44 protein-coding genes (2 of these 44 cut by a window edge) are annotated in these 57,671 nt (G+C 34.1%); 13 read left to right on the top strand and 31 right to left on the bottom strand.

Translation table 11 applies throughout. The features are described from left to right. A protein-coding gene (alaS, locus tag ABW637_RS07180; protein ID WP_367583970.1) for an alanine--tRNA ligase crosses the window boundary here: on the bottom strand, positions 1–43 show its 5' end (the start). 2,591 nt of this gene lie to the left of the window's left edge; only the first 43 of its 2,634 coding nucleotides appear in the window; it begins with the start codon at positions 41–43; the stop codon falls past the left edge of the window. A 211-nt stretch (positions 44–254) separates the two neighbouring features. Here alaS and ABW637_RS07175 point away from each other — a divergent pair, with 211 nt between their 5' ends. From ABW637_RS07175 to ABW637_RS07165, 3 genes are read left to right on the top strand one after another with little or no spacing between them, the layout of a single operon-like run. Beyond that, positions 255–1,232, top strand: coding sequence for a M23 family metallopeptidase (locus tag ABW637_RS07175; protein ID WP_367583969.1), 978 nt, complete (start codon positions 255–257; stop codon positions 1,230–1,232). Between the two features lie 6 nt (positions 1,233–1,238). Further along, positions 1,239–2,345 carry a CapA family protein gene (locus tag ABW637_RS07170; RefSeq protein WP_367583968.1) on the top strand — a complete coding sequence of 369 codons (1,107 nt, stop codon included), beginning with the start codon at positions 1,239–1,241 and terminating at the stop codon, positions 2,343–2,345. Between the two features lie 2 nt (positions 2,346–2,347). Continuing rightward, complete coding sequence (locus tag ABW637_RS07165) at positions 2,348–2,677, top strand: MerR family transcriptional regulator (RefSeq protein WP_201916383.1); 330 nt, start codon at positions 2,348–2,350, stop codon at positions 2,675–2,677. A 79-nt stretch (positions 2,678–2,756) separates the two neighbouring features. On the opposite strand, the gene der is transcribed toward ABW637_RS07165, so the two are convergent. The 4 genes from der to era form a co-directional block, all read right to left on the bottom strand. Beyond that, positions 2,757–4,064: a ribosome biogenesis GTPase Der gene (der, locus tag ABW637_RS07160; protein WP_367583967.1), complete on the bottom strand. Its 1,308-nt coding sequence runs from the start codon at positions 4,062–4,064 to the stop codon at positions 2,757–2,759. 488 nt (positions 4,065–4,552) lie between these two features. Beyond that, complete coding sequence (locus tag ABW637_RS07155; RefSeq protein ID WP_367583966.1) at positions 4,553–6,727, bottom strand: SP85-like N-terminal domain-containing protein; 2,175 nt, start codon at positions 6,725–6,727, stop codon at positions 4,553–4,555. A gap of 504 nt (positions 6,728–7,231) precedes the next feature. Beyond that, a complete protein-coding gene (locus ABW637_RS07150) occupies positions 7,232–9,925 on the bottom strand; it encodes an SP85-like N-terminal domain-containing protein (protein ID WP_367583965.1) in 2,694 nt (897 codons plus the stop codon). A gap of 378 nt (positions 9,926–10,303) precedes the next feature. After that, on the bottom strand, positions 10,304–11,185 hold the full coding sequence (gene era, locus ABW637_RS07145; RefSeq protein WP_367583963.1) for a GTPase Era: 882 nt from the start codon (positions 11,183–11,185) through the stop codon (positions 10,304–10,306). Between the two features lie 222 nt (positions 11,186–11,407). Here era and ABW637_RS07140 point away from each other — a divergent pair, with 222 nt between their 5' ends. Continuing rightward, entirely contained in the window at positions 11,408–13,423 is a 2,016-nt protein-coding gene (locus ABW637_RS07140) for an OmpA family protein (protein WP_367583962.1), read from the top strand. 9 nt (positions 13,424–13,432) lie between these two features. Here ABW637_RS07140 and ABW637_RS07135 read toward each other — a convergent pair whose 3' ends face one another. The 4 genes from ABW637_RS07135 to ABW637_RS07120 all read right to left on the bottom strand — a co-directional run bounded on the left by ABW637_RS07135 (position 13,433) and on the right by ABW637_RS07120 (position 19,513). Further along, positions 13,433–14,779, bottom strand: coding sequence for an alanine/glycine:cation symporter family protein (locus ABW637_RS07135; RefSeq protein ID WP_367583960.1), 1,347 nt, complete (start codon positions 14,777–14,779; stop codon positions 13,433–13,435). A gap of 331 nt (positions 14,780–15,110) precedes the next feature. Further along, positions 15,111–15,578 carry an RNA methyltransferase gene (locus tag ABW637_RS07130; protein ID WP_367583959.1) on the bottom strand — a complete coding sequence of 156 codons (468 nt, stop codon included), beginning with the start codon at positions 15,576–15,578 and terminating at the stop codon, positions 15,111–15,113. A 126-nt stretch (positions 15,579–15,704) separates the two neighbouring features. Next, positions 15,705–18,602 carry a ligand-binding sensor domain-containing protein gene (locus tag ABW637_RS07125; protein WP_367583958.1) on the bottom strand — a complete coding sequence of 966 codons (2,898 nt, stop codon included), beginning with the start codon at positions 18,600–18,602 and terminating at the stop codon, positions 15,705–15,707. 68 nt (positions 18,603–18,670) lie between these two features. Next, the gene (locus ABW637_RS07120; protein WP_367583957.1) at positions 18,671–19,513 is read right to left on the bottom strand and encodes an N-acetylmuramidase domain-containing protein; all 843 of its coding nucleotides are present in this window, start codon (positions 19,511–19,513) and stop codon (positions 18,671–18,673) included. Between the two features lie 426 nt (positions 19,514–19,939). On the opposite strand from ABW637_RS07120, the gene ABW637_RS07115 reads away from it, so the two are divergent. The 3 genes from ABW637_RS07115 to ABW637_RS07105 all read left to right on the top strand — a co-directional run bounded on the left by ABW637_RS07115 (position 19,940) and on the right by ABW637_RS07105 (position 24,525). Then, positions 19,940–20,518 (top strand): hypothetical protein, encoded by a 579-nt coding sequence (locus ABW637_RS07115; RefSeq protein ID WP_367583956.1) that lies wholly within the window; start codon positions 19,940–19,942, stop codon positions 20,516–20,518. Between the two features lie 188 nt (positions 20,519–20,706). Next, complete coding sequence (locus ABW637_RS07110; RefSeq protein WP_367583955.1) at positions 20,707–23,766, top strand: sensor histidine kinase; 3,060 nt, start codon at positions 20,707–20,709, stop codon at positions 23,764–23,766. Positions 23,767–23,775: 9 nt separating this feature from the next. Further along, entirely contained in the window at positions 23,776–24,525 is a 750-nt protein-coding gene (locus tag ABW637_RS07105) for a LytR/AlgR family response regulator transcription factor (RefSeq protein WP_367583954.1), read from the top strand. A 184-nt stretch (positions 24,526–24,709) separates the two neighbouring features. On the opposite strand, the gene ABW637_RS07100 is transcribed toward ABW637_RS07105, so the two are convergent. Further along, complete coding sequence (locus ABW637_RS07100) at positions 24,710–25,804, bottom strand: hypothetical protein (protein ID WP_367583953.1); 1,095 nt, start codon at positions 25,802–25,804, stop codon at positions 24,710–24,712. A 315-nt stretch (positions 25,805–26,119) separates the two neighbouring features. Between ABW637_RS07100 and ABW637_RS07095 the strand changes: the two genes are divergently transcribed. Continuing rightward, the gene (locus ABW637_RS07095) at positions 26,120–27,835 is read left to right on the top strand and encodes a helix-turn-helix domain-containing protein (protein ID WP_367583952.1); all 1,716 of its coding nucleotides are present in this window, start codon (positions 26,120–26,122) and stop codon (positions 27,833–27,835) included. 134 nt (positions 27,836–27,969) lie between these two features. Continuing rightward, positions 27,970–28,155 carry a hypothetical protein gene (locus ABW637_RS07090; RefSeq protein ID WP_367583951.1) on the top strand — a complete coding sequence of 62 codons (186 nt, stop codon included), beginning with the start codon at positions 27,970–27,972 and terminating at the stop codon, positions 28,153–28,155. Between the two features lie 133 nt (positions 28,156–28,288). Here ABW637_RS07090 and ABW637_RS07085 read toward each other — a convergent pair whose 3' ends face one another. The 9 genes from ABW637_RS07085 to ABW637_RS07045 all read right to left on the bottom strand — a co-directional run bounded on the left by ABW637_RS07085 (position 28,289) and on the right by ABW637_RS07045 (position 39,317). Further along, positions 28,289–30,526 carry a DUF5916 domain-containing protein gene (locus tag ABW637_RS07085; RefSeq protein WP_367583950.1) on the bottom strand — a complete coding sequence of 746 codons (2,238 nt, stop codon included), beginning with the start codon at positions 30,524–30,526 and terminating at the stop codon, positions 28,289–28,291. A gap of 243 nt (positions 30,527–30,769) precedes the next feature. Beyond that, the gene (locus ABW637_RS07080; protein ID WP_367583949.1) at positions 30,770–31,099 is read right to left on the bottom strand and encodes a hypothetical protein; all 330 of its coding nucleotides are present in this window, start codon (positions 31,097–31,099) and stop codon (positions 30,770–30,772) included. A 111-nt stretch (positions 31,100–31,210) separates the two neighbouring features. Next, positions 31,211–32,509: a hypothetical protein gene (locus ABW637_RS07075; RefSeq protein ID WP_367583948.1), complete on the bottom strand. Its 1,299-nt coding sequence runs from the start codon at positions 32,507–32,509 to the stop codon at positions 31,211–31,213. After that, positions 32,506–32,802 carry a hypothetical protein gene (locus tag ABW637_RS07070; protein WP_367583947.1) on the bottom strand — a complete coding sequence of 99 codons (297 nt, stop codon included), beginning with the start codon at positions 32,800–32,802 and terminating at the stop codon, positions 32,506–32,508. The genes ABW637_RS07075 and ABW637_RS07070 overlap by 4 nt, the downstream gene beginning before the upstream one ends. A gap of 1,814 nt (positions 32,803–34,616) precedes the next feature. After that, positions 34,617–36,791 (bottom strand): xanthine dehydrogenase family protein molybdopterin-binding subunit, encoded by a 2,175-nt coding sequence (locus tag ABW637_RS07065; RefSeq protein ID WP_367583946.1) that lies wholly within the window; start codon positions 36,789–36,791, stop codon positions 34,617–34,619. After that, the gene (locus ABW637_RS07060; protein ID WP_367583945.1) at positions 36,781–37,317 is read right to left on the bottom strand and encodes a (2Fe-2S)-binding protein; all 537 of its coding nucleotides are present in this window, start codon (positions 37,315–37,317) and stop codon (positions 36,781–36,783) included. Before ABW637_RS07060 ends, ABW637_RS07065 begins: the two co-directional genes overlap by 11 nt. Before the next feature lie 29 nt (positions 37,318–37,346). Next, positions 37,347–37,961, bottom strand: a complete 615-nt coding sequence (locus ABW637_RS07055) for a hypothetical protein (protein WP_367583944.1) — start codon at positions 37,959–37,961, stop codon at positions 37,347–37,349. 331 nt (positions 37,962–38,292) lie between these two features. Next, the gene (locus ABW637_RS07050; protein ID WP_367583943.1) at positions 38,293–39,006 is read right to left on the bottom strand and encodes a hypothetical protein; all 714 of its coding nucleotides are present in this window, start codon (positions 39,004–39,006) and stop codon (positions 38,293–38,295) included. 2 nt (positions 39,007–39,008) lie between these two features. Continuing rightward, a complete protein-coding gene (locus ABW637_RS07045) occupies positions 39,009–39,317 on the bottom strand; it encodes a hypothetical protein (RefSeq protein ID WP_367583942.1) in 309 nt (102 codons plus the stop codon). A gap of 402 nt (positions 39,318–39,719) precedes the next feature. On the opposite strand from ABW637_RS07045, the gene ABW637_RS07040 reads away from it, so the two are divergent. The 4 genes from ABW637_RS07040 to ABW637_RS07025 are packed head-to-tail and all read left to right on the top strand — an operon-like array spanning position 39,720 to position 44,789. Beyond that, positions 39,720–42,098, top strand: a complete 2,379-nt coding sequence (locus ABW637_RS07040; protein ID WP_367583941.1) for a TonB-dependent receptor — start codon at positions 39,720–39,722, stop codon at positions 42,096–42,098. Positions 42,099–42,109: 11 nt separating this feature from the next. Further along, entirely contained in the window at positions 42,110–42,982 is an 873-nt protein-coding gene (locus ABW637_RS07035; RefSeq protein WP_367583940.1) for a DUF4249 family protein, read from the top strand. 20 nt (positions 42,983–43,002) lie between these two features. Then, the gene (locus ABW637_RS07030; protein WP_367583939.1) at positions 43,003–44,043 is read left to right on the top strand and encodes a sensor histidine kinase; all 1,041 of its coding nucleotides are present in this window, start codon (positions 43,003–43,005) and stop codon (positions 44,041–44,043) included. Beyond that, a complete protein-coding gene (locus ABW637_RS07025; protein WP_367583938.1) occupies positions 44,040–44,789 on the top strand; it encodes a LytR/AlgR family response regulator transcription factor in 750 nt (249 codons plus the stop codon). The genes ABW637_RS07030 and ABW637_RS07025 overlap by 4 nt, the downstream gene beginning before the upstream one ends. A gap of 169 nt (positions 44,790–44,958) precedes the next feature. Here the strand turns inward: ABW637_RS07025 and ABW637_RS07020 are convergent, their stop codons facing one another. The 12 genes from ABW637_RS07020 to ABW637_RS06965 all read right to left on the bottom strand — a co-directional run. Continuing rightward, positions 44,959–45,654, bottom strand: a complete 696-nt coding sequence (locus tag ABW637_RS07020; RefSeq protein WP_367583937.1) for an ion channel — start codon at positions 45,652–45,654, stop codon at positions 44,959–44,961. Continuing rightward, positions 45,626–48,736: an efflux RND transporter permease subunit gene (locus ABW637_RS07015; RefSeq protein WP_367583936.1), complete on the bottom strand. Its 3,111-nt coding sequence runs from the start codon at positions 48,734–48,736 to the stop codon at positions 45,626–45,628. The genes ABW637_RS07020 and ABW637_RS07015 overlap by 29 nt, the downstream gene beginning before the upstream one ends. Positions 48,737–48,757: 21 nt before the next feature. Then, entirely contained in the window at positions 48,758–49,849 is a 1,092-nt protein-coding gene (locus ABW637_RS07010) for an efflux RND transporter periplasmic adaptor subunit (RefSeq protein WP_367583935.1), read from the bottom strand. A gap of 29 nt (positions 49,850–49,878) precedes the next feature. Further along, positions 49,879–52,221: a TolC family protein gene (locus tag ABW637_RS07005; protein ID WP_367583934.1), complete on the bottom strand. Its 2,343-nt coding sequence runs from the start codon at positions 52,219–52,221 to the stop codon at positions 49,879–49,881. A gap of 14 nt (positions 52,222–52,235) precedes the next feature. Then, the gene (locus ABW637_RS07000; protein WP_367583933.1) at positions 52,236–52,646 is read right to left on the bottom strand and encodes a hypothetical protein; all 411 of its coding nucleotides are present in this window, start codon (positions 52,644–52,646) and stop codon (positions 52,236–52,238) included. Positions 52,647–52,672: 26 nt separating this feature from the next. Beyond that, positions 52,673–53,089, bottom strand: coding sequence for a hypothetical protein (locus ABW637_RS06995; protein WP_367583932.1), 417 nt, complete (start codon positions 53,087–53,089; stop codon positions 52,673–52,675). 76 nt (positions 53,090–53,165) lie between these two features. Then, positions 53,166–53,903 carry a hypothetical protein gene (locus ABW637_RS06990; RefSeq protein WP_367583931.1) on the bottom strand — a complete coding sequence of 246 codons (738 nt, stop codon included), beginning with the start codon at positions 53,901–53,903 and terminating at the stop codon, positions 53,166–53,168. A 26-nt stretch (positions 53,904–53,929) separates the two neighbouring features. Continuing rightward, on the bottom strand, positions 53,930–54,574 hold the full coding sequence (locus ABW637_RS06985) for a hypothetical protein (RefSeq protein ID WP_367583930.1): 645 nt from the start codon (positions 54,572–54,574) through the stop codon (positions 53,930–53,932). A gap of 447 nt (positions 54,575–55,021) precedes the next feature. After that, on the bottom strand, positions 55,022–55,876 hold the full coding sequence (locus ABW637_RS06980; RefSeq protein WP_367583929.1) for a hypothetical protein: 855 nt from the start codon (positions 55,874–55,876) through the stop codon (positions 55,022–55,024). 134 nt (positions 55,877–56,010) lie between these two features. Then, complete coding sequence (locus ABW637_RS06975) at positions 56,011–56,724, bottom strand: outer membrane beta-barrel protein (RefSeq protein WP_367583928.1); 714 nt, start codon at positions 56,722–56,724, stop codon at positions 56,011–56,013. Between the two features lie 33 nt (positions 56,725–56,757). After that, complete coding sequence (locus ABW637_RS06970; RefSeq protein WP_367583927.1) at positions 56,758–57,090, bottom strand: DUF2147 domain-containing protein; 333 nt, start codon at positions 57,088–57,090, stop codon at positions 56,758–56,760. A 228-nt stretch (positions 57,091–57,318) separates the two neighbouring features. Then, positions 57,319–57,671, bottom strand: the final stretch of a protein-coding gene (locus tag ABW637_RS06965) for a helix-turn-helix domain-containing protein (RefSeq protein WP_367583926.1). It continues 553 nt past the right edge of the window; 353 of the gene's 906 nt are visible here — the last part of the coding sequence; its start codon lies beyond the right edge, outside the window; its stop codon occupies positions 57,319–57,321.

The raw sequence follows: 57,671 nt of genomic DNA, 5'->3' as shown, positions 1-57,671 counted from the left end.
TAAAAAACTCTAAAAATTGATTTCTAACTTCTTGGGATTTCATAAATTCTATGTATTGCTATTTTATTTACACCAAAAACACGTTTAAACAACTGAAAAACAAATTATTAAGCAGGTTGACTCTAAAAAAAAATCAATCTATATTTGTCAGTTTTTTCTCGACTTTGCAACATTTTACTATATTTGTTGCGTTGTCTTGGTATTAAACAAGACTTTTTTGGTTGATATCCTGCAAAAATAGCATATTTTAGATTATGTCAAAGGTTAAATATTACTATGATAGTGACACACTTTCTTATCGCAAAATAGAGCAAAAGAAAGGGAGGAAATTTGGTATAGCTGCATTGGGTGTCATTGGCACTTTTTTAGCGGGCTTTGTTCTTCTTCTTATCTATCTTAATATCCCGCAATTAGAAACTCCTAAAGAAAAGAAATATAGAAGAGAGCTGGAAAACATGGTGTTTCAGTATAGTTTGATGAATAAAAGGCTAAATCGTAATGAGGAAATCCTAAAAGAAGTCGCAGAACGTGATGATAACATCTACCGCCTTTACTTTGGAGCTAATCCTATCCCAGGAGAGATACGTAATGCCGGATTTGGAGGTGTAAACAGATATAAAAATCTCGAAGGCTACGATAATTCTAATATGATTATAGAAAGTAGTGAACGAATTGATAAACTTACCAAACAAATTGTAGTTCAATCAAAGTCTCTTGATGAAATTGCAGAACTTGCCGAACAAAAAGAAGAATTATTAGCCACTATCCCTGCGATACAACCTATACAAAACTCAGATCTAAAACGGATGGCATCTGGTTACGGATGGAGAAGTGACCCATTTACAAAAGCAAAGAAATTTCATTATGGTATGGATTTCTCTGCATCTACAGGAACCCCGGTTTACGCTTCTGGTAATGGTGTCGTAAAAAGAGCTGATGCAAACTCTACGGGATATGGGAGACATATACGTATTGACCATGGTTTTAATTATATGAGTTTATATGCACATTTAAGCAAGTACAATGTAAAGAAAGGGCAAAAAGTTAAACGTGGTGATATTATCGGTTATGTTGGAAACACAGGTAGATCGGTTGCTCCACATTTACATTATGAGATCTTTAAAGATGGTAAAAAAATCAATCCTAGAAATTTTTACTACGGAAGTTTAACTCCTGAAGAATTTGCTGAAATGCTTAAGGCTTCTAACCTAATTAATGAAACTTTAGACTAAACATCAATGCGAAAAATACTTTTTTTTGTTATCATTTTTGGTTTCAGTTCTTCTATACAGGCCCAAAAATATTCAAAAGAAGTATTGGACTCTATGTATTCGATAGCTCAAAAAACTAAACTTGAACTAGAAAAACCGAAATACATCAAAATAATGGCTGTGGGTGATATCATGATGGGGACTAATTTCCCTAATGAAAGTTACTTACCACCAAAAGGCAAGGGCCCCTTTGATGATGTTAATTCTATTTTAACCCAGGCAGATATTCTTTTCGGTAATTTAGAAGGTACTCTTACCGACGAAGGCGAAAATGCCAAAAGATGCTCTGATCCATCAAAATGCTACTCGTTTAGATCACCAGAATCTTTTGGGGAATACCTTGAGGAGACCGGGTTTGATGTAATGAGTATCGCCAATAATCATATTGGTGATTTTGGCGAAATAGGAATTAAAAACACTTCAAAAACACTCGAAAAACATAACATTGCCTATGCAGGGATATTCGCTCAACCCTCCACAATTTTTGAAAAAAATGGAATTACTTATGGATTTTGCGCTTTTGCACCCAATAAAGATTGCATAAAAATTCATAACTTAACCAATGCAAAGAAAATTGTTGAAGAACTTAAACAAAAGGCAGATATAGTGATTGTTTCTTTTCACGGTGGAGCCGAAGGGCTAAAACATACCCATGTAACCAGAAAGACAGAACGTTTTTATGGTGAAGATCGTGGTAATGTATATAAATTTGCGCACACCATGATTGATGCTGGTGCAGATATGGTTATAGGCCATGGACCTCATGTTTCTAGAGCTTTTGAAGTATACAAAAACAAATTTATTGCCTATAGCTTAGGTAATTTTTGCACGTATTCGAGGTTTAATCTGGATGGAATTAAAGGATATGCACCAATCGCAGAAATTGAAATAGCCCTGGACGGAAATTTTGTTAAAGGTAAACTTCATTCTGCTAAGCAAATCGATGAAGTATACCCTTTTATAGATGAGAAAAAAAGAGCACTAAAAGAAATCAAAAAACTTACTTTAGAAGATTTCCCAGAAAGCAAGCTCCTTTTTGAAGAGGATGGAAGTTTTACACAACAAAAAGAATAATTATGTATGTAGACTTACCAAAAAAAATGTACTACGGTATCGGTGAAGTGGCTGAAGCATTTGATGTTAACGCTTCTCTAATTCGTTTTTGGGAAAAAGAATTTGATATTCTAAAACCAAAGAAAAATGCTAAAGGCAATCGAAAATTCACCCCAGAAGATATCAAAAATCTGGAATTGATATACCATTTGGTTAAAGAGCGAGGGTTTACATTAGAAGGTGCCAAAATCCACCTTAAAGAACAAAAACACGAAGCTCTGGATAGTTTTGATATCATTCGTAAACTAGAGTCTATTAAAGGGCAGCTTCTTAAAATTAAAGAACAACTTTAGCCTAAAATATGATTTAGTAATGGATACCTGTGTGGCGGGGTTGGTAAATTTCTGACTCAGAATAAACCTCAAACTTAACTTACTTCTTCCTAAAATATACCGAAACTGGCACTCCGTTAAAGTCAAATTCTCTACGTAATTGATTTTCGATAAAACGTTTATAAGGATCTCTGATATACTGAGGCAGATTACAGAAAAATGCAAATTGTGGCTGTGGTGTAGGCAGTTGTGTGATATATTTTATTTTTACATACTTACCCTTATATGCCGGTGGCGGGTTTCTTTCAATAATAGGTAATAAAATATCGTTAAGCTCACTTGTTTTGATCTTTTTGGATCTATTTTTATACACTTCTACTGCAGTTTCCATTGCTTTAAATAAACGCTGTTTGGTTAATGCAGATATAAATACAACAGGAACATCTGTAAAAGGTTCTATTTGCTTACGAATATATTTTTCGAAATCTTTTAGAGTATTACTTTCTTTATTTTCGATAAGGTCCCATTTATTTACCAAGATTACAACACCTTTTCGGTTACGTTCTGCGAGCCAAAATATGTTTTGTACCTGTCCGTCAAACCCTCTGGTTGCATCTACTACCAAAAGACAAACATCAGAATGTTCGATAGCACGAACTGATCTCATCACCGAATAAAATTCTAAGTCTTCTTTTACTTTTGATTTTCTTCGAATCCCGGCGGTATCCACCAAATTAAATTCGAACCCAAAACGGTTATACTTTGTATCAATTGCATCTCGAGTGGTTCCCGCAATATCTGTAACTATATAGCGATCCTCACCAATTAGGGCATTGATAAAAGATGATTTTCCTGCATTTGGTCTTCCGACTACTGCAAATCGTGGTAATTCATCTTCTTCTTGTTCTTCTTGCTTAGGTAACGCTTCGACCAATGCATCTAAAAGTTCACCTGTACCGCTTCCATTAATACTAGCAATAGTATAATATTCACCAAGGCCTAGACTATAAAATTCAACTGCATCTGTGGCTCTCTTGGCATTATCCACCTTATTAATCGCTAAAAATACGGGTTTATTAACTTTGCGAAGTAGTTTGGCCACGTCTTCATCCATTCCTGTAACACCAGACTCTACATCTACCATAAAGATAATAGCATCGGCTTCATCGATTGCCAATTCTACTTGTTTATCTATCTCTGCTTCAAAAATATCGTCACTTCCTACCACATACCCTCCTGTATCAATCAAAGAGAATTCTACGCCATTCCAGTCACTTTTTCCGTAATGACGATCACGTGTAACACCGCTTACTGCATCTACTATAGCCTCTCTTCTTTGAATTAAACGATTAAAGAAAGTTGACTTTCCGACATTAGGTCGCCCTACAATTGCCACTATACTACTCATTGGGATGTATTCTAAATTTTGTGCAAAATTAGACTTTTTTATTTCAGCACTACTATAAATGTAGAAATGTTTTGCTTTGATTGGACCGGCGTGGGTTAAAAAAATAAAAAGTCCAAAGGCCAATGTTTCAGGCCTATGGAACTTTTCATAATTGATAGTCAGTCAGTGAAATAATTACTTAACTCAAAGATACCAAGTATTTGGTCTAAGTTGGTTACTGTAAAACAACAAAGTTTTTATGGATGTTATTTAACCTCATAAATTGCCACAGAATTTGACACTTCATGGGTTACAATTACAAGGTTATTTCCTGTTGGGCTGTTGTAAATCCTAGAACAATATCTAACAAAAGCTCCTTACTATTCTAATAGATTTAAAAGATTAGAAGTATAATAAATTACAACTAATGTTCTATTCTTGGATACTTAAAAAAACAAAAACCCTGCCATATGGTGACAGGGGTTTAAAAAACTTTTATGAATAAAGTATTATTCTATAATTATTTTGCGCGCAATGTTTTCATTTTCTCCCACAATCATAACCACATACATTCCTGAAGATAATTCTGAAAATTGAGCAAGATTTACGTTTATAATACTTGCGCCTTTTGGCATATTTTCAACAATCACAGGTCCAACAGCAACCCCTGATAAATCATGGATTGATATCTTAACTTCTTGAGCATTATCAGAATTCATCGTTAAAGATAAGTTATCTGATGATTTTAAAACTGTTGGAAAAACACCTACAGCTCCTCTACCCTCACAGAAACGAATATCAACAAATAAATCATCCATACCAGTACAATTACCTTGAGTAATTTCTAATGTATAGGTAGTAGGTTCTATGGCAAGTATTTCGATAGACCTGGTCGTTTCTCCTGTAGACCATAGATATGAATCGGCTTCAATAGGAGAAGTAAGAGTTAATATTGTTCCTATACAAACTGATTCATCAGGTCCAAGATCAAGTGCTAAACCATCTGAAACAGAAACTACCACTTCATCGGTATCTTCTCCACAATCATTACAACCATTTACTGTAACAGAATATGTAGTATCTACCTCTGGAGATACCGTAATAGACGGAGTTGTTTCTCCGGTTGACCAAAGATATTCTATTCCATTTGGCGTAGACTGTAGACATTCAAGATTAATATTGAAATCCCCAAACGAATCAGGGTTTCCTTCTAAATTAAACCATCCTGACCCACCAAATACATTGGCAGTATATTCGAAAATATTCGCTCCAGCTCCTACTTGAAAAGCTTCTCCTCTTCTTGATATATCATAGCTTAATGAACCACCAACCTGGGCCACTGTACCGCTTATTTCGGTATAGTATATCCAATCTGTCGCATCTGCTGCTTGACATATATTTGCTTTAGGGCTTCCTACCGGAGGTGCCGAGGTTCTTCCTGAAAAAACGGCATCTACTTCAAAAGTTGTATTTGTAGAATTATATTCGAAAACATTACCTTTTAAGGTTGCTGTTCCATCTGCATTTTCTTTCCATACAAGACTTTCATTTCTCATCCATAACCTAGTACCATTATCGTTGATAAAGACTACAAACTGGTGCTGTCTACCTCTACAATAGTCTGTATCACCTACACCATACTCAACACACTCTTCGCAATCTCCTTCTCCCGTTACTGTTGCTGTTAATGTTACATCTTGTCCTATACAGATTTGCTGATCTTCTCCTGCATCTACCTGAAGACCATCTTTAATTATAACATTTACAGAATCTGTGGCTTCACAATCTTCACAGTCTTTTACTGTAACAGTATACGAAGTGTTTTCTTGTGGAGATACTGTTATACTAGGTGTTGTTTCTCCTGTTGACCATAAGTAGGTAACTTCACTTGTTTCGGAAGTAATACATGGCCCAATATTGATATTAAAATCACCTCTTTTAAAATCACTATCATTAGTAGTAAACCATCCTGAAGCACCATATCTCCCCACCTCATCCTCGGTAACATTGGCTCCATTACCTAATTGAAATGCAGGCCCCATTCTAGAAATATCGAATGACCAAGAACCATCTGTTTGACTAATAGTTCCGGTTACACCGGTATAATAAATCCATCCGTTTGAGTCTTCGGTATTACAAAAGTGATCTTTAGGGCTATCGGGTGGTGTAGTTGCAGTTCTTCCTGTATACGTAACATCTATTTCTAGAACAATCTGTGCATCATTATTATCTGCAACCGTTCCTTTTAATGTAGCCGTACCATCAGCAAATTCTTCCCACTTTAAATCTACATTAGAAAATCTTCTTACTATATTATTAGCATCGTCTTTTAACCAAAGTACATAATAAAAATCTTTACCACATCGATATGTGTTTTCTATACCATATTCTAAACAATCATTACATTCTGATTGCCCGGATACTGTAGCAGTAAGTGTTACTTCGTTAGTACCACAAGATTCTACATCATCACCTGCATCTACTGACAACATGCAACTAGTATCATCAATAACACTACTAGGTTGGTTTATTGCAGAAACATCAGTGTTTTTATTAGCTACCATAGTAAAACTAGTAGCAAAAATAAAAACGGCCATTAGCACATAGCCTAAACACGTAGATGAGATATTACTCGTCATCGGTTTTAGGTTATATCCGTTAATTTTACGTGTAATTTTTAACATTTGACTGTTGTTTTAATAATTCAAAAAAATGAATTTGTTTATTAATTTATTTTAGGTTTTGCAGTTTTATAATACACTATTTTAGCTAATAGTAGAATATCGAAGCACAAACCTGATATCGCACTACTTAAAATAGTAAAAAGCCTTTTCTTAATGATTTAATAAAGTGTGAAGAAGTATTTTCATAACATATTAAGGTTGTTTAGGTTAAGTTTTGGACTGCTAAAATATGTATTAACCGTTGAAGATCAACAACAAACAACAATAAAAACGTTGAAGAACAAAAAAATATCCATGAAATGCATTTTTTAAATGTTTGTCTTACACTAAAAACCGTTTTCTTACAATAGTTTCGTCTTCTATTTAGTGTTAATTAAATTGGAGTAATTTACACCTCTATAGATGATAGATTTCTTCTATAAAAAAGCAAAGAGATATCATAAATTAAAAGCCTGTCGTAACATTACGACAGGCTTTTAGTATTTATAGATTTAAGTATCGTAACTACTTATTACTTATTACGATTCTTTCAGTTTTAACCCAATTATTACCCACAATTCTAAGAACATACATTCCATCATGCACTTTATATTGATTAAGATCAATGTTGATCTGAGCATTGTTATTTATAGATGTTTTTGTTGTTGAACCTATTACTCTACCTGTAAGATCATAAAGCGTTGTAGTGACATCTTGATTTTCATTTAAATAAAGATCAACATGTAGCGTACTACTCTGGCTTAATAGCGTAGGATAGACTTTAGTTGTCTCTATCGCAACATCAGTTTTAGATCGACCTTGGCAATTAATAACTGTTACATTAATGATATCTGTATCTTCTCCGCAACCTGTACAACCGGTTATAGTTACTTCGTATGTTGTATCTTCTTCTGGAGCTACATTAATCGCCTGAGTTGTTTCTCCTGTTGACCAAAGATATTCTATTCCTTTTGGTTCATATTTCACACATTCGAGATTGATGTTAAAATCTCCAAACGATGTAGGGTCACCTTCTAGATTAAACCATCCTGATCCACCAAATACATTAGCTGTATATTCGAAAATATTAGCTCCTGCACCTACCTGAAAAGCTTCTCCTCTTCTTGATATATCATAACTTAATGAACCATCAACCTGGGTAACAGTACCGCTTATTTCTGTATAATACACCCAACCTGAAGAATCAGCTCCCTGGCATAAATTTGCTTTAGGACTACCTTCTGGAGGGAGAACAGTTCTTCCTGAAAAAACAGCATCAACTACAAAAGTTGTATTCGTAGAATTATACTCGAAAACATTACCTTTTAAGGTCGCTGTTCCATCTGCATTTTCTTTCCATACCAAATCTACATTTCTCATCCATAACCTAGTGCCTTTATCATTGATAAATACTACAAACTGGTGATGTCTACCTCTACAATAGTCGGTATCACCCACACCATACTCTACACATTCTTCGCACTCTCCTTGACCATCTACTGTAGCCACTAACGTTATTTCTTCTCCTTTACAGATGTCCTGATCCTCACCGGCGTCGACCTGTGGGGGATCACTTAAGATTACATCAACAGAGTCTGAAGCAGTACAACCTGAGCAGTCTTCTACTGTAACCGTATACGTAGTGTTTTCTTGTGGTGATACTGTGATACTTGGCGTTGTTTCTCCGGTTGACCATAAATAAGTAACTTCATTACTAGTTACCACATCAATACATTCACCAATATTAATATTAAAATCACCTCTTTTATACCTATTATCTGTAGTATTAAACCATCCGGATGCTCCATATTTTCCCACCTCATCTTCAGTGATATTGGCTCCATTACCTAATTGAAAAGCTGGCCCCATTCTAGAAATATCAAAAGACCATGAACCATCTGTTTTGGTGAGTGTTCCTGATACACCAGTATAATACACCCATCCTTCTGCAGTTTCTTCATGACAGAAATGATCTTTTGGACTGCCGGGTGGAGTCTGTACTGTTCTTCCGGAATACGTAACATCTACTTCTAAAGTAGTTTGCGAGCTATTGTTCTCTATAACGGTTCCTTTAAGAGTTGCCGTCCCGTCTTCAAATTCTTGCCACACTAAGTCTACATTTCTAAATCGTCTTACTCTATTTCTATGGTCATCTTTTAACCACAACACATAGTATAAATCTCTCTCACAACGATATGTATTTTCTATACCATAAGCAATACAATCTGTACATTCTGATTCTCCAGAAACAGTTGCAGTTATTGTAATTTCATCTCCTTCACATACTTCTTGATCTTCTCCTGCATCAACTTCCAGGTTAATTTTTTCGACTTTTACTTCATCTGTAGCTACGCAGTTTTCACAATCTTGCACTTCTACTGTATACGTACCAGGTTCGCTAACGGTGATCGTCTGAGTTGTTTCTCCTGTAGACCATAAATAAGAAACTTCGCTGGTTTTTTCCTCACAGTACCCAAGATTAAAATTGAAATCTCCAATTTTGTATTTATTATCTGTAGTATTAAACCAACCAGAAGCGCCCAATCTTCTTCTATTTTTTTCAGTAATATTTGCCCCTTTACCTAATTGAAAAGCCGGTCCTCTTTCTGAAATATTAAAAGACCATGAACCATTTCGTTTTTTGATGGTTCCGCTTACTTTGGTATAATACACCCATCCTTGAGAATTCTCATTGTTACACCAATGATTTTTCGGACTACCGTTAGGGGTATCCGTTGTTTTTCCCGAATAGGTAACATCTACAAATAAAACATCTCTTCTATTTCTTATATTTTTGACCTTACCTTTTAGGGTTGCGGTTCCATCAGGGTTCTCTATCCATGATAAACCGCCGTCTCTATAATATTTTGTTTTATTTCTTCCGTCTGAAAGCCATAGAACATATCTTTTGTTGTTTTTACAATGCTTAGTATTTACAATGTCATACTGCACGCAACATTCTGCCGCTCCCGAAACATTAGCGGTTAAAGTAACATCTCCATTATTACATGAAGACACATCATTACCCGCGTCTACTGTAAGTCTGCACTCACCATGTGTTTCTTCGAGGTAATTATCAAAAGAATCTTTGTTTATTTTATTTTCTTCCATGAAGTTAAAAGAAGAAAAGAGAAAAATCGAGATACAAAAAACAGAGGCTATTCCCATTTTAGCCATTGTTTTTTGCAAAAATCCAGGGTTGGTTGTTAGTTTTTTCATTGTTGTTGTTTTTTGCTAAAAATTTTAAAATTGTAATCCATTCATGACTAAGAAATTCGTGTGATGAATCTTAGTATCATACTATCCATTAACCTTTGGTACGGCAATGTGATATAAGGGCTAAGTTCCCATACTCATCCCTGATCAAATCAAATAAATTTATTGTTATTAAATATGTGGAGAAAGTAGTGTTTATACCATATAAAACCTTTTAAATTAGGGTTCTAAAGTATATATAAACTCCTGAATAACAAGTTGAAAAAAAGAAAAAACGTTAAAATACCAATTGAATCCACAGGCAGCACAAAAACCCTAAAGTAAGAGCGTAAAGGATTACAAAAAAGCCGTTATTTAAGGGGTGATTTCCCCTAATACAAATTATTTATTATACCCAAAACGTTTTAATTGCCCCTGATTACTTCGCCAATTTTTATTGATTTTTACATAGAGCTCTATATGGATCTGTTTACCAAAGAATTTTTCTAACTCTTTACGAGCTTCAATACCCACTTTTTTTAGTGCAGATCCCTTATGCCCTATGATTATACCTTTTTGTGAATCTCGTTCTACCATAATCACCGACCGAATCCTGATGATGTCTTCATCTTCGACAAATTCTTCGGTTTCTACTTCTACAGAATACGGAATCTCTTTTTTATAATTAACCAATATTTTTTCTCGGATGGCTTCATTTACAAAAAATCGCTCTGGCTTGTCTGTTAATTGATCTTTAGGGTAAAAAGCTGGTGATACTGGTAACAATTCTACCAAACGATCAAACACCTCTCTTACATTAAAATTTTTAAGAGCAGATATAGGATAAATTTCTGCATTAGGAACTTTTTCGGCCCAAAATTGAACTTGTTCTTCTAATTGTTCTTGATTGGATTGATCTATCTTATTAAGTAATAAAAACACCGGGATTTTTGCAGACGTAATTTTATTAAAAAATGCTTCATCTTTAAGATCTTTTTCTCCAATCTCAACCATATAAATTAATATATCTGCATCTTCGAAGGCAGATTTTACAAAACCCATCATAGATTCCTGAAGTTCATATGCCGGTTTAATAATCCCAGGAGTGTCTGATAAAATTACCTGAAAATCATCCCCATTAACAATACCCAGTATTCGATGTCTTGTTGTTTGCGCCTTAGAGGTAATAATAGATAACTTTTCTCCAATGAAAGCATTCATAAGGGTAGATTTACCCACATTGGGATTACCAATAATATTTACAAAGCCTGCTTTATGAGTCATTTAATTTATTTTGGTGCAAAGGTATACGAATATTGGACAAGAAAATAATAACTAGCTAGGATTATCTGATTCCTTTTAATTTGTTAACATTTTACACCAAAAAATGGTTGGTAACTATTTCTTGACAAATTAACTTTTTGTTTAGATTTTTTATAAATTTAATTCCAGTATGTTTTCAAAAACCCCGTGAAAGCAAGTTTTTATTATTAATACTGGGATCATTTGAAAAATTGCTTAAACATTTCTTTACTAACTTGTACTAAAAACAGGCTTATATTCTTCTACCTGCTGGTACTCCTATCCTCAATTATTAACGCTCAAGATCAAGAAAAACGTTTATCTAAAGCCGATGAAAGTTTTAAGGCATTCGCTTATATCGATGCAAGAGCAATCTATTTGGATGTTGCGAAAAAAGGGTATTCTTCTCAAAATTTATTTCGAAAACTAGCCGATTCTTTTTACCTAACCGGTGAACTTGAAGATGCTGTAGAATGGTATGAAAAATTAATCCAAGAATACCCAGAAGACCTTAATCCAGAGTATTTGTTTAGATATGCTCAAAGTTTGAAAAGTGTTGAACGCTACAAAGAAGCGGATCAAATCATGGATGAATTCTTTAACATTACCGGAAACGACAAACGAGCCAAATCATTTATAAATAAAAGAAATTATTTAGATTTTATTGAAATGCAATCTGGTAAATATGACCTTTTCAAGCTTAGTATAAATTCAAAAAACTCAGAATATGCGCCAAGTTTTGATCATAACAATCAAATAGTTTTCGCCTCTTCAAGATCTAAGACGACTAAAGATTCAAAATTACATGGCTGGACTAAAATGCCGTTTTTAGATGTGTTTTCTTCTAAAATTAAAGATGACCAAATGACTTTAGAAGACCCCATCAAACTTAAAGGAAAAATAAATACTAAATTTCATGAATCGTCAACCAGTTTCAGTAAAGATGGGAAAACGGTATATTTTTCGAGAAACAACTATTCAAACAACAAGCTTGGAACCAGTAAAAAAGGAGTGGTTTTACTAAAGATATATAAAGCGACTCGTAAAGAAGGAAAATGGGTTGATATAGAAGAATTACCTTTTTGTAGTGATGATTATTCGGTATCGCATCCATCTCTTAATGCAGATGGTACTCAACTTTACTTTGCCAGTGATATGCCAGGCACATTAGGAAAATCTGATTTGTTTGTTGTAGATGTATTGGGTGGCGGGAAATATGGGAAGCCAAAAAATTTAGGAGATAACATCAATACTGAAGGAAGAGAAACTTTTCCCTATATCAGTGATAGTAATAGACTCTATTTTGCCAGTGATGGACATGTAGGGTTAGGCGGATTAGACATTTTTGTAGCGACCCCAGAAGAATCGGGTTTTTCTGCTGCATTTAATGTTGGAAAACCTGTAAACAGCTCTAAAGATGACTTTTCTTTCGTACTTAACGAGGAAACAAAAATTGGGTACTTTGCGAGCAATAGGAAAGGTGGTAAGGGTAATGATGATATCTATAGCTTTAAACAAACCGAAGAACTAATCACTTCGTGTAAGCAATATATAGAAGGTGTTATCTACCATAGTGAAACTAACGATAGTCTTGCCGAAGCTGATCTGAAGTTATTTGATACCAATGGGAATATAATCGCCGAAACAAAATCTAATAGCCTTGGGGTATATAAATTCGACGTAGAATGTGATACAGAATATTTGATAAAAACCACTTTAGATCAATTTCAACCCAAAGAAATTACATTTAATACAGATGACATTTTTGAATATTCACATGATTTGTCTATTCCTTTAAACTCTTCAGGCGATGGAGAGAAACTATTAACATCGGTAGCCGTAAATATAGGAGATGATCTATCAAAAACATTACAGATGGAGTCTATTCATTTTGGATTAGATGATTCATCGATTAGCCCAAAAGACGAGGTTGAATTACAAAAAGTTATTTCTGCACTAAAGAAATATCCCGAATTAAAAATTGAAGTCCGCTCTCACACCGATAGTAGATCCAGTTACTGGTATAATAAAAGATTAAGTGTAAAACGAATGCGAGCTACCATAAAATATATAGTCGTAGAAGGAGATATTTATTGGCGAAGAATACGAGGTAAAGCCTATGGCGAGCGCCGATTGATTAATAAGTGCGGAAACGATGTGCCTTGTACAGAAGAAGAACATCAAGAAAACAGAAGAAGTGAGTTTATTGTACGGGAATAGTTTAAAAAATTAGAGTTCTTTTATACTCTTAAAATATTGTTTTGCCTTTGCATTTACTTTTGGGGCTAATAACAAACCTGAAATTACTGTAGGAATTGCCATCATTGCAAAAGCACTATCAATTAGGTCTATGGCAAAATCTACTTTAACTACGGCTGCCACCACAATAGAAACTATGTAGATATAGTTATAGTATTTCCCATATTTAGGTGCAGTCAAAAACCCTAAACAAGTGGTCCCATAATACGAATATGAGAATAAGGTGGACAATGCAAATACCAACACCATAACGATCACTACGATATCTCCTAATCCATAAGGTAACACAGCATTAAAAGCTTGTAACGTTAGTGAAATTCCGTTGCTATCAGTATCCTTCCAGACCCCGGTAGAAAGTATTGCCAAAGATGTTAGTGTACATACCAATAAAGTATCGATTGATGGGCCAATCATAGCTACTAACCCTTCTCTAATAGGTTCTTTGGTTTTAGCCGTACCGTGCATCATAGGCGCGGTACCAATACCTGCCTCATTAGAAAATGCACCTCTCTTTATTCCTGTTTTGATTAAATGCCCTAGTGCACCGCCAGCAATAGCATTACCAGAAAACGCATCAGAAAAAATCAAACTAAACATATAAGGCACTTCTTCTATTTGTATGATCAAAATAGTGATGACGGTTATAAAATACAAGACCACCATAAAAGGCACTAACCTGCTCGCCACTAAACCGATTCTTTTTATTCCTCCCAATATCACTAACGAAGCTAAAGCAGCCAGTACAAGCCCTATATACAACTTATCATCTTCTTGCCAACGTAACACATCTACCAGTGTTTGGGTTAATTGATTTGCTGTAAAGGCCGGAAGTGTCCCTACTAAACCTGCCAGGGCAAAAAATACGGCCAAAGGTTTCCATTCTTTACCTAGTCCTTTTGTGATTACATACATTGGTCCCCCCAGTAGGGTTCCATTTTTTTCTTCGGATCGATACATGACCGAAAGTGAGCAGGTATAAAACTTGGTTGCCATACCAATTAATCCACTAACCCACATCCAAAAGACTGCCCCGGGACCACCCGTTACAATTGCCACAGCAACACCACTAATATTACCCATACCCACCGTAGCGGCAATAGCAGAAGACAAGGCCTGAAAATGACTTAGATGCCCGGGATCATTATCATTGTCATACTTGCCTCGTAAGACATCGATTGCATGCGCAAAATAAAGGAAAGGTGTAAATCGTGAATAGATTAAAAAGAATAGTCCACCACCAATAAGTAATACTAGCAAAGGCCAATCCCATACCCAAGAACTAAAATCTGCAACAAGACCTTCTACTATTTTAAACATAGACAATAAAAATACTTGTTCTAATGGTAGTGGCAAAATGTATTATAGATTTAATCTGGTATACTTCGATGGGCATTTGGTTCTTAACATTATACAAAGCTAGTGTCGCAATGTCAGTTCGGTGTATTTCAATAAGGATAAGGTGTTTGACAATAAGCTTACGGTGCGTTACAATGAAATCAAGGTGTACAACAATAAGCTTCAGGTGTATAACAATGAACTTGAGGTAGATTACAATACACTTCAGGTGAGCTACAATGTCAGTTCGGGATATTACAATGGGTTTCGCAGGTTCTGCAACAATCTTTGTATTTCTCTTAATAAATTATTTCTAAACCCTAATAAACCTTGGTTTATCAATTCCACGATCATACATCACTATACTGCCAGCAACAGAGACATTAATACTTAACTCTGACTTGAATTTGATCAAAAAATGGGATTTTTCAATAGCTTTTTTAGATAGCCCATGATCTTCGGCTCCTAATAAATATACACATCGTTTAGGGTGTTTAAATGTTTCTAAAAACTCTGCATCATCAGTTAGCTCAACTCCAACAAGCATAGCACCTTTGGGTAAATGGTTATAAAAATCTTCAAAAGTATCGTAATGAAAATAGGGCATTGCTTTTACAGCATTATGTGTATCACTGGCTTGTTTTGCATAGCGGTTTCCGATTGTAAAAATAAAGCTTGCTCCCATATTTTGAGCAGATCTCCATAACACCCCTAGATTTTCGGGAGTTTTACCATTTTGGATTCCGATTCCAAAAAATTCATTTTCGAAGTTATCAATCATAGGGGTAAAAATATAAAAGATCAAAAAGAATCTTTTTATTAATCCTCATTCAAATTCTATTTTTTCAATACTTCATTCGGAGAAAGTTATTCAATACTCGTAGGCAATAGTTTATTTATTTTAAAATTATTTCAACTCATCTACTACAGAAACTGAAAGAAAGGCAGTGAGAATTTGAAGCAGTGTAAAATCTCTTTGTGTAAACTTATTTTCTTCTTTTCCGTAGACACAAAAAACTACTTTAGTTCCTGTTTTCTGTTCAAAAGGTAATAACATTAGAGATAAATACCCTTTATCATCTCGTTTATTGATGTATTGTTCAATCTCCTCATTAAAGTTATCAATCATTAAAGGCTTATTTTCTGTCAAAACATAAGCCGCCAGATTCTCTTTTTTATCAAACTTTTCATTCCTGTCTATCAGGCTAGTCTTTTCTCGTGATGCTCCCTTATACCCTATCTCTTTGCCTTTCTTAAAAGCAATTTCAAAAGCATCTACTCTGGTCGGTAACTCTACTAATTTTATTAAAACCGGGAATACTTGATCCCACGAAGGTTCTTTGGGGATTTGTTTTAATAAACGATGCAGTAGATGAATATTAGCCACTGTACTTTTAAGCTCTTCGGTTTGCAGAATAAGCTCTGTTTCTTTTTTATGAAGTTCTTTTTGCTTATCAGAAAGTGAAACTTCGAGGTTTTTTGTTTTTTTAAACACCCATAATCGCAAAATATACCACGACCCAGAAACCCCGAATACCAGTAATAATGCTATACCCCAAATTGTTTTATACCATTTGTTTTGAACCTTAAGGTTAATTTTTAGAGGGACACTCCATGAATATCCTCCTTGTTTTTGGGCTCTTACTAATAAAAAATAGGTTCCACTTTTAAGTTTTTGAAGAGTGATCTCGTTGGTATCAAGAGGTAAAGACCATGGTGTTTTACTAATCATGTCTTTATTAGAACCTCTTTTATATACTTTATATTGGTATCTAATGTTATCTGATGGAAAAGTAACAGAAACGAAACTTAATCTTGCCTTCTCGGTTTCTTTATAACGTAACAATCTCTTTTCTAACTTTTCAACTTTATCATTTATATAAATCTCATCTAGTATTGGCGGATTTGTTGTTAATGGTGTAGGATTGGATCGAGAAGAATAAACAGCTCCTTCTGCTGTACCTACCCAAAGCTGACCATTACTATCAATAATCATACTTCGATATGATGCTACTTTTGATGGAGTGCCACTTTTTTCATCAAAAAACACATAGGATCCTTTGGCGTCTATATGAACTAATCCATTGGTATCGGTTGCCAACCAGAGGCCTCCTCCCGGGATCACGCATACCGAACGAATCTCGTTTCCTGTATATGCTCCTAAATCTATTCGCTGAATGCTCTCTGTATCATACTTTAAAAGTCCATCGGTAGTTCCTAGCCATACGATTCCTTTATCATCTACTGCCAGGTCATGCACTTCAAAATTACTACTCACTTTAAAAGAAAAAGGAATACTTCGGTTTTCGAAAGTATCCAGGTCGCGATTATATTTATACAAATAAGTTTTGGTCCCTATTCCTGCTCCATATAGTTCTGATCGCCCTCCTTCATTGATTACCAAAATGCGGTTGTTTAGTCCGTTTGCTTCGTCATAAAAAGTTACTCGTCCATCGGCACTAATTTTGGCTACACCGACAATTGGTTTTTCTCTTGGTGCTTGACAAAACCAATTATCACCTTGGTGATCTGCAAACATATAAAATATACCTCCTCCTCTATTTTTTAAACTGTAGGTGGTCTGTAAATTTCCATTTTTGTAATGAATAATAGTTCCTTCTGCGGTTCCGTACCATGTATTATCAGAGTGCGAAGAGATTCCTGTAACCTGACTTACTCCTGTAATTTGATCAAAACTTTTAGTACTTTCGGTACTTTTCACACTATTGACAGTACTAAGAGAAATCAAAACTTCATTATCTACTCCAGTGCTCATGCTAAATACATTATCATGAGACATCCCCGAAACACTCTGAAAATAACTAGACCATAAAAGCCCTAACCCATTTGATGTACTTATCCATATTTTTCCGCCAGAGCGAATTTGATCCTGAGAAAAGTAAAGATGATTAATTGATGTATAAGGGAGTTTTTCTACTCGATGAGGATCATTCGATCCAAAAACCTCTACCAATTCTGTTTGATTATTAATCAAGGTATACATTCCTTGTTCTGAAGCTAGAAAATAATCTCCGTTTAGATCTTTACTAACATAATAGAAATCTAATCCTATATTATCTATTTGTTTTTGGGCTATTATTCTATGATCCTCATTTACCTTTAATTTTAAGACACGCAGGTCTCCGACTAACATAATTTGATCACCCTCTATATAAAAGTGTGACATATCATTAAATCCATCAAGCTGCTCGAAAGTGCTTGATGATTCATCGAAGTAAAACAGGCCTTCTTTAGGAATCAAAATCCAAACGGTACCAAAACGATCTTCGCTAAAAAATATGTCAGATATTCTACGATTAGGAGCAATAGAAAACTGTTGTTTCTTAATATCTATTCTATCTTGTCTATACACCGCACCATCTAACTGCCCTATCCATAACCTATCTTTAGAATCGCTAAACAATTGTTCAGGGTAACTCATCCCATTTTTAACTTCGCTAATAATAATGTGTGGGGTTATTTTAGGTGTATTTTCTTTATAAAAGAGTTTAAAAATGCCGGTATCATTAGAAAAAAGTAAGGTGTCTTTTTTCCATGAAATTATTGATTTAATATACTGACTGCGTAATGAAGTGTTATAATCCTGAAATCTATTACCATCAAAACGATACAAGCCCTGATCTGTAGCAAGCCATAGATATTGATGAGAATCCTGAATTGTTTGGTTTACTTTTTTAAACGGAAGCTCATCCCCTTGATATGTCGTATACCGAAACTTTTGCCCAAGAACCCCTAAAGTATTGAATACGATCAAAAAGAATGTAAGAAGACACCTATTCTTCATAATCACAGAAGGTTTACTCTTAAAGATACTAAAAAAACCACCAATCTTAGCATACAGTATACATAGAACTAATTATTACTATATCGCAAATACGCATTTTTTAATTTAGTATCGTACTTATTCTTTTTATAACCGGGCCCATTATATCCTTCGGCAAATCTGGCCCAATTCTTTTCTTTAATCCAATCGATTAACTTTTTACCTTTAAAAGACGTTTTTTCTATGAATTTACCAAAGGCTTTGAGATGTTCTCTTTCGTGTTCGTACATTACCGAAACAAATTGATCTATAGAAGAATACCCCAGGTGTTTATAATGAAATCCCATAATTTGAAAAGATCCCCATGAGGCCGAACTATGCGCTGCATCATGAAATGCTGGCAAATCAGATATCCCAGCCGCTTTTTCGAGACGATCATACTCTCCGGATCCCCCTCTGTAGTGAGTTTTAGTCCATTTTTTATACAATACATCTTTAGTATATTCAGAGACATAATCAGATGGCTTAACTCCTCTTTTATCAAGTTCTCTCCAAAAAATATGGCCTTCAAATAAGATGATTGGTTTTCCACTTAACAAAAACCCTTTACCTCTACTTTCTACCTCATTAACCGCTTTTACCATCGCTGTCTCTAAACCAAAATTTTGAGCAAAATCTTTAATATCTTGCTCTGATAAAAATTTATCGTTAAATGCAATGATATTTCTTTCTGCTTCAATGAGTTTTGACCATGTCTTAAGGCCAACAATACCATCAACCACCAAGCCATTTTTTTGTTGAAAATCTTTTATAGCATGATCTGTATCTCTTCCAAAATAATTAGACACATAAACATTATACCCAAGCTTGGTAAGAATTTCTTCTAAATAATGAACATCTCCTCCTCTAGAACGATAACGTATTGTTTTCATAGTATATTAAGTTTATTAATTACTTCAAAAAGGATAAAAAACATTAAGTATAGTATGCTAATAAAAAAGTAATGGTTGCTATAAACAAAGACATTTCTCTTTTTAGGGGTAAGCTATTTTTGTTTCTTAAGAAACCTTTTGAAGGTACAAAAAAACTTCATTATAATATAACTCCGAAAGGTTAATTTTATGCTTTATGGTTTTACCATACCATTTAAAATGAAGTGTTTAGCAAGGGTTTCACTTTTAGAACAACATTAAGAACACAAACATAGTTTAGGTATTAAATAAAGGTAATAAGCAAAATTATTTCTTTTCATCTAAACGAATTCTAATTGAATCGTAACGAATTCTAAAACCATCACTCCAAGATCATTTTAAGGAACTAGTTTTACATTAAATAGCCAACCTCAAAATAAAGCTGTTATGAAAAATGTTGTCATCATTATTGTTCTTTTTCAAAGTTTTCAATTTATCTATGCCCAAAAAGGATTTATTGATACCAAGAAGTATTTAGTAACAACAGAAATTACAGATCAAGGAAAAGAACACCCTGCTTATGTTGTCAATTTGGTAAGGTCAAGAAATAGCTCCGAAACAATTTCAACCTTAACCATTAATGACACAGAGCTTTTTGAGGACATCTTTATTACCACCTTAGAGAATCCTGGTTTAAAAGGGATCTCTGAGGTGATAAAGATGGAAGTTGAATATCTTGCTTGCTGTGCACATGTAGAAGCGTATTATTTTACAGTCTCTGAAGACGGCGATACCATTGTTGCTCTTCCAGAACTTAAAAATGTATACTGTGAAGACTCTAATACCGATTTTCAATATATTTTTCCAAATCAAGAGTATGGGATAAAAGGAAATATTTTACAAACACAAACATTTTATAAAAATACATCTGATATTAAATATGTAAATCTGAAGCAAAGTTTTGAATGGAACGATGGAGCCATGACTATCGATCCTACAAAAACAACGGCTATCACGAGTTACTAAAATTAAAACCGACACAACAAACACAAACTCAATCTGATAGACAAAAAGGGGGAAACTTTTGTTTATTATACCGACATACCTTTTTAAGGTGGTGTCGGTTTTGTTTTTTTACATTATTAAATAAGTACAGATACATCAAAATCAAAAAAACAGTTTGATTATATTTGTTCTCAACCTCAAAGCTTTCTATGAACTTATATCGGTTTTTATATTTTATTCTCCCTTTCCTGATATGGAACCCTATCAGTTCATTATGTGCGCAAAATAATCAACTTAGAGCCTACACTCTCGAAGATGGGTTGCCGCAATCTCAAGTTTACGATATTGTACAAGATGAAATTGGATATTTATGGTTAGGTACACAAGGTGGAGGTCTTTGCCGATTTAATGGTGATGAATTTAAAATCTGGAACGAAAGTGATGGGTTACAATCTAATTATATTCATGCACTTGCTTTTGTAAATGACAGCCTTTTTATTGGCACAAAAAGCGGGCTGAGTATTAAAACAAAAAACAAATTTACCAATCTAGATGGCCCCAGGATTAATAGAATCTTTAGAATAAAAGATAAAACGTATTTGGCTACAAACATCGGCATCTACGAATACCAAAAAAAAATAGGTTTAGTTAAGATAAACCTTAATACTAAAATTAATACTAGTATTATTAATGATATTGTTTTCGATGGCAGATTGTTCTGGATAGCAACCAATAAAGGCCTCTGGAAACTAAACCATATTAGAAAAGGAGCCAGTATTATAGAAAGGCATAGTGCACATAATTTTACAGCTGCCATCTATTATAAAAATAAAATCTTTGCTGCTGCCTTTAATCAAGGTATTTTAGTCATAAATACCAATGCCAAAAGTTATGGAAATCGTTGGATCTCGAGACCACTTAGGGTAAATAACATCTCTGTACACAAAGATAATGAGCTGTGGTTTGCCACTAACAATGAAGGTATAACCATTATTGATGCTAATAAACATACTCAAAAAAAGAAAATTACCCGTAAAAATGGTTTAGCGGTTTCTCATATCAGAAAAAGTATATTAGACCGTCAATCTAACATTTGGATTACTACCTCTGGAGGAGGGTTTTATAAGTATTTTGAAAATAATTTCATCCATTATGATCAAAATACCGGCTTAAAAGGTAATCGTGTATATGCAATACATACGGCAAAAGAAGGCATATGGGCTTCTAATTCTGAGGCAGGTCTTATAAAAATAGATTCTGCGGGTATTCATCATATTCCTCAAGAAGAACGTTTATCTGAAGTAAAAATCAAAAGTATTACTAGTGATGCATCAGGAAATATATGGGCAGGCACAGATGGTAAAGGAATTCTTTTTAAACAGATCAAAAAAGTCGACAGTATCGTAATCGATAGCAGCTATGTGCACCCTGTAAAAAAGGACACAATCATAAAAATTGATACCATTGTCAACACTGTGATCAAAAATCATATTATAGATACAGACAAAGGATTACCATCTGATTGGATTAGAACTATTCATGTGGATAATACTACGATATGGGCGGCATCATACTCTACGGGTATTGCACGCTTTAAATATGATCCAGAAAAAAAACGATTATTAGGGTTAAAGAATTTTGAAAGAAGAAATGGCATTAAAGATTTGCAAATAAGTTACATGCTACAAGATTCTTTGGGTAAAATGTGGTATGCCACTCAAAATGGTCATTTAGGATACATCAAGAAGAATCGCGTTACTCATCTTGATAATGTTCTAAATCAAAAAACAGCAATAAGCACACTACTTTTTCATAAAAACATACTATTTATTGGTACGGCAGGAAAAGGGATATGGTGGTCAAGTCTAGATGGCAACCTCTCATTTAAAAAACTGAAAGGAAGAAAAAGACCGTATTCTGATAATATTTATCAAATGATATTTGATGATCAAAACAACTTATGGGTGGGCAGCGAAAGAGGAGTAGATAAAATAGAGCTAAACCAATTTAATGATATTGTAGATGTCTTTCATTTTGGTCGTAATGATGGTTTTTTAGGGATCGAAACTTGTCTTAACTCTGTCACTAAAGATGAAGAGAGTAATCTATGGTTTGGAGCCATCTATGGATTAACAAAATACCAGCCCAGCGAAATAACAAAAGAAACGGTTAAACCCAGATTATACTTTGAAAACATAGAAGTAGCGTATCGCAGTGTAGATTCGATCAATTTAAATACCTGGACAAATAGCAGTAATGTTTTAAAACTAAAACCAAATCAGACCGAACTATCTTTTAGATACAAAACCATTGATCTTGATCACCCCAATGATATTCAATATCGAATTAAGTTAAATAATTCTGAATGGAGTCCCTGGTCATCAGACAACAAACAAAACCTTGCCGGTTTAGCCTATGGATCACATATATTCTATGCACAGTCCAGAAATTATAGATGGGAAGAAAGTGACCCTATTACTTTTAATTTTTTTATCGATAGTCCCATATACGAGAAAGCCTGGTTTCAATTGGCCGTATTAGGTGTAATCTTGTTAGTTATGGGAGGATATGGAATATCGTATATTCGAAGGGTTAAGCGAAAAAACAAGGAAGAACGAGAACGTCTTGAAATGCAAAACCACCTTCTTTCATTAGAGCAAAAAGCATTACGTTTACAAATGAATCCTCATTTTATCTTTAATGCCCTTAACGGAATTAAAGCCATGGGAACTAGTAACCCACAGCGTATGAATAATACGATCAATACTTTTGCTACCTTACTAAGAGAAACATTATACAATTCTAGAAAAGATTACATCACATTAGATCAAGAAATACAAACTCTAAAACATTATATAGAAATAGAACAATTAATGGCCAGCAAACCGTTTACCTATTCTATTTCTATAGATACGGATTTTGATCCCGAAGAAATACTAATTCCGCCGATGTTAATTCAGCCTTTTGTAGAAAACGCGGTTAGACATGGAATTTTAAAAGGGAGTAGAGATGGTGAGCTAAAGGTTCAGTTTCATACCACTGAAGATTTTTTACATTGCACTGTTTTAGATAATGGTCAAGGTATTTTTCAATCTCAGAAAGCCAAAACCAAAACAGATCATCAATCTATGGCACTTACCGTAACCAGAGAACGATTAGAATCTATTTCGGGAAAAAACTCCCTAAGTATAGAAGAGATCAAAACTAACGGCAATACTGTTGCCGGGACCCAGATAGCATTTAAAATACCATTAGAAACCGATTATTAAACACTATTTATGCTTACAGCTATTATTGTAGAAGATATGCCAGATGCACTTCAGCTTTTAAAGAGTGATCTTGAGGCCAATCATCCCGAAATAAAAATCGTTGATACTGCACAAAGTGTAGTAGAGGCTGCAAAATCATTACGTAATACAGAACCCGATATTTTATTTCTGGATATTATGCTGGGAGATGGAACTGGTTTTGACGTATTAGAGATATTTCCGGAATTAAAATCAAAAATCATTTTTGTAACGGCAAGTGATGAGTATGCCATACGGGCTTTTAAATTTGCGGCTATCGACTATGTACTAAAACCATATTCAAATGATGAATTGGCACAAGCGATTGCCAAAGCTAAAGAGCAAATTCAGCCTAATAAAGAGCGATTAAACATTCTAAAAGACACCTTGTCTGCTCCCGAACAAAAACCTGATAAAATATCGTTGCATACACTCGATAAAATTATTATTGTGGGATTAGATGATATTATACGTTGTGAATCTGATAGTAATAATACGATTTTTTACCTGCAGGATGGTCAAAAAATATTTGTAACCAAAACTCTAAAATACTTTGCTGATATGCTGAAGAACTATCAGTTTTTGAGGGTACACCAAAGTCATCTGGTCAACCTACAATGTATCAGTGCATTTATCAAAACTGATGGCGGATATCTAATGCTGAAAAATGGAGAGAACATACCTGTGTCTGTACGAAAAAAGAACGAAGTCATGGAGATTTTAGATCGACTTCATAGGTAACCGTGATTTCAAAAATAACGAGATATCCTAAATTGAAGTCAACAAAATTTTTGTTTCGTTCAAAAAAACCAAAGCTGTATTGCCTAATCGCAATACAGCTTTGGTTTTTATACTATCTTATTCTTAGACGATAATCCTCACAGATGAGTGCTAGCACAAGAAATTAGGATAGCAATGAGTTTTGTTATTTCGCATAAACAGAGCTAATATGATGCTCATAATTTTCTGTTGACCATGAAGCGGAATTTGTATTAATCCATACTTTTGCCACATTAGGAACATTGCTATAGCTTGGGTTTCTTTGTGTTCCTCCTACGTAAACAAATGGATATTTGACATATATAGAAGTGGCAAAAGCATTACCGTTTACATCACTTGTTAAGTTAGTTGCAGTACCGTTAAGCCATTGTTTGGCTAGTCTACCTGATCCTGTATAGTCGTAACCAGCTACATAAACGTCAGAATTTCGTACATAAACAGATTCTGCAGATGCCTGATATGATCCATTAGATAAATAGGTAGGAGTTCCATTTTTCCAAACTACTGCTTTTTGGCCAGATCTTCCTGCTACGTATATTCCTGTAGAATTCACAAAAATTGAATTTGCCCTGGTATTATTAATATTACCTCCTACGTTAAGTAATGCTAGACCATTTTTCCATGCTTTATAGCTTGTTCCCGAAGTTGAACTTTCAAAACCGCAAGCATATATGTCTGAATTGTAAACATGAATAGAAGTAATATATATTACAGCCCCGGGATTGCTAGACGGCATACTATACAATTCAATGTTATTCTTCCATATTTTCCCGTTATTTCCATCACTCCCCCCGATGTAAACATCATTATTGTCGATAAATACTGAGTTAGCTGAGCCATGATTAGTACCATTTGTCAGTGAGGTTGCTACACCATTTTGCCAAATTTTCGCTACCTTTTTTGACCCATTACTTTCAAAACCTGCTACATAAATATCATTCGATTGATCAACAACTATTGAATGTCCATATGCTTCTTGAGTACCATCGGTTAAACCTGTGGCAACACCATTAACCCAAACTGTAGCTACCCTTTTCTGAAAAGGATTGATAGACCAGATTCTTTCAGATCCAGTTGCATACACGATGGTTGCCGGTGAAATGCTATCTAATATGATTACAGGTTTCCTCCTTTTCAAGTTAACCTCTTCATAAGAAGTTTCGTCTTCTACTGAGTCTGTTGTACATGAAAAAAGTAAGCTCAATACTAAAGCGCTCAATACTAATATAATTCTATTCATTTTTTAATTTTTGTTTTGCCTACTATTATTTTAAAGGTATCTGTTCGGCTTATTTTCCCTATTAACTTTGTTTGTTTACTATTTGTTTTTACCGAAGTAAATATAGCAAGGCAACCTGCTTTTTTACAATTAGATGTAGTAAGCATTTATAAATTTTACCTTATCAATTCATAAATTTTACGCACTACTTTTTAAATACAATTTTCTCAAAATGAACAGATTAAAAATTATCTTCTTTGAAATATTTTTTTAATACCGAAATCTTATTTGTTATCCATTATATTGCCAAGTATTTAATTTTGATTCTACATTTGAATGTATATAAAGGTCATTTATCTTATCACTTTATTGATTCTTAGTATCACCTCTCTAACGGCTGGAGAGTTAGATATAGAGGTGAAAAAAGAGGTTAATTCAATGCAATCAGACTCACTAAGAGATATGACCTTCGAAGAATTGGATGTTCTATTCAAAAAAAACCAACAGGATTCTATTTTTGTAAATAAAGTAGCCCACACTTACCTTTTTAAGGCTAAAAATCAGAATAACACTATCCAGATTGCTAATGGATATGTGATGTTTTATAAAATGACAAGAAAAAATTCGAAGATAGCCTTAAAGTATACAGATTCGATTATTGAGGTTACTAAAGAGATAAAAGATATTCTATATCCCGCCAAAGGGTATCTTTTGAAAGGAAATGTTTTATATGGAATGGAACAATATAGTGACGCACTAGAATCGTATTTACTTTCAAAAAAACATGCCGAAGCTAATCATAATCAAGGGTATATCATTGCTTCAAAACATAATATTGCCCTACTAAAAACAGTATTAGGGAAAGATCGTGAAGCATTGGTAACATATAAAGAAAACTTTAAGTATTTAATAAAACAGGATACCAATAAAAAATTTCGTCAGCATTATATTGGTACACTTTTTAAATTATCTGATAGTTACAATCGGCTTAAATTTTATGATTCGGCCCATTTTTATTTAAAAAAAGGAATTAAATCTAGTTTATCGGGAGTGAACACCTATTATTACCCAGATTTACTATCTGCTTATGGTATTAATAGCTATTATAGGAAAGAGTATTACATTGCTACGGATAGCTTAAAAAAAACCTTAGTATTATTAAAAGAAGACATCAATGATCCAAATGTTCGAATTACCTATCTATATCTGGCTAAAACACTTCTGAAGATAGGAAAAGAAGAAGATGCTATCAGATACTTGAGAAAAGTGGATTCTGCGATAAGTAAGTCAAATCATATTCTAGAAACCCGCGAAGTTTTTACTTTATTGATTGATCATTATAAAAAAAATAAAGATCAGGAAAATCAGTTAAAAATAATGGAAAAATTGATACGATTAGACAGTATATACAATATAAAATACAATAAGTTAAATAGTCGTATTTACAAAAAATATGATACTCCTAAATTGATTAAAGATAAGAACCAATTGATTGATAGTATTGTATCTGAAAATAGAAAATTTAACTATAGACTCTTATTTTTTGGAGGACTCATTATTATATTGATTAGTTTGTTGTACTTCTATTATTATAAAAAAAGGAAGAGTAAATTTAAAAAAATATTAGACCAGCAGCTAGAGCATATAGAAGCTCTTAATACAAAGAAAGTTACACCCACATCGAATATCGATTTGGCACCTGAATTAAAACAAGAGATTTTAGAAAAACTAAAAGATTTCGAAAGCAATCATGGGTATTTAAAAAACAACCTGACTCTGTCTATGGTTTCTAAAAATTTGAAGACAAATTCTTCTTATCTATCCAAAGTTATTAATATAAATAAGCAAAAGAATTTTACAAATTATATTAATGATTTACGAATTGACTATTGTGTAAAACAAATAGAAAATGATAAACAATTTAGGCAGTATTCTATTAAATCGATAGCTAAAGAAGTAGGGTTTAACAACATACAATCCTTTGCCAAAGCTTTTTTAAAGAAAAAAAAATGCAAACCCGCTGAATATGTTAGAAGAATTAAAAATCAATAGTTTAAGACTCATATTTGATGCAGACAGCATAGTACGTATTTATAAATTTTAACCAGAGTGTAAGTAATTGTATGGTAATTTGTAGAATTTGTAATTACCTTTATCCTCATTAAATAATTCAATGCATTGATATCATGAAAAAAGAAAATAAAGCAAAACTCAGTTTACAAAAAATAAAAGTAACTAAACTTGATAATTCATCCAAAAATGAAATTAAAGGAGGAAAAGGATTAAAATTAGATGAAGACAAGTGCGACGAATGTAGTAATATGAGTGGAACTATTAGTGATCGTTGTGATTTTGAAGTAGATGGTAATTAATTTCAAAAAAGTACACTAGTTCACTAGTATATATGTTTAGATAAAAGTAACGTCTGTAAAAAACATCTCCCAAAAATTAGACAATATTGGCTGTATTTTTTGTTGGATATTGAATACCAACAAAAAATACAGGCTACAAATTAAGCCAGTAGGTAATTTTAAGCACAATGGATCGAGTGCGTACATCAAAGGCAAAACGATCCAGCGGATCTACATCCCCAGTTAAGAAATTATCGGTATACACCAGGATTAAATCTGACACCGGTGCAAAACGCCACTGTATACGGGCATTAATATTGGTATTATCATCCTGAGAATTGTACTGTACAAAAAGGGCGGTAAACAAACTTTTAGAGAAAGTATAATCGATACGGGGGCTAATTAAAAAAGTTTCTCTACTACCATCGAGATGTGGTAAATCAAAATAGTTTACAGCGTAGTTTAAAGAAAAGAAACCTTTGGGTTGATAACGAATGGTAAAACTACCTCTGGTACCATATCGCCAACCATTAAAATATTCCCCTATAAACGGACTTACACTCCAACTAAATGCCTTACGTGTATCACTTCTATAATTACCTGTAAAATTAAAATATGAGAAATCCTGATCTTGCTCCAGTTCTAAAGAATCGGTACCAGTAGGATCAAAAGGATCGAACAAATACACATAGTTATGGTTAAGATTAAATTCAAAATTAGCTCTTTCTGCAAGCTCACCGCCCCATCCTACAGAAAACAGATGATCGGTTTTACCAAAACCGGGACGCCAAAAAACATCAGCTTCAGCCCTAAAATTGTGATTATTTAAAAAATCATTTTGTGGATAATATCGAAGCTCTGCTACTGGACTAATCCTAAAATAATCTGTACGTGGTACAAAACCCACTTCGGCATTATAATCTTCATCTACATATTCATGTTTCCAGAGTGCTCCAAACTTACGGGTATTATAATTTAAAGTACTCCCCTGTGCAATGGCTACATCTGTATCTGGTGAAAAGGTACCATGAGCAAAAGTCTTCCCAAACCAGGTATTATCGTTGGTGGCATAATTAAAATCTACACCTACCATCCTGTTGTATCTATTGAGCTCTAATGTATCCAGATCAAAAGCCAGATCTTCGAGCTGAAGCGATTCTTTGTTTACAGCAATAATACCAATATTAGAACGTGTCCATAATTTACGTTGAACGACCGCAACTCCATAATTAACACTTGGAATACCTTGCTCGTTACTAGATGCTGTTTGCATATTTAAAAGGCCAACTCGTGTATTGGGATCTAATTTTCCGCTTAAGCGAAGTCCTCCATATATTCTATTTTGCACTAATTCTTCTGTAGTAACGTCTTCGCCAGACCCTATTCTTCTTGAAAAGAAAGGATTAATATTCTCAAACCCAAATTGACCAAACAGATCCGCATTTTCTAAAAAAAACTGCCTCCGCTCAGGAAAAAATATCTCAAACCGATCCAAATTTGTGATTTGCTCATCGACTTCTACTTGCGAAAAATCAGGGTTAACCGTTAGATCCAAGTTAAGTCCTGGTGTTAATGCTACTTTAACATCACCCCCAACCTCAAAAAACTCATCTGCCGGGAGCTCATCTTCGAAATCTTTATTAAAACCAGAAGACACAAAAGGAATTAAAGAAACGGCACTGCTTTTTGTGGTCAATTCCTCTTCCCAAATCATCTCTGCAGGATAGGCTAATGTAAAAAGTATCTGATTACGTGGAGTTCCTGTATATGTACTAATTTCATTGGTTTGCGTATCAAAACGATACGATGAAAACCCCCATTTTTTTGAAGGTGTTGGATAACGTAGCGTACTAAATGGGATTTCTAATTCAGCCGTATAATATCCATCATATTTTTTTGCTTCTCCTTTCCATTTATTATCCCAAGAGGTCGAAAAATCCCTAAAATCATTCCCTCCATTACTAATAATACCTTCTCGACGTACACCTTCGGGGTTTATCCCAAAATAAATTGCATTGGTACCATCATCAAAGGTGTCGAACAATAAGGTAATATTATCAGTCCCTCCAGCTCGATAATCTCTACGTAGCGAAGTAACAATCCAATCATTACCCGTTGAGTAACATTTTATACCTACATACAAGCTTTTTTGATCCGTACACATATAAATTTCTGTCTGTGCCTTTGCCGGGATAGAGTCTGATGGAAAGTATTGTATAAAATCTTTAGCGGGTGTTAATGTACTCCAAACTGATTCGCTTAAATCTCCATCGATATCAATGTTACTGGTCGTGACCCCAACCGTAAAAGATTTTTTTTCTTTGATATCAACTTGGGCCCAGTTTAGTGATACTACATTGAAAAAGATTAGAAATATCAAAAACCTCATCATGAAATTTTCATATAAAAATTAGGTGTCATAAAGTTGTGTGGCTAAGAGAAGCTTAAAAATAGGGTGCAAAAATTTAGTTTTTGTTAAAATTATTACAAACTAAAACGATGAGATGAATGAGAAGAAAAATGATTAAGGAGAAAAGTACTTTTTCAGAAGTATCTTTGATAGCTAATACATTTCAAAAAAGAAAAAGGTGATATACATTATATCACCTTTAGATTATTAAAAAAATTGTATCGATTATTCGATTTTGCTAATATCAACCAGAATAAGTCTTTGCTTGTATTGTTTTACTTGGGTATCATCGGTTTTTATTTCAACCTTATCAACCTCATAGGTAACCTTAAAAGATTTGCCTATAAGCTCTTTTGCATTAAAATCATACTTTGATACTGCTTTCTTACTTACAATGGTAAACTCCATTACTTTTCCTGTCTGTTTATTGGTAAAGTAATAGGCTTTTTCAGATTGACCATTATAGGTCACTTCTGTTTCTTCAATTTGATTATTAGATACACCAGTAAAAGCTGAGGCGAAAATCACTGTTAGTACTAAAAGAATCTTTTTCATTATTATTTAAATTTTATTATTTACTAATTATGGCGCAAATTTAACTCAAAAAGACTCTTCTACAACATATTTTGATCATTAAATGCTACTACTACCTTATATAAATAGATATTAATAAGGCAATATCTCTATGTCTTTAATAGTAGAAAAACCAGAAGGCATTACAATTGTATATTTCTTGTTATTAATCTCTAATGTTTTTTTTGTATCATCAAACTTCTCTATTAACCAAAATGCAAAATCTCTTGCATGATTAGAAGAATTAAAAACTAAATCACCTTGTCCTAGTACTGATTTAATCTCTATGGGGAATTTGTTTTGGTCTTTAGAAAACGAAAGTTTCCATAGTGCTTGATTATTAATTTTTTCTTTTGGGATTAAAACTTCATTAGTCGTATTGGTTGCTGCACCGTGATATAATTTTATGATATCATCAGATTCTGAAATTGTTTCATCACCAGAAGTAACCTCCCGAAAATGAGCTTCAAAAGATATCGCTGCTGTAATACTATTGTCTATGTTTGGCAGTAACTCTAGTATTTCGTTTACTATAACATCTTTTGGCTCTGCTGTTTTATTATTTTTATCTACTAATCCTTTGAAAGTGTATACCGGAAGTACATTAACATCATTTATTTCGAAAACGATATCCGCAATAATGTTACCTGTTAAATCGATTCCAACTATACCATCTTGATAGAGTGATAATGTATTATTACTAATTGAAGCATTAAGTGCTACTCTTCTTTGTCTTAGCATTACTTCTTCAGAAAATGTGCTACTTGCAGAAACCGTTCCTGTTAGTCCCGCTCCATTACTTCTTGTTTTTGAACTTGATTTTTCACCATCTGATGATGTTTTTTCTGAACCAATACCTGTAGAAGCATCCCCTGTAAGAGCAGCTTGGGTAGTATTAGAGTAGTTTAACTTTCCAAGATCTAAGGTTTCATAACTAGTAGCAATTTTATTACAACTTAGTAATTTAATGTCATCCCCTAAATCCAGCGTTACATTAATTTTTGATATTCTATTGGCTGGCATATGACTTCTATTACTTATAGAAATAACAACTTGTTTCTTTATGAGAGTGCGATCAATTACGCTAACAGATTTTTTTGATTTTAACGAAAGGCCAGAACCTAGTTTTTTAATTAAATCATCTGATAGTTTTTCTTTTTTGCTTATTTCGGTAATCAAAGAATTTTGACCTTTAGGAGATAAGTCAAATATAGTTTTAGGCGGAGTGGGTGGAGTCTTGGCTGTTTCAAGAAAATAGGCTCCTACCGAAATATTATCCTGTATAACTTTATCATTTTCAATGGATTCTACCGATTTATATCGCCTTGTTAAATGTCCGGATCCACACGAAAAACATAAAACGGATACCATAACTATTATAATACTTCTCATGATTCAATTGTTTTAATAAATGTCTTTGATGCATTATTATTCGCCAATTTTAGAACATCAGTAGAACTTTTACTTAATTTAATAACCGTAGCAGTCCCGGTTCTTAAAGTTCTTGTTTCTTTTATGGTTTTTGTTTTAATCTTTTCATGGTCTTCCTCTTTAGCAATATTCATATTATAACCTGCGGTATAATATTGATTAGCGTCTATAGATGCCAACGAATCATCCCACTGAACAGCTTTCCAATAGGATTTATTTAAATCTGAATTTAATACGGAAATATACTTTGCCATTAGATTGTATTTTAATTAAATTTTCTACTTGATAAAACTATAAAAACCAAAAACCTTTTAATATACCCAATGAAAGGTATTATTTAAAAGAAAGCGATATCTTCTAAAAATTTGTTTTACTATATATTAAAATTTACGGGGATAATTATGACGAAATATCGTGTATAAATATACAAGTCTTTACTTAAAGAAATTATAAATATGTAAATAAATCTAGTAATTACAGCAATGCAAAAGTGGGAATTACTATAATTGTATAAAAACCCCACACTGGTCCTAGTGTGCCTGAGTGAGGCTACCGCTAGTTTTCAAAACTAGTGGCGGTATGAGTAAGAATTAAAAGTAAAGAAGTCACAATATGTAAAAATGTTGTGACTTCTTTTATGAGTATGCTTCAACAACTAATCTCTGTAGATTCTGCGTTTTTTGGATAAAGAAGAATTTGACAGGGATCATAATCGTTATTCTAATAGAGATACACCATTACCCCCTATCCAATACCCCCATAGGGTGGTTCTGAACCACCCCCGACCCGGTTACAAACCACCCTTTACCCGGTTACAAACCCCTTCTACCCTATACCAAAGTGATTCGAAGTGGTTCTGCATCCTTTCGAATAGGTTATATAACTCCTTCGAGGTGGTTATTTACCCTTTACAATAGGTTCTTAACCCTTTCAAATAGGTATAGAACCGTCTCGAACCACTACAGTAACCTATTATAATGAGTATCGTATTGCTTCGAATGGGTATACTACCTCTTAGAAGCAATAATGAACCACCCAACCATAAGTAACAAACCCTCTAAAAACGATAAATAACCACCTCTAAGGAGTAATCAACGACCTACCACCACTTATCAACCCGCTCCGCATTCTATATAAAAAAACAGAAAGTATCGCTCCCATAAAATATAAAATTTCTGAAATAGAAAAGATTTGAAAACCTCTGGGCAGTAAACTATTTCATTAGTATGTTTACCCTTTTTTTTACTATCTTTTACGAAGTAACGTGATTAACCATTTGTAAAGAGGTTTGTGTATACAAATTTTCTTTTTTTAGTACTCTTAATTTTAAACCTAAGAAATATCATTTCTTGAGATTTTTGAAAAAAATAGAACCAATACATATATTATTTTATGTTTCCTCTATTATCGCTATTGTAATTGCAGCTTTTTTTGAAAGGAGATTTTTAATATACGCACTACCGGTTGTTATAGCTTCTATCGGTATGTTTTATGTTAAATATATTGATAAAATAAACTTTTGGTATTTGATTAGCCTTTCTGTAATTACCGTTTGTGATATATTGATTTATCTGGATTTTTCAAATTACTTTTCTGCTATTTGTGTTTTAATATCCATATATTTTGTGTTATGCACAGTGGTTATAAAAAAATTCATATCTCTAGAAAGAGTTAAGATTAACACGTTATTTTCATTACCTATTATAGTAAGTATTTGTTTAATCACATACGTAATTTACTCGATTTTACAGCTAATCCTATACATGGTTTTAGATTCTATTCCATATGTGATACTAAGTATATTTAGTTTATTAATCTATATTCTTGTTTCTTATTTTATTTATGCAACAGACAAGTATAAAGGTGGACTAAAGCTTTTGATAGTAGCTGGTTTATGTATGTTCATAGTTCCCCTAATTGTTATTAATGAGTTACTTCATTATAATACAGTATTTACAGTACTCATTAATAGTACACACATTTTAGGTTTTTATATTTTTATGAAATTTTTGATAGAAACAAATCCCGAAGACCACAAACCAGAAGTCAAAAAATATCTTTAACTTATCTAAACCAATGTAAGCGGCAATGCTCTAAACCTCTGATTGGTTAACCTGTAGACCGCATTTGCAATAGCAGCTCCTATTGGACCCAGAGGAGGTTCTCCTACAGCGCCTGGAGCCTCTGCATTTTCAAGAATAATTACGTCTATTTCTTTAGGTGTATCCTTCATCAAAGCCATCTCATATGGGCCATATATTGTTGGTCTCAATTGTCCTTCTTCTACATACATTCTTTCGAACAAAGAGGCACTCATTCCCATAATAATAGCACCTTCGCACTGTGCTTTTATCTGATCTGGATTAACAGCTACTCCAGGATCAATAACACAGGTAACCTTGTGAACTTTGATCCTATTCTTCTCTATGGAAACCTCAACAACCTGGGCGCAAGGTGTATTAGCGTCGGTAGAAACAGCAAACCCCATAGCTCGGTTATTATAAACACCATCTTTCCACCCAGAGGCACTGGTAGCGGCCTTGATAACTTCTTTTAATCGATACCCTCTCTCATCATCTTGTATTTGATCTAATCGAAATTGAATCGGATCTTTTCCCGCTTTGACGGCTAACTCATCCATAAAACTTTCAATGGCAAAAGTATTGGCCAATAATCCTAAACTGCGCCACCAACTTGTTGCAAAAGGGAGTTTTACACGCCATGAAATCGCTCTGTAATTTGGAATCCCACCATACTGAATCATCCCACCACGCCATGCACCAACATCTGCTCCTATCATACCATGAATTATTTTTGGTACTAGTGGAGATCCAAACATAACATCTCCGCTAGATACATTATGCTCTATGGCCTCAATCATTCCATCTTCTCTTAATTTAGCTTTTAGAATATGATGTGTAGGAGGTCTGAAGGTATCATTTTGAAACTCTTCTTTTCTATCAAAAAAACATTTCACCGGTTTCCCTACTGCTTTTGATAATAGGGCCGCCTGTATAGCATTGGGTGTATGCAGGCGTCTTCCAAATCCACCTCCCAGATATGTAGGAATGATATTCACCTGCTCTTCGTCAAAACCAAGCCGACCTGCAACTTCTTGTCTAGAGAAATTAATCACCTGGGTAGACATCATTATTGTTGCTTTATCTTCTTCGACAAAGGCTACAGCACCATTGGGCTCCATCTGAGCATGTGCACCTATAGGGCTTTTATATTCTCCTACAATCACACCTTCGGCATCTTCAAGAATGTTTTTTGCTTTTCCTTCTTTTTGAATAACAATGGGATTTCCTTCTCCAACTTTAATCATATCCTCGATATCCTTGGTTTCCCAGATTTTCTCTATATTCCAATCTACCTTGATCGCTCTTTTGGCATTTTCGGCTTCCATTCGGGATTTAGCTACTACACCAACAAAATCCTTTTCTTTCACTATTTTGATTACTCCTGGCATATTTTCGGCTTTAGAGGTATCTGCACCCATATACTTTGCTCCTATAGAAGATGGTCTCACCACAGCTCCAAAAAGCATATCCGGCATTGTAGCATCCATCCCAAAAATTGGAGCCCCAAAGACCTTTTCTTTCAAGTCGATTCTGGGAACGGGTTTCCCTACATAGGTATAGCTCTTCACATCTTTTAAAACCGGCGTGTCAGGAATTTCCCAATCGGTAACATCTTGTACAGCTTCTGCGTAGGACATCGTTTTTCCGTCACCAGTAATCATACCCTCTTTTACCGACAACGCAGCTACGGCGACACCCATTTTTTTGGCCGCTTCACTTTTTATCATTTCTCTCATGGTCGCTGCCAGTTCTCGCAATGGCTGCCATAGGCCCGAAATCGAAGTACTTCCTCCTGTAGAAAAACCATCTATATTTCCTGTAGCCGTAGCGGCATGTACTACTTTCATCTGGTCTATCGAAACCTCTAATTCATCGGCCGCTATTTGGGCAAGCCCTGTAAAAGTACCTTGACCCATTTCTACTTTAGGGCAATGAAATATGATATTATTTTCTGCTGTAGTTTCGAACCAAATCACAGGAGTATCCGTATTACCAACATAGGACATATCTATAGTATTTGCCATATCTGCTACTGCTCTTCTAATCGGGTTTCTAAATAAATAAGTTCCCAGGACCAAAGCTCCGGTTCCTCCAACGGCTGTTCTTAACAAAAACTTACGTCGCGATATTTTCTTGGGTTTCTGCTCTTTATTGCTCATTGTTCTTGTAATTTTCTGGTTTAGACATTTCTACAGCATCATCTTGAAGAACTTCCTGGGAGGCATTATGAGAAAGTTTAGCAGCGCGATGTATTGCTTTCCTCATTCTATAATAGGTTGCACATCGACATACATTTACTATATTTTTATCTATATCCTCATCGGTCGGGTTTGGAATTTTTTGAAGCATCGCGGCAGTTGCCATCATAAATCCAGGTTGACAATACCCACATTGGGGAACAATTTCATCTACCCAAGCTTGCTGCACGGGGTGTGGATTTTGTTCTGTACCTAATCCTTCGATGGTAGTGATCTTTTTTCCTTCAGCAAATTTTACGGCATAAGAACACGAACGAATTGCATCTCCATCTATATGAATAGTACATGCCCCGCAAGCTGCTTTTCCGCATCCAAATTTTGTTCCTTTAAGATCAAGAATGTCTCTAATTATCCATAGTAGGGGTGTATCACCATCATCGATTTCGATAGTTTTAGGGACATTATTTATAGTGAATGATATTTTCATAACTCTTATTATTTTGTAACGAATTGAATTTACTCTTCTGGGATAATGGCTCCATTTTCAAACCATTCCTTCACCGCGGCGATATATTCTTCTTTAGGCACCGGGGGTTTCTCTCTAGGTATTCCTTCGGCATTCACACCAGGGGTCCACGCCCAAAGCACCAATTCATGTTCAGTTAAATGATGCATTACTTCTTCGTGAGTACGATTGCCATTTCTTGAGGGATCAAGCATAGATTTTGCAATTTCGATACGGCTAAGGCCTTCCCATTTCATACTTTCGGGGGCAAGAGACCATTCTGGCGCCCCAGGAACACCCGAGTAGTTATTGTTTTCATTTTGATGACAGGTTATGCATTTTAAAGCTTCATATCCTGTATTATTTTCACCTCGCGCCAAACCAAAGTAGTGAGGATGACTATCTTCTCCTTGTTTGGGAATATTATCATTAGGATGGCAGTTGACACATCTTTTATGAGTAAGTACATTCATCATTTTGTTAAATGCTTCGTGCTGATCTTTATTTGCCGCATCATCTATAGATATAGGAACATAATCAATTGCATTATTTTTATATCCAAAAGCTATAACTATACTTGTGATCAATAAGGCTGAAATGAGGTAGATCAATTTCAATTTTTTCATAAGAAAAGATGATTTACATAGTTGTGTGACCTATGTAATTTACTCAAAATTATAATTATAAAGAATAATTTATTAGAATAATCTCCCCTCCCATATAGATATGTTACAGAGTTCTCTAATGAACTTTATTGAAAAAGAAATTGTATTCAACCAAAATGCAAGAATTAATATTGAATTAAAGAAATCGAATATTAGTGGATACTTTTATTTGTAGAGGTAATGAGACTTGGCTCTAGACTACTGCGATAATTTGGAATGTTATCTAAGGACACATAAAAAATATGGAGTAGCTACCCCATATTTTTTATGTGTCAATTAAAATGTGAGAATTTTAACCAATAATCTGTTCAGGTTTTGATGTATGGGCTAAGATAGATAGTAAAACAAAACACATGGCTAATACTAACCCAATATAGTCCTCACTATGCATATAAGGATCCGCTAATTTAATTGCAGGGATAATGAAGATGGCAATACCAAATACACCTATGATAAGAGATTTAACTTTATGAACTGTATTCTTGGCAATCATAAACCCAAAACCGATCAACCAAATGCCCACTAGAATTTCTGAAAACAAACGAAAATCTTTCGTTAAGTCTGCAAACATATTACCTGTCATAATCATTGTATCTATAGACACAATATTTTTTGCGGCGGTATTAGTAAGTTCTGGAATGTTTGCAAAAACAAAAATAGGACCAACCATAGCTATAATGGTACCAGCGGTTCCTATTAAGGCAAAGTAAAATGAATACACAGAATTATGTTCTCTTGATACTATGTTATGCAGGGCGAAAGGAACTGGGAGTAGTAAAAGCTGCGATATAAAATAGCATACCATTAAGCCTTGAAAAACACCAGAGGTTTTGGCATCTACATACCAGTTAATAGCTGCAGCGTGATCATCCAGCATATCAAAAGTAAATCCAAAAAGAGGTAAAATAACTGCAAAATAAATACTAGTTAAAAAAATACTTGAAGCAGCCGCAGCTGCAGATTTCCAGGCGATACTTCGCCATTGTGCAAATTGTAATGTTGTCATAATTATGATATTTTTAAATTTAATTTTGTGGAGTTTCTTCTTATTAAGAGGTAATAACTAATAGTCGATAGTTTTGTAAAAATGAGAACTTCTACCCAATCAAAGGGAGCACCACCTCCCCACAGAATAAACCTTGGGATTATAGGCCATATTCCAGCCCATATATACACATAAACAATAGGGAGTTTCGGCACTAATTTTTCTTTAAAAAGTAGTAGAGCCACTATAATTGCATCGTGAAATCCTATCAACAGTAATCCTACTAATGTATCCAAAATGTCTAGTTCAAGGACATTTAATATACTGTACATGTATTTCGTACCTATAAATGCCTCAATTGAATGTTTAGCATAAATAATAACAAGCAATAGTAAAGGGACATAAGACAATAAGTTAATTAACCTTTTCATATCATTAAGTATTTAGTACACAAGAAAATGCACATTGTTTATGAAGGCAAACTTATCTCCAGATACATCCATAACAAGAAAAAATATGATGAAACTGGATTTTTGTTGATGAAACTGAAAATTGTTTCTACTAAAGACATTTGTTTCTAGAATTCATAAAAATCGGAACCCCCATTTTTATTGTTCTACACTTTTCTACTCTTTTATCGGGTTTATCGGGAAAAATCCAGTTTCATCTTTTTCCTCATTAAAACCTTTCCTCTCCTAAATAGTTTTGTCGAGTAATTTAAAATCAATAAGCGAATGAAATTATATGCCAGCATTTTGTTTGGATTGTTTTTTATAACATCACAAGCACAAGAAAAATATACACTTAGTGGTTATGGCAAGGATATTTCCTCTGGAGAAAATCTTTGGGGTATAAATATTATTGTTGGACCAAATCTAGGTACTATTACAAATGATTATGGATTCTATTCCATAACATTAGAAAAAGGAGTATACACCGTTGAATTTTCTTTCATTGGGTTCAAAACCATTAAAAAAGAAATCGTAATCGATGGGGATATGAAATTGAACTTTGAAATGGAAGAAGATGCAGCGGCTTTAGATGAGGTAGTGGTAACATCATCTAAAGCAAGTAGAAATATTAAATCTACCGAGATGAGTGTCGCAACCATAAAAGCATCCACAATGAAAAAACTACCAACAGGTCTTGGCGAAGTAGATTTGGTTAAATCAATTCAGCTACTCCCTGGGGTTTCTAGTGTTAGCGAGGGTTCTTCTGGTTTTAATGTAAGAGGAGGTTCTGCAGATCAAAACCTTGTGCTATTGGACGAAGCTACTATTTATAATGCTTCTCACCTATTAGGTTTTTTCTCTGTCTTCAATGCAGACGCTGTAAAAGATGTAAAGCTTCATAAGGGAGCAATACCTGCAACTTTTGGCGGTCGATTGTCTTCAGTTTTAGATATCAAACAAAGGGAAGGTAATACTAAAGAATTTAATGGAGAACTTGGACTTGGACTTATTTCAAGTAGGGCATTGGTTCAGGGGCCCATAAACAAAGGAGATAATGAAGAAGGAAAAGGAAGTTATCTATTAGCCGGAAGACGATCTTATATAGATTTGTTTGCTCCTCTGGTAGAGGATTTCAAAGACACTAAACTCTTCTTCTACGATGTGAATTTAAAGGTAAATTATAATTTAAATGCTAAAAATCGACTTTTCCTTTCTGGATACTTTGGTAGAGATCGATTTGCCATTGATAATGTTTTTGGAAACACATATGGAAATGGATCTACCACGCTACGTTGGACAAGTGAACTAAGTGACAAGTTGTTCTTTCAAACCTCTGCAATATATAGTGATTATGAATATGAGGTTGATGTTTTGACCTCTGGATCAGAATTTCGTTGGAAATCAAATATTGTAAATTATAATTTTAAACCGAGACTTAGTTGGTTTATAAGTTCTGGGAACACGCTTAGAACAGGTTCAGATTTTACATACTACAATTTTAACCCTGGAGAGATATCGGCACTTAATAATTCTTCAACAACACCTCAAGACTTTCAGGATAAATATGCTCTAGAAATAGCTCCTTATATAGATTTTGAACATAAATTATCGGATAAGTTGAGTTTACAATATGGAGTAAGATGGTCCAACTTTCAGCGTATAGGAAAAGAAACGGTTTCACAATATGAAAACGGAAGCCCTTTAACCTATAACCCAACACTAGATTTGTTTGAGGAAAATGAGGTGATAGGGACAACTAATTTTGGTTCTGGAGATATAATTAAGAGTTTCAACAATCTAGAGCCTCGTGCTTCTGCAAGATATTTATGGAACAAAACCACTTCCATAAAAGCTAGTTATAATAGAAATTATCAGTATTTACACCTCATTTCAAATTCTACATCGGCTACACCTTTAGATATTTGGACACCTAGCGGCCCTTATTTAAAACCACAATACTCTGATCAGTTTGCTTTAGGGTATTTCAAGACATTAAAAAATAATGCATACGACTTTAGTATAGAAGCGTATTATAAAGATCTAAGAGATGTAACCGATTTTGTAGATGGCGCAGATCTTCTTTTTCAAGAGAATATCGAAACTCAAGTTATACAGGGAAAAGGAAGAGCCTACGGAATGGAGTTTCAATTGAATAAAAATTCAGGTAAACTCACAGGGTGGTTAAGTTATACCCTTGCGAAATCCGAGAGACAGGTACTTGGTATTAATAACAATGAATATTATCCCTCAAATAATGACCAAACCCACGAACTTAGTTTAGTAGGGCTCTATAAGCTTAATGACAGATGGGATTTTGGTGCAAACTTTGTCTATGGTTCTGGAAAACCTGTCACGTATCCAACGGGTAAGTTTGAACAAAACGGACTCATAGTAGCAGATTATGAAGGTAGAAACGGGAATAGATTACCAGCATTTCACCGTCTAGATCTTTCTGCAACTCTAAACCCTAAAGAAGGTGGCAACGGCACTTGGATTTTTAGTATCGGAAACGTTTATAACAGACAAAACGCAGCAACCATTTTCTTTAGAGAAAGAGTTGATGAAATAAACGATATCAATATTCCTACAGGCCAAACAGAAGCTAGTAAATTCTCTTTTCTAGGAATAGTACCCTCAGTTACCTATCAGTTTAAATTTTAATTACAAAGAATATGAAAACGACAATAAAAACAATCAAACATTTAATATGTATTAGCATCGTCATATTATTTTTTTCTTGTGAAACAGATGTTAGTGATGATATCAGCTTAGCTCCTTCACCAGTAAAACTGGTAATCAATGGAGGCTTAGAACGAAACACCGCAAGCCCTTTGAGTGTTCAACAATTAAGATTGACCACAACAAATGATTTTCTATCTAGCGAACCCAATCCTAGTGTAACTAATGCAGAGGTATCGGTTACCGATGGAACCGATATCTGGTCTTTTGATCATCAAGGAGATGGTTTTTATAGTAATACAGCACTGGCTCCTGAACTTGGCAAGACATATACAATTACTATTCTTTGGAATGGGGAGACCTACCAAGGTTCTGATACCTTAAATAAAGTACCTGGGTTTGATAACTTCTTTGTTCAGTTTGAAGAAGAAACTATTTTTTCGCCTGGTGGTTATTTTTTGAAATTTGACAGTACTGATCCAGCTAATATTGAAAATTATTATTACAATAGACTCTTCAAAAATGGTGAATTTGTAATATCTCCTGATCCGGGTAATGCTCAAAATTTAATTACATCAGATGAGTTTTTTGATGGTCAAACACGTACTAATGTTGATGTAAATGGAGAGATCAGTTTTGAAATTGGAGAAACCGCAACCGGCCAACAAATAGGTATATCTAAAGAATATTTTGATTATCTTTTTGAATTATTTACTCAAACTGGCAATACGGGGATTTCCTTTGGAGGTAATCCACCACCAGCTACGATTAGGAGTAATGTTATTAACACAACAACACCAAGTAATAGGGCTGTAGGGTTTTTTTATACTGTAGATGTAGAAGAAGATTCAATAGTAATTGAGTAATAACTTTAAAACACATACCATTGAATATCAATCGTTTCTTATTCTATTTCTTAATCTGTTTCTTAGTAAGTGTAGTTGACATTTTAAGAGATTTGCGACAAGAAAGCTTTCTTGAGGCTATAGAGTACGTTCCTCTGGTTTTTATAATAACATTTATTTTGACTACGGGTATTTATTATTTGCGTTTATGGATCTTAAAAAAATCACCTCTTAATAGATTTACACATAAAGAAAGTAAAAGCAATAAGCTATTATATGGTCTTATCATTATTGTAAAAGCGACAGTATTCACTTTCATTATTAGACTATTGGGGCAAATATTTGAGCCAGATTATGTATCGTATTCTCTAACAGGTTTGTTTTTTTGGGGAAGTTTTACTGTGATAATTAGTGTAATATTATTTGTTTATGTTATTGAAGCCTTCTTAGAATCTCAAGCAGAGAAACAAGAATTTGTTATGAAACTAAATGAAATAGAAAACGAACGCACAGTAGCAAAATATCAGGCACTTAAAAACCAATTAAATCCACATTTCTTATTTAATAGTTTTAATAGCTTATCCGCTTTGATGAGTATCGATATCAACAAAGCAGATGATTTTTTGCAACAATTATCGAGTGTATATAGATACAATTTAGATCATAGTGAAGAATTAGTAGTTCCTCTGGATAAAGAAATAAAACTGATTAAATCGTATATGGCTCTGCAGCACATACGCTTTCGCGAAAGCATACAAATAATCTATCAAATCGATGAATCAAAAACGAATTATCTCATACCGCCAATGACCTTAGAATTATTAGTGGAAAATGCGATTAAACACAACATTGTAGAAAAGACAAACCCATTACATATTACAATTATTACCAAAGGAGATTATATCATTGTAGAGAACAATTACCAACCAAGAGGAACAGCCGTAGATCAAGATTCATCATTCGGAATAGGGCTTAAAAATTTAAAAAAACAATATGAGTTGATACATACAGAAGCACCAACATTTATTGTTGAAAATAATACATATACTGCTCGTATACCTCTAATAAAACCCGACATATGATTAACGCAATAATAATAGAAGATGAAGATATTGCTGCTATCAAGTTGCAAAAAATGATATTAGAGCTGGATTCTGACATTCATATTGCTCGTATATTGTCTTCGGTGAAAGAAGCAGTCGAATATCTCAATGAGAACATCCCGGACTTAATATTCCTGGATATCAATTTATCTGATGATAATTCATTTGAAATTTTCAATCAAGTGGATACTATTACCTCAAAAATAATTTTTACAACGGCTTATTCTGAATATGCTATCAAGGCATTTGAACAAAACAGTATCGATTATTTGTTGAAACCTATTCCAAAGGAAGCACTACAACGTAGTCTCGAGAAATTAAGAAAATATGATAACCCGCCTAATCCGGATTACACTAAGGTTTTATATAATCCTGCCGATGCCTACAAGAAGCGATTTCTAGTAAAGATCAACAATAATCTTAAAACCGTCGAGATAGATGAAGTGGCTTATTTTTATTCTGAAGATAAAATCACATTTATCAAGCTTAAGAATGAAAAGAAATTACCGATAGATTATTCGTTAAAAGGGCTAGAAGAAATCCTCGACCCTAAAGAATTCTATCGAATCAATAGAAAATACATCATCCATATATCTGCCATTTCAAAAATGTACTACTCTTCGAAATCCAAGATTATTTTACATCTTGAACCAGTTGCAGAAGACCAACAAATATCTGTTGCCATAGAAAAGCTTGGCAAGTTTAAAAAATGGCTATCCAAATAACGAGAAAATATATACTAATACATTAATTGACTTTTCTCCCAATTAGTCTTACCCCATAAATTAGTCAATAAGAATTCTTGATTTTTAAAAAATAAAGGTTCGTTTTGAGCTTAAAAATTGAAAAAAAAAGAAAACAGTACTCCATGATTGAGTACTGTTTTTTAATACATCATTTTTTCTGGTTTATATATTTACCAACTACTATGGCGGTCAAAATCACCAAATAAAATTGTCCCAACATACCAATCAAAATAGCCGCTTTTTGAGCTAGTGATGTAACGGGTACGATCTCACCATAACCAATAGTCATTAAAGTAATATAGCTATAATACATTATTCGTTCGGTAAATGATTGTGATTCATCCATATTAGCATTAAGTCCTTGGAAGGAACCAGGATTCGCCAATTCTATACTTAAACAAACAAAAAAGCTTATTAGTCCTAATGCTATGTACCCACTTATCAGCCCAAAAATCACATTCTTATTGACAATTTTAGTTTCCCAAATCTGCTGTATTATTTCAAAAGTGACGATGGTGTAAAACAAAAAGTATGTCCCCATATTGAGAAATGCGAAAAATCTATCATTTTGAATCTCTAGTAAATCCGCACCAAAAACAACTCCAGAAACCATTAGCAATACGATAAAAAACCACGTCAGTTTTTTCTTCTTAGAAATCAATAAAACCCCTGCCGCTAAATTTATTAGAAATAGCAGCGGAGATATAATGATTTCAAAAAAATCTCCACGAAAAATTAATGATCCAAAAAGAATAACAATCTGACTAAAGAGAAAGAGCTCAAATCGGTACGAATATAATTTTTCAAGCATAGATTTACTCCAATAATTCTTCGTTAAACTCATATCCTTTATAATCTACTCTATACAATACGCTATAGAAAGAGGGAATAAACAGTAAGGTAATCACGGTACCAAATAATAATCCTATCATAATGGTCACGGCCATAGGTTCCCACATTTCGCCTCCACCAAGATACAAGGGGATTAACCCCAGTACTGTTGTAAATGTTGCTAATAAAATGGGTCTGAAACGTTGTATACATGCCGCTATAATCGCATCCTGGGGTTTCCGTTTCAATTCATTCTCTTCGATTTCAATACGATCTATTAATACAATTGCATTATTGATAACGATTCCCGCTAAAGAGATTACTCCTAAAAACGCCATAAACCCAAAAGGAACACCAAATAGTAGCAATCCAATCACCATCCCTATAACTCCTAATGGAATGGTTGTTACGATCATTGTCATTTTCCTAAAGGAATTAAATTGTATGATCAAAAGCATAACGATGATAAAAGCAGATAATGGTAAATATTTAGCCACAGCACCCATATTCTCAGCACTGTTTTCGGCATCTCCTCCTAATTTATAAGTATACTCCTTGCCCCAAATTTCTTCTTGTTCTTTTAACCAAGGGGTTATTACTGCAGTAATTGCTGAAGCATTTCCATCTTCAGTTAATTCACTTGATACATTGATGGTTCGTGTAAGATCTAATCGTTTTATTTTAGAATATTGCCATTGTGGAACAATATTCGCCACTTGTAACAACGGAACGCTTTTTCCTGAGTTTTGACCATAAATATTAAGCGTTTCTAAAGAAGCTAGCGATTGCTGTTTTCCTTGATTACTGGTCATTACAATAGGAATAGATTTGTCATTTTCTCTAAATTCACCTGCCTGAAAACCGTCTAACACGGTCTGTAATGATATTGCCACATCTTGATTGGTAATTCCCGCAGACTGTGCTTTGTTTTGATCAATATCAATAACAAATTTTTTCCCTTTAGGTCCCCAATCATCTTTAATATTTTTAGTGCCAGAAATACTAAATAGTTTTGATTTGATTTCTTCGGCTATGCTGGCTAATTTATCAGGACTATCCCCAGACACCTTTATTTCAATAGGGGTTCCACTACCTCCCGACCCTAATAATCCAACTTTGATATCTGCATCAGGAAAGGTATTAAAACAAAAACCGTCCAATTGCTTCACCATATCATTATTCACTAAAAAAGAAGACGTATTGACCAAAATATGCGCATAATTAGAATTGGGTTCATCAGCACTATATCCCAGATCATACGATGATGGTCCTTCGCCAATGTAAGAAGACCAATCTACGATACCATCTGCTTTTTCAGCAGTAACTTTTAGATTGTTAGTGATAAATTCTTCAATAGCTAATATGGTCTTGGTAGTACTTTCAATTTTTGTTCCTTCTGGTAAATTAATGTCTATGGTAATCATATTACGATCGCTATCCGGGAAAAACACAAATGCTAGTTTTGTGAAACCATAAAGTGATAAAAAGAACAACACAACAATACTTAATAATACTGTCCTTTTCCAAGCCAAGGCTAATAGAATAAGATCTTTATACTTTGATTTTAGGCCATTGATCATACGATCCAAAAATCCCATTTTTCCGTCTTCTCTCTTTTTAATTTTCAGAAAAAACACGCAAAACAAAGTGATGATGCTCAATGAAATAATCCAGGAAGATAAAAGAGCTATCGTAATCACCACAAAAATAGGCCCCATAATATCCCCCATTACAGACTCTGCCATAAAGAACGCAAGAAATGCCGCTGAAGTTGTCAAGGTTGAAATCAACAACGGCATAAATAACTCAGCACAGGAATCAATCGCAGCTTTTTTAACATCAATGCCATTTTCCATCTTTACCATAATAGATTCTGCGACTACAATAGCATTATCCACCATCATACCTAATGCCATAATTAAAGCAGCCAATGTAATCTGGTTAAGACCTATATCGATAAGTCCCATAACCATTAATGTCGTTATCGTAACAATAGGAATCAAACTTGCTATCACCATCCCGGTACGGAAACCAAGAAAAATCAACATTACGGCAAGTACAATAGCAATAGCTTGCATTAAATTACCCAAAAAATCACTAATCTTAAGGTCAATATATTGATCTATAGATGCTAATCGAGATACTTCTAGACCTACCGGAAGTTTTTCTTGCCATTTTGCTAATAATATGTCTATTTCTTCTCCTAATTTAATGATATTCCTCCCTTTCTTTAAAGAGACATGAAGTGAAACAGCATCCTTCCCATTGATGCGTACTTTCTGTTTGGGTGGATTAATATATCCTTTTTCAATTATTGTAATGTCTCCTAAGCTAACCACTTGCCCACTTTGACCAAGTGGGATTAGCATATTTTTAATATCCGAAACCGTATTAAAATTACCCGTAGGTTCTAGGATAATCCGCTCTTCTTCGATATTAACTTCTCCTCCAGAATTCAAAATATTCGTGCTTGCAATAATCCCTTGCAAGTTACTTGAAGTTAACCCGTAAGCTTTTAGTTTTGTATTATCAAATTTCACAAAAACACGTTCTTCTTGTGCTCCGTTGATTTCTACTTTAGCTGCATCTTCGAGCTTAATCAGGTCATCACGAAGATCGTCTGCTTGCTCTTTCATAGCTGCGTATGTAAATCCATCACTAGTAATTCCAACGGCGATACCAAATACTTCTCCTATACCATCGTCATTTAATTGAGGACGTACATCACTAGGTAATCCCTTAATCGTATTTAATTTACGTCGTAATCGATCCCAAACGGGTTGTAACTGCTCGGGGGCAACCTCCATTTTTAGTTCTACCTGAACTACAGAGAGCCCGGTTCTTGAAGTACTGGTTACTTTTTTTAGTTCGGGTAATTCTTGTGCAATTTTTTCAATTTTGTCGGTTACTAATTCCTCAACACGTTCAGGGCTTGCTCCTGGAAATGATGAAACAACAGAAGCCACACGTATCGTATATGGTGGCATACTATCCCGTGAGAGTGAAGCATAAAACACCATACCCATCACCATCACTACGCCAAGAATACTAAGAGCAACACGATTTTTTTCAATGGAAAATTTAGCAAAATTCATATGTTTTTCTTTTGATAGTGATTATTGTAACTTCACTTTTTGTCCGTCTAACAAGGTCTGAAGGCCGGCTGTAGCTATTTTTTGACCTTCAGAAAGTCCGCTTTTAATTTTAAAACCACCTGTCGTGAGTTCTCCAATTTCTATACGGTGTTTTTTTACTATTCCTGTAGTTCCATCTTCAGAATCAATTAAAAAAACAAAATTACCATCGCCATCTTCTCCAACCGATTTAACCGGAATCACTAGGGCCGTACCTGTCTTGGTGGCTTCTTCTTTAAAATCAAAAGTAACATTAGCACTCATACCAGGCTTAATTTCTTTGGTTGGATCCGTAATATCAATTTTTACAGGATATGTTGCAGAGCTTTCACTTACAATAGGAGCAATTTCAATAACATTTCCTGTGAAGATTTTACCTGGCAAGGCTGAAAATGAGATTTCGGGATTCATCCCTAATCGTACTTTATTAATTACATTCTCGGGTAATCCTACTTCAATATTAGTATGATCTCCTGCATTTAATACCGCAATTACTTGTCCCGCACTTACGTTTTCATTTAACTGGTTATTTTTCGCAGCAATAATGCCTGTTTTTGGTGCTTTGATATATCCATAACTGATTTGTGATTGTTGGATACTTTTGTTTCGCTTTGCGGATTCATATTGATCTAATGCACTTTGATAAGAATTTTTAGCAGATTCATAATCACTTAATGAATTACTTCCTTTTTCATACAACGATTTAATACGATCCAAACTAGATTTGGCAGTATTCATAGCCGATTTAGCGCTATTGAGTGCAGAAACCGATTGTTCATAAGCAAGGTTGGCTTGCACGTTATCCAATTTGGCAATCAAATCACCTTTATTGACCTTCTGCCCTACTTTGATGTCTAGGGTGGTAATAATTCCAGTGCTCCTAAAACTTAACTCAATTTCATCACCAGCCTTGGCGATTCCACTAAACGTTCTAATATTTTGTGCATTTAAGTTACCCACAACCTGGTATTGCACAGGTCGCAGTACTTCTTCTTTTTTCTCCACTTCCTTTTTACAGGCATTTAACGTCAAAAATATGAATGCCGATAGTAGTATATATTTTATAAATCTCATTTCTATAGGTGTATTAGTGGTTTTCTTTTTTAGTTTCTATTAAGTATAAACTCATTAGCTCTTCGAATAAAATCTTGGTTACTTGCCTCGGTATTCATTAAAAAGAAATAACCAATGGCTCTTTCTAACTGCATAGAGGTTAATAAATAGTCATAATTGGCGGTTGCTCTGGCTAACTGTGCTTGCAAGTAATTGGTTTGAGCATCAATCAATTGGATCAATGGTACTGCACCTTGCGCATAGGCATTTTGTGTAAGATCTAAACTTTCTCTAGCAGCCTCTTCAGATACTTTGGAAATTTCGATGTTTGCAATTTGATTGATCATATCCAATAAAATGTCGTTTACACTTCTTTCGATGTTCAGTTCTATGTTCTCTTTCTGCACCAATAATTGATCTTCCTGAATCTTTGCAGTCTGTTTATTAATGTTCCGTTGGTTTTGCTGAAAAATGGGTAGGGAAAGGTTCACACCTACATTGTAGCTTCCATCAGGAATATTTGGGAAACCTTGAGGAACTGTTGATCCTTTACCTGATTCTGAAAGGGCCAGATTATATTGTCCTTGCAAAGCTACAGTTGGTACAAATCGACCCAGATCATTAAGTCGATAATTACGCTGTGTAGCTTCCATATTGTAACCAACATTTTTTAATTCTGGGGCATTTTTCTTGGCTTCCTCGACCAAAAATTCAATAAGTGCAGGTCGTAATTTGGGGTCATCCAAAATTTCCAGAAAATCCTGATATTTATAATTCTCAAATACTCCTTTAGATATTTCGGCATCATCAATATCAATTTCGGTAGTAATGGGATTATTCATTAATTGATTAATTGTGTTGAAAGCTTGCTGCTTTTGATTCTCTGCATTGATTAAACTTTGTGTGTTTTGAGCCAACTGACTCCTGAAACGAAGCACATCGGATTTGCCTGATTCTCCGGCAGCAAAGTTTTGATCTGCGATGTCCAAATTCTTTTTCGTGACTTGAAGGTTTTGATTTTGGATTGCTACATTTGTTTTTAGAATCAATGCATTAAAATAGGCAACAGAAGCGTCTAGAAGTGCATCCAATTCAGCAGTATTATAGATTTCCTCCTGAGCTTTTTGCAAATTTTCATTGATGGTAATATTCGCTCCGGCACCTTCTGAATAAATCACTTGTTCTAAAGTAACATTTCCTGAAGTAGAAAACTCCGGATTAGCACCATTAGAAACCTCAGCAACATCCGGATCTAAATATACTGCATTAGCACTGGCAGTTACATTGGGTAAGTAACTACTCTTGGCAGTTTTAACATCCTGACTACTTAACTCAATATTTTTTCGCTCTACATCTAGCGCAAGGTTTTTTGCAACCACTCCTTTCATGATATCAATAATAGAATACGATGTTCCTACAACTACATCATTCTCTCCTCCAATAAAGTCTGCATTAGCTAACATACTATACCGTAATGGAAATCCAATCTGTTTTGCGGTACTAGCGTTAATAGAAAGCTCTTTTTTATAGTCCAAATACATAGATAATGTAGATGGATTTGTTCCATCAACAATTGCTTCTACATTTAAGGCAATACGCCTAAAAAACTGATCGATATTAGTTTTGGGCTGATTGGAGGCCAAAATTCCTTTCTCAACATCTTCTCTACTATAGGCTGAAAATGATGGTAGTTTTTGAGTATTGATGCTGGTAACCAATGTTTTGAATTCACTATCCTTTAAGTAAAACCCTCCTGCAAGATATACCGCATCTAGACCCTTTAAATCGCCATTAATGCTACCATCTTTTTGAAGAGAAATAAGAGTATAAGTAGCATCGTTTTTGGAAAAATAATCATCAAATAGTTTTTTGACAGGCAAAATTTCGGGAATAAAATCATCCAATACGATACCAATTTTCTTATAAGAATATAAAGATTTGAAAACGTCAAGATCATCTGTATAGGAAAAAGGAGCTATGAGATAGGTGATATTATTAACTCCTGAAGTTTTTTGACCTTCTGGAAAATTATAAAAATCACTATTCGCACTACCAAACAGAATAACCGGTTTTGGATATTGTTTTTCTTTATCAATTACTATATTATTAACGACTCCAAACGCCAATATAATATCAACATCAGAATTAAGCAATGTCTGATAATTTGATTTTGCCGTTTCGGTATTGAAATCATTCTCTAATACCTCCATAAAAACAGTAGTGGCACTCTGCCCTACAATTCCTCTTATTTCGGTTTGTAGCTTGGTTAATAATGGCTTCGTTTCTTCTGACGATTTATCGGCAAGAATACCAATAGTAACGGTTTTCGTAACTTGTGAATATGCTAGTATATTTATGAAAATAAGTAAGAAAGTTAACTTTATCTTTTTCATATAATTATATGTGATTATAGTTGATTTAATCGTTTATTTACTGACCAGGATAATTTATTAAAGAGGTTAGAGAAACTTGTAAATTGTTTTTCGGGTAATACTTTTTTAAGTTCATTGTTCTGTTCCTTAATAAGTTCATTAAACTCATGAATAATTTCAATTTTAGTCAATTTTGGATCTTCTCCCAATTGCTTCATTTTGAAACCGAAGTAAAAGGTGATAATCTTAAAATTTGAAGCCATTTCTGGAGTCATCTCAGTGTCCATTATCATGTTCCCCATCCATTGTTTGATGTAATCAGTTTCTTCCTTATTAAAAATCTTAATAGCCGTGCTATCCTCCTTTTTAACTATTGGAGTTTGCCCCATCATTTTTGTTGACAGTAAAATCAGAAAACTAATAAAAAGAATCTTTTGAATGTACATAAACCGATTATGTATGGTTTAACAACTTATTCTTTAGACCAACCTCTTCTGTTGTATACACTAGTAACAATTTTACCAAAGCTTTGTTCATGTATTTTGAACTGTTCTTCTGTCAAGATCTCTTTTACATCAATATCCAATTTCTTGAGCATTTCATGAAACTTTGCAATCACTTCTTTTTCTGTAAGTTCTGCATCTTTATCATCCAAACGCGCAATTTTATTGGTGTGATACCCGACAATCATGAAGTAATCATCTCGTAAATCTTCAGAAAGTTCCATTTTATCCACCTGTTCCGCAACAAAAGCTTGTAAATTGTCTCTTTCTCCAGAAGTGAATATCTCGACCCTGCTGTTCTGTCGTTCTTGTTGTTTTTCTTTTTGTGTTTGCCCAAATGCAGATAGGAACACTACTAAAAATAGCCCAGTAATGATGGTTTTCATAATTTGTGTGTTTCGTTTTAGTATATAAATCGGTTAAATTTAACGGTTTTTAAATAGATTTCATTGTTTTTAAATCTTATTTTGAGGCTATTCTTTGATATGCATTATTTAAATCATCCGTTATAACATATGCCTTCCCATTTGAGTTGAGTCTTGAATCGTCTTTTAATAATCTAGCTTTGTATGACCACCCTTTAGGAAGTTTCAATCGTTTATTTAATGTTTCTAAATCCTCAATATTTAGCTTGGGATCAATTTCCTGAGAGTAGGATTGCATACGATATACCTCTCCATTTGGATTTGTTAATTCATACACCATACTTCCTTTATTATAAATCCAAATCGTTTCTCTATTCACTTCGTTATCAGAATAATTTGCACCTAGTTGAGCTCCTTCCCAAATTTTAAATTCTAGGGTAGCTCTAAGTTTCATTTCTATACCGCCAAAATCAGCCGTTTTTCCGTTTACAGTTTTTCCACTTCCTTGAATGGAGTTTAGCACCCAATATCTAGGACCATTTAACTTTACAATCTTTGCTCCATACTTTTCTGCTAATACATCGGCATTCAACTTCTTCCATAGATTTGATGGAAGTTTATTTAAACCAATGGTATTATAGACTTCTGCATAGATTGTTGACTTGTTTTGAAATATTGGAATAATTTCTCCGTATCTATAATCTCGCAAGTCTTCTGGTAGTTCTATAAACTGTGTTTGGTCTACGGCCGGAATGCTCTTTGAGAAATCTTTATTTTTACAAGATGTTAGTATAGAAATTGAGGATACTAAAAAAAATAACACTAATTTTTTCATGTTTTTATAGTTATTTGATTTATGTTTTAGTGTCTAACTCGAACGCGTCTCGTGGTATACGGACCTCTAAATGTTGCTGTACGAACATTTACATGAGTACGAACGGTAGTTCTATATCGTGCCGTAGAATAGGTAGGCCATGGTCTGAAGTATGTTGGATAGTATCTATAATAATAAGGCGACACCCATGGTGTATATAATGGGCTCCAGAACCAAGTTACAATAACGGGAGAGGTTGTATATGCAGGAATGATTATATAATCCGGTCCATATATTTTAACATTTCCAGTGATTACCACTTTTGTATTTCCCGTATCATCTTTTTTTACGTTTATCACTGCTACATCCTGGAAAGTATTCTTAGCTACAGCGGCTTGTATTGTTATATAATGAATATTGTCTTTTGTAGTGTCAACCACTCTTAAATAATCTACAGCACCATCATTATTTAGATCTAGATTAGAAATTTTAGTTTCGGGGTTGTTTAATTCTTTTTCAAAATCTTCGAGGTTTTGTGCTTCTCCAAACAAGACGGCAACGGCCTCAAGATCCAGGTCTTTGCCAATTGCTTCAGAAGTACCTTCAACTATTGTTTTATTTTGTGCACATCCAATGTTTAGAATGGATGTAACTAATATAAATACGAGTATTTTTTTCGGTTTAATTTTCATTATGGAATTTTTAAAAAAATTTATTAATGTTCGTTTTATGACTTTTGAACTAACTAGTTCTGTTAAAATCGATTTCATCTTTTGCTGTAATGTTTATTTTGATAATTAAAAACTGGATACAAATCGTGAAAAGAAGAAAAATGAAGAAAAGCCCTGGTGGTTTAACTTCTTCATCAATTACTTTGATCATATATTCTATAAACCAAATAGAATTTAGTAGCACATATATCAGTAGACTGCATAACAGAATGCCAAAACTTTGTTTCTTAAAATTTATGCTACTCGCAACCGATAGAACGATAATCAAGTTGCCGGTAAGTCTCAACGGTTCGGTTTTAGCATGACTAAAATGTAGTATAGTATCTACCATCTGAATACCAATTATTAAGATGATTAATATCCTTATTCTTTTCATATCTCTTTGGCCGATTATCGCTTGATTTGACGTTACCATCTTGATAAAATAGACAATGTTGTTTTGGGGTTTTTATCACCATTTGGATCAATTACAGTATGTTTATCTACCTCTACAAACAATGGTGTGCCTTTTTCTTTAATACACAAATCAACATTATTGTCATTGTCATTAAGATCGGCTATCTGGAAAGGTTTAACTTTTATTGAGTCTGTCTCTCTTTTTAATGTGATAGTAAAGTTTTCTAATTGATCTTTTCCTAGTTCTTCGCCATTAGTCGCAACAACTCCTCCGGCCCACACGGTTCTTACAATAGTTGAAGTTTGGTTTTTTGGACAGTCGCATCCTCTTCTTTCTTTGTTGTATGGGTAATCTTCATCAAAAATAAAATGCTCGGCATAGCTAATAAAAGGCCCATCATTTAGTGGGGTTACCTTGATTTTTTGACCTTGCATGTTTTGTCCATCCCTGCTTTTTAATTCTCCGATGATTTCTATGTCTGTAGGTTCATTATCCGGATGGTTACCATATTCACCAATGAGCAGAATGGTTCTTAACTCAAATGCTTCTGAAGCAGGTTGTAAAGTGACAAAATCCACATACTTTTTTTCTCCTTTTGCTGTGGTAATAATGAAATCATGTGCCTGCATAGTATTTGGGTCTATCTCATGAGAGAAAACCAGAGGCATTCCGTCTTGGCCTGGAGCATCTTTCCATAATGCTCTTGATATAGCAGGAAGAGAGTTGTCTAAGCCAAAGAATGCAGAAATAATTTCGGCTTTTCTTTCTTTAGTGACTGGCGGATTTTCATCCGATAAAATATAATCAGGACTTGTATTGCAGGACATAACCATGAGTACAAGAATCAGTATGTTTATTTTATTCATTTGGATACTATGTATTAGTGATTGATTATTGATGCTACCTTTGCTCTAAATAACCATTAAGAATGTGTTCTGGAAACCTCTCTTTTATCATAAGGGGTAATGATGAGAGGTTTCAGATCACACAGAATGATGTATTAAAATTTATATGCTAAGGACAACCCCATATTAAATGTAAGAATGTTGGGTTGATACTGAGAGTAAACGACAACTCCTCCAACTCGTGTAACACTTTCTAGGGTAATAAAACCTCCGGTAAAAGTAAAAGTGGGCATTAAGGCAAATCGCTTTCCTAGATCCCTTTTCAAGCCAATACCCACTTCGTAACCAAAACCTGTAGCAGATCCTCCATCCCTAAAATAATTAAGTGTGCTTGTGCCGTTAGTGGCAGTAACAGAAACATCTGGACTGTTAAGGATCATAGGGCCAATACCGAGACGAGGAAGAACAGCAAATTTTTCTGAAATATTCATTTGGTAGGCGACCCCTACCAATACATAAAATACATTCCAGTTATCAGAATTATCCATAAAATCAGTACCCGGATTATTTGTTTCAAGAGTATTAATCAAGTCGTCGGTATTGATATCATAATTTTGAAGCCGAATAGTTCCCGTTAAAATTATCTTTTCTTCAAGTCGATAACCTCCATAAATATCAAATTTGGTTCCGGTCTCTGCAAAGCCGGAATTTTCATTATTTTCTGAGGCATCCTTGAAGTCGCCAAGAGGAAAACTTGACCCAGCAGAAATTCCCAAGTAGTATTTAGAATCATTATTATTCTGTGAAAAAGCAGAAATTGCTATGGTTAAAAATCCGATGAGTACCCATTTTTTTGAAGTAAAATACATGACGATTGTGTTTAGTTAATTTCTGTTTAGTTCCTACTGTTTGGTCCAGGTCAATGTTTTTGAAACAAATCCTTTACTTACTTTAATTTTGAGTTCTCGGCCCTCTAAAATCAATTCGCAAGTCATTTTTTTACCGTCTTTTGGTTTTATTAATGTACCTGTCCATTTTTTATTATCAAAAGTGATGTTCTCTAAGATTACCTTATCTTTTTCGGTTACGATACCCATGAAGCTATCACCTTGTTTGGTGATATGCACTATGACACCTTCTTCCATTTTCCAGTTTCCTTCAAAATTATCGGTTGATTTTTGTGCCATTGTAGTTGAGCAAACTAATACTAACATTAATAAAGCGATGTTTCTCATTCTAGATTGTTATTTATGATTTATAGACCGCTAAGAAATATTTTTATTGAATGATGCCGAAAAAATGAATAGCAAATAAAGTCCAGATTAAACAATCTGGACATATTCATAATGTTACACAGTCTATTTGTTGAATGTTTTTAAAAAGTTCCTTTACCTATAATGATTTTATCATACTAGGATTTTGGCATATACTTCTATAAGAAATCTCTAAAAACTTAATAGTAATTAAAGATGTGTTTTTACATAATCGGATGGAGAAATACCCATATGTTTTTTAAATATAGAGTAGAAAGATGATTTGCTATTAAAACCTGCTTCAAAAGCCAAAGTAAGTAATGTGAATTTACTGTTTCCTGGGTGTTTTGCTTTCTCAATAAATTCTTCTACACGATATTGGTTTACGAAATCATAAAAAGTGGTATTTAATCCCACTTTAAATATTTTAGAGAGATAATAATACGGGATTTCAGAAATATCTGCCAAAGAGCGTAGAGAAAGTTTGGGATTTAGATAAGGTTTCTCTGAAGACATACAATCCAAAAGTCTTCGTTTGCACTCCGAAATTTCCTTTTCTTCTA

Source organism: Aquimarina penaris, assembly GCF_040786285.1.
In the GTDB taxonomy this organism is placed as follows: domain Bacteria; phylum Bacteroidota; class Bacteroidia; order Flavobacteriales; family Flavobacteriaceae; genus Aquimarina.
The sequence above is the reverse complement of the archived record's forward strand: the minus strand, read 5'-3'. Positions and strand labels throughout refer to the sequence as shown.

Coding starts and splice junctions, on each gene's coding strand:
- ABW637_RS07175 (WP_367583969.1), top strand. CDS start 255: ATGTCAAAGGTTAAATATTACTATGATAGTGACACACTTTCTTATCGC.
- ABW637_RS07170 (WP_367583968.1), top strand. CDS start 1,239: ATGCGAAAAATACTTTTTTTTGTTATCATTTTTGGTTTCAGTTCTTCT.
- ABW637_RS07165 (WP_201916383.1), top strand. CDS start 2,348: ATGTATGTAGACTTACCAAAAAAAATGTACTACGGTATCGGTGAAGTG.
- der (WP_367583967.1), bottom strand. CDS start 4,064: ATGAGTAGTATAGTGGCAATTGTAGGGCGACCTAATGTCGGAAAGTCA.
- ABW637_RS07155 (WP_367583966.1), bottom strand. CDS start 6,727: ATGTTAAAAATTACACGTAAAATTAACGGATATAACCTAAAACCGATG.
- ABW637_RS07150 (WP_367583965.1), bottom strand. CDS start 9,925: ATGAAAAAACTAACAACCAACCCTGGATTTTTGCAAAAAACAATGGCT.
- era (WP_367583963.1), bottom strand. CDS start 11,185: ATGACTCATAAAGCAGGCTTTGTAAATATTATTGGTAATCCCAATGTG.
- ABW637_RS07135 (WP_367583960.1), bottom strand. CDS start 14,779: ATGTTTAAAATAGTAGAAGGTCTTGTTGCAGATTTTAGTTCTTGGGTA.
- ABW637_RS07130 (WP_367583959.1), bottom strand. CDS start 15,578: ATGATTGATAACTTCGAAAATGAATTTTTTGGAATCGGAATCCAAAAT.
- ABW637_RS07125 (WP_367583958.1), bottom strand. CDS start 18,602: ATGAAGAATAGGTGTCTTCTTACATTCTTTTTGATCGTATTCAATACT.
- ABW637_RS07120 (WP_367583957.1), bottom strand. CDS start 19,513: ATGAAAACAATACGTTATCGTTCTAGAGGAGGAGATGTTCATTATTTA.
- ABW637_RS07115 (WP_367583956.1), top strand. CDS start 19,940: ATGAAAAATGTTGTCATCATTATTGTTCTTTTTCAAAGTTTTCAATTT.
- ABW637_RS07110 (WP_367583955.1), top strand. CDS start 20,707: ATGAACTTATATCGGTTTTTATATTTTATTCTCCCTTTCCTGATATGG.
- ABW637_RS07105 (WP_367583954.1), top strand. CDS start 23,776: ATGCTTACAGCTATTATTGTAGAAGATATGCCAGATGCACTTCAGCTT.
- ABW637_RS07100 (WP_367583953.1), bottom strand. CDS start 25,804: ATGAATAGAATTATATTAGTATTGAGCGCTTTAGTATTGAGCTTACTT.
- ABW637_RS07095 (WP_367583952.1), top strand. CDS start 26,120: ATGTATATAAAGGTCATTTATCTTATCACTTTATTGATTCTTAGTATC.
- ABW637_RS07090 (WP_367583951.1), top strand. CDS start 27,970: ATGAAAAAAGAAAATAAAGCAAAACTCAGTTTACAAAAAATAAAAGTA.
- ABW637_RS07085 (WP_367583950.1), bottom strand. CDS start 30,526: ATGATGAGGTTTTTGATATTTCTAATCTTTTTCAATGTAGTATCACTA.
- ABW637_RS07080 (WP_367583949.1), bottom strand. CDS start 31,099: ATGAAAAAGATTCTTTTAGTACTAACAGTGATTTTCGCCTCAGCTTTT.
- ABW637_RS07075 (WP_367583948.1), bottom strand. CDS start 32,509: ATGAGAAGTATTATAATAGTTATGGTATCCGTTTTATGTTTTTCGTGT.
- ABW637_RS07070 (WP_367583947.1), bottom strand. CDS start 32,802: ATGGCAAAGTATATTTCCGTATTAAATTCAGATTTAAATAAATCCTAT.
- ABW637_RS07065 (WP_367583946.1), bottom strand. CDS start 36,791: ATGAGCAATAAAGAGCAGAAACCCAAGAAAATATCGCGACGTAAGTTT.
- ABW637_RS07060 (WP_367583945.1), bottom strand. CDS start 37,317: ATGAAAATATCATTCACTATAAATAATGTCCCTAAAACTATCGAAATC.
- ABW637_RS07055 (WP_367583944.1), bottom strand. CDS start 37,961: ATGAAAAAATTGAAATTGATCTACCTCATTTCAGCCTTATTGATCACA.
- ABW637_RS07050 (WP_367583943.1), bottom strand. CDS start 39,006: ATGACAACATTACAATTTGCACAATGGCGAAGTATCGCCTGGAAATCT.
- ABW637_RS07045 (WP_367583942.1), bottom strand. CDS start 39,317: ATGTACAGTATATTAAATGTCCTTGAACTAGACATTTTGGATACATTA.
- ABW637_RS07040 (WP_367583941.1), top strand. CDS start 39,720: ATGAAATTATATGCCAGCATTTTGTTTGGATTGTTTTTTATAACATCA.
- ABW637_RS07035 (WP_367583940.1), top strand. CDS start 42,110: ATGAAAACGACAATAAAAACAATCAAACATTTAATATGTATTAGCATC.
- ABW637_RS07025 (WP_367583938.1), top strand. CDS start 44,040: ATGATTAACGCAATAATAATAGAAGATGAAGATATTGCTGCTATCAAG.
- ABW637_RS07020 (WP_367583937.1), bottom strand. CDS start 45,654: ATGAGTTTAACGAAGAATTATTGGAGTAAATCTATGCTTGAAAAATTA.
- ABW637_RS07015 (WP_367583936.1), bottom strand. CDS start 48,736: ATGAATTTTGCTAAATTTTCCATTGAAAAAAATCGTGTTGCTCTTAGT.
- ABW637_RS07010 (WP_367583935.1), bottom strand. CDS start 49,849: ATGAGATTTATAAAATATATACTACTATCGGCATTCATATTTTTGACG.
- ABW637_RS07005 (WP_367583934.1), bottom strand. CDS start 52,221: ATGAAAAAGATAAAGTTAACTTTCTTACTTATTTTCATAAATATACTA.
- ABW637_RS07000 (WP_367583933.1), bottom strand. CDS start 52,646: ATGTACATTCAAAAGATTCTTTTTATTAGTTTTCTGATTTTACTGTCA.
- ABW637_RS06995 (WP_367583932.1), bottom strand. CDS start 53,089: ATGAAAACCATCATTACTGGGCTATTTTTAGTAGTGTTCCTATCTGCA.
- ABW637_RS06990 (WP_367583931.1), bottom strand. CDS start 53,903: ATGAAAAAATTAGTGTTATTTTTTTTAGTATCCTCAATTTCTATACTA.
- ABW637_RS06985 (WP_367583930.1), bottom strand. CDS start 54,574: ATGAAAATTAAACCGAAAAAAATACTCGTATTTATATTAGTTACATCC.
- ABW637_RS06980 (WP_367583929.1), bottom strand. CDS start 55,876: ATGAATAAAATAAACATACTGATTCTTGTACTCATGGTTATGTCCTGC.
- ABW637_RS06975 (WP_367583928.1), bottom strand. CDS start 56,724: ATGTATTTTACTTCAAAAAAATGGGTACTCATCGGATTTTTAACCATA.
- ABW637_RS06970 (WP_367583927.1), bottom strand. CDS start 57,090: ATGAGAAACATCGCTTTATTAATGTTAGTATTAGTTTGCTCAACTACA.